A 51,148-nucleotide genomic window follows, 5' to 3' on the forward strand; every position below is an offset into this window, starting at 1 on the left:
GGCGATGGCGATGCTGAAGACGCCATCGCCAGCAAGCCGGCTCCTACAGGTCGGTGGGCATCCTCAGGAATAGCGTCTGAAAACGACCTCCACCTGTACTGAAAGCGCTACAGCGGAACGATATCGATACACCCTCTTCGGATCACCGCTGCACAAGGCTTTGATCCACCTATACTTTTTTGTTCGCGCCCGACTGTAGCGATTTCGCTACAGCGGTCAAACAACCACGCTCGCAACAACTCTCCAAGTAATTGATTTATAACAATAAAATCAAACTGGCCGCGAAATTGCTTAGTAACCACTCATAAATCAGGGCTTACGCCCAAGCATTCAATCGCGTCCACCAGACGAGTCTGGCCCCCTTAGGAGTTTCCATGAGCGAGTTGCGTTTTACTGAAGATCACGAATGGCTGCGTACCGAAGCTGATGGCTCTGTCACCGTCGGCATCACCGCTTTCGCGCAGAACGCTTTGGGCGACGTGGTTTTCGTACAACTGCCTGAGCTGCAGTCCTACGACAAAGGCGCAGAAGCCGCCACCGTGGAATCGGTAAAAGCCGCCAGCGGCGTGTACATGCCACTCGACGGTGAAGTGCTGGAAGTGAACCCGGCGCTGGACAGCAGCCCGGAACTGGTCAACGAAGATCCGCTGGGCGAAGGCTGGTTCTTCCGCTTCCAGCCAACTGACGCCTCGGCTGTCGCCAAACTGCTGGATCAGGACGCTTACGACCGTCTGATCAAAGCCAACGCCGAAGCCTGAGGAGCACGCACATGACTCAAATCAATCTGAGCACTGCCAACGAATTCATCGCGCGCCACATCGGCCCGCGTTCCGGCGATGAGCAAGCGATGCTCAACAGCCTCGGTTTCGACTCGCTGGAAGCCCTGAGCGCCAGCGTCATCCCGGACAGCATCAAAGGCACCAGCGTGCTCGGCCTCGAAGACGGCCTGAGCGAAGCCGACGCCCTGGCGTTGATCAAAGGCATCGCTGCCAAGAACCAGCTGTTCAAGACTTACATCGGCCAGGGCTACTACGGCACCCATACGCCGTCGCCGATCCTGCGCAACCTACTGGAAAACCCGGCCTGGTACACCGCCTACACCCCGTACCAGCCAGAAATTTCCCAAGGCCGTCTCGAAGCGCTGTTGAACTTCCAGACCCTGATCAGCGACCTCACCGGTTTGCCGATCGCCAACGCCTCGCTGCTTGACGAAGCCACTGCCGCCGCCGAAGCCATGACCTTCTGCAAGCGCCTGAGCAAGAACAAAGGCAGCCACGCGTTCTTCGCCTCCGTGCATTGCCACCCGCAGACCCTCGACGTGCTGCGCACTCGTGCCGAGCCATTGGGCATCGACGTCGTTGTCGGCGACGAGCTTGAACTGACTGACGTGACGCCGTTCTTCGGCGCCCTGCTGCAATACCCGGCCAGCAACGGTGACGTCTTCGATTACCGTGCACTGACCGAGCGCTTCCACGCCGCCAACGCACTGGTTGCCGTCGCTGCCGACCTGCTGGCCCTGACCGTGCTGACTCCGCCGGGCGAGTTCGGTGCCGACGTGGCCATCGGCAGCGCACAACGCTTCGGCGTGCCGCTGGGCTTCGGTGGCCCGCACGCGGCTTACTTCTCTACCAAAGATGCGTTCAAGCGCGACATGCCGGGCCGTCTGGTCGGTGTCTCCGTGGACCGTTTCGGCAAGCCGGCCCTGCGCCTGGCCATGCAGACCCGCGAGCAACACATCCGTCGCGAGAAGGCCACCAGCAACATCTGCACCGCGCAGGTTCTGCTGGCCAACATCGCCAGCATGTACGCCGTGTATCACGGCCCGAAAGGCCTGACGCAGATTGCCAACCGCATTCATCACCTGACCGCGATCCTCGCCAAGGGCTTGAGCGCACTGGGCCTGACCGTCGAGCAAGCCAGCTTCTTCGACACCCTGACCCTGAACACCGGCGCCAACACCGCCAAACTGCATGATAAGGCGCGTGCGCAGCAGATCAACCTGCGCGTAGTCGATGGCGAGCGTCTGGGCCTGTCCCTCGACGAAACCACTTCGCAAGCTGACGTCGAAACCCTGTGGGCCTTGTTCGCCGACGGCAAAGCACTGCCGGACTTCGCGGCCATCGCCGCCTCAGTGGTTAGCGCGATCCCGGTTGCACTGGTTCGCCAATCGCCGATCCTCAGCCACCCGGTGTTCAACCGTTATCACTCGGAAACCGAGCTGATGCGCTACCTGCGCAAGCTCGCCGACAAGGACCTGGCCCTGGATCGCACCATGATCCCGTTGGGTTCGTGCACCATGAAACTCAACGCCGCCAGCGAAATGATCCCGGTGACCTGGGCTGAATTCGGTGCCCTGCACCCGTTCGCCCCAGCCGAACAAAGCGCCGGTTACCAGCAACTGACCGACGAACTGGAAGCGATGCTCTGCGCCGCCACCGGTTACGACTCGATTTCGCTGCAACCAAACGCCGGTTCGCAAGGTGAATACGCCGGTCTGCTGGCCATTCGTGCTTACCACCAGAGCCGTGGCGAAGACCGTCGCGACATCTGCCTGATCCCGTCGTCCGCCCACGGCACCAACCCCGCTACCGCCAACATGGCTGGCATGCGTGTGGTCGTGACCGCCTGCGACGCTCGTGGCAACGTCGACATCGAAGACCTGCGCGCCAAGGCCATCGAGCACCGCGAACACCTCGCTGCGCTGATGATCACCTACCCGTCGACCCACGGCGTGTTCGAAGAAGGCATCCGCGAAATCTGCGGCATCATTCATGACAACGGCGGCCAGGTGTACATCGACGGCGCCAACATGAACGCGATGGTCGGCCTCTGCGCACCGGGCAAGTTCGGCGGCGACGTGTCCCACCTGAACCTGCACAAAACCTTCTGCATCCCTCACGGTGGTGGCGGCCCGGGTGTCGGCCCGATCGGCGTGAAATCGCACCTGACCCCGTTCCTGCCGGGCCATGCCCAGATGGATCGCAAGGAAGGCGCGGTCTGCGCAGCACCGTTCGGCAGCGCGAGCATTTTGCCGATCACCTGGATGTACATTCGGATGATGGGTGGCGCGGGTCTCAAGCGCGCTTCGCAACTGGCGATCCTCAATGCCAACTACATTTCCCGTCGCCTCGAAGAGCACTATCCAGTGCTGTACACCGGCAGCAACGGCCTGGTGGCACACGAATGCATCCTCGACCTGCGTCCGTTGAAAGACAGCAGCGGCATCAGCGTCGATGACGTTGCCAAGCGCCTGATCGACTTCGGCTTCCACGCTCCGACCATGTCGTTCCCGGTCGCCGGCACGCTGATGATCGAGCCGACCGAAAGCGAATCCAAGGAAGAACTGGACCGCTTCTGCGACGCCATGATCCGCATCCGCGAAGAAATCCGCGCAGTGGAAAACGGCACTCTGGACAAGGACGACAACCCGCTGAAAAACGCCCCGCACACTGCAGCGGAACTGGTCGGCGAGTGGTCCCATCCGTACAGCCGTGAGCAAGCGGTGTACCCGGTCGCGTCGTTGATCGAAGGCAAATACTGGCCGCCGGTCGGTCGCGTCGACAACGTCTTCGGTGATCGCAACCTGGTTTGCGCCTGCCCGTCGATCGAAAGCTACGCTTGATCTATAGGGGCGGCATGTCCGCCCTCGCAAGAACGCCACAAAACCTGTAGGAGCCGGCTTGCTGGCGATGGCATCACCTCGGTCTAAATGATGCACCGCGTCGATGCCATCGCTAGCAAGCCAGCTCCTACAGGGACCGTGTCTAGCCACAAGATTCTCGCCAATTCCTATAACAAGAAACCGGAGAACAACCATGTCGTTAAGCGTGTTCGACCTGTTCAAGATTGGCATCGGCCCCTCCAGCTCCCATACCGTCGGCCCGATGCGTGCTGCTGCGCGTTTCGTCGAAGGTTTGCGCCGTGAAGGGCTGCTGACCGCGACCACCTGCGTCAAAGTCGAGCTCTACGGCTCGCTCGGCGCCACCGGCAAGGGCCATGGCAGCGACAAGGCTGTGCTGCTCGGTCTGGAAGGTGAACACCCCGACACCGTTAACACCGAAACCGTCGCCGCCCGTCTGCAAGACATTCGTGGTAACGGTCGCTTGAACCTGCTCGGCGAACACAGCATTGCGTTCAACGAGAAAGAACACCTGGCGATGATCCGCAAACCGTTGGCCTATCACCCCAACGGCATGATCTTTCGCGCGTTCGACGCGGCGGGCCTGCAGATCCGCAGCCGCGAGTACTACTCGGTCGGCGGCGGTTTCGTCGTCGATGAAGACGCCGCCGGCGCCGACCGTATCGTCGAAGACTCAACCCCCCTGACCTTCCCGTTCAAAAGCGCCAAGGACCTGCTCGGTCATTGCACCACCTACGGCCTGTCCATCAGCCAGGTGATGCTGACCAACGAAAGCGCCTGGCGCCCGGAAGCGGAAACCCGAGCCGGCCTGCTGAAAATCTGGCAGGTGATGCAGGATTGCGTGGACGCCGGCTGCCGCAACGAAGGCATCCTGCCCGGCGGTTTGAAGGTCAAACGGCGCGCGGCAGCGCTGCATCGGCAACTGTGCAAAAACCCCGAATCGTCGCTGCGCGATCCGCTGTCGGTGCTGGACTGGGTCAACCTGTACGCCCTGGCGGTCAACGAAGAAAACGCCAATGGCGGGCGCGTGGTCACCGCACCTACCAACGGTGCAGCGGGCATCGTCCCGGCGGTTTTGCACTACTACATGCGTTTCATCCCCGGCGCCAACGAAGACGGCGTCGTACGTTTCCTGCTGACGGCTGCCGCCATCGGCATTCTCTATAAAGAAAACGCCTCGATCTCCGGCGCTGAAGTCGGCTGTCAGGGTGAAGTCGGTGTGGCCTGTTCGATGGCGGCCGGCGCGTTGTGCGAAGTGCTTGGCGGCACCGTGCAGCAAGTGGAAAACGCCGCCGAAATCGGCATGGAACACAACCTCGGCCTGACCTGCGACCCGATCGGCGGGCTGGTGCAAGTGCCTTGCATCGAGCGCAACGCCATGGGTTCGGTGAAAGCCATCAATGCCGTGCGCATGGCCCTGCGTGGCGACGGTCAGCACTTCGTCTCCCTCGACAAAGTCATCCGCACCATGCGCCAGACCGGCGCCGACATGAAAAGCAAATACAAGGAAACCGCCCGTGGCGGTTTGGCGGTCAACATTATCGAGTGCTGATGCGCGCTCACTGCATCAGCACACTTTTTCAGGAGCTGGATATGTCCACCGAACAACTGTTGAAAACCCCGTTGCACGCACTGCACATCGAACTCGGCGCCCGCATGGTGCCGTTTGCCGGCTATGACATGCCGGTGCAGTACCCGCTGGGCGTCATGAAGGAACACCAACACACCCGTGATCAGGCCGGGCTGTTCGATGTTTCGCACATGGGCCAGATCCGCCTGACCGGCGCCAATGCCGCCAAGGCCCTGGAAACCCTGGTGCCGGTGGACATTATCGACTTGCCGGTGGGCATGCAGCGCTACGCCATGTTCACCAACGAGACGGGCGGCATCCTCGATGACCTGATGGTCGCCAACCTCGGTAACGACGAACTGTTCCTGGTGGTCAACGCCGCCTGCAAGGATCAGGACCTCGCGCACCTGCGCAAACACATTGGTGACCAATGCACCATCGAGCCGCTGTTCGAAGAGCGCGCACTGCTGGCCCTGCAAGGTCCGGCCGCCGTCACGGTGCTCGCGCGCCTGGCGCCGGAAGTGGCGAAGATGACGTTCATGCAGTTCGCCCGCGTGAAGTTGCTGGGCGTGGACTGCTTTGTCAGCCGCTCGGGTTACACCGGCGAAGACGGCTTCGAAATCTCCGTGCCGGCAGCCAATGCCGAAGCGTTGGCCCGCGCCCTGTTGGCCGAACCGGAAGTTGCGGCCATTGGCCTGGGTGCTCGTGATTCGCTGCGTCTGGAAGCCGGCCTGTGCCTCTACGGCCACGACATGAACACCGACACCACTCCGATTGAAGCGAGCCTGCTGTGGGCCATCTCCAAGCCTCGACGTGCCGATGGCGCGCGGGCCGGCGGCTTCCCTGGCGCTGAAACCGTGTTCGCCCAGCAGCAAGCCGGTGTCAGCCGCAAGCGTGTAGGCCTGTTACCGCAGGAACGCACACCCGTGCGCGAGGGTGCAGAGATCGTCAACGAAACAGGCGACATCATCGGTAGCGTTTGCAGCGGTGGTTTCGGTCCGACCCTGGGCGGTCCTTTGGCCATGGGTTACCTCGACAGCGCATACATCGCCATCGACACACCTGTGTTCGCAATTGTTCGTGGGAAAAAGGTGCCTTTGCTTGTAAGCAAAATGCCATTCGTTGCACAACGCTACTATCGTGGTTGATTGACTGTTTCTATAAGTAACGCGGTTGCGTTAACAGTGCACTAATGTGTAACGCAACCGCCATAAAAGAGTGCAAGCTTTCGTTTATGAACCCTGCTTATAACAATCGAAAGCAATTGAACCACCGCATCGAATAAGCTGGAACTAGTGAACACACTTATGGCCAGAAACCTGAGTAAAACCGGGCTTCTCACGGGGCTTGTTTTTTCTCCCGTAGTTGGCGTAGAGTTTGTTCACTGTGTTTGCATGGGTCGCTTGGAATCGTGACCTGGGCAGTAGCCTACAAGTTAGCTACATCCCGTTCGGCGTCTTCTTACTCTCCCTGCAACCAGCCCCAGTACTCTTTCATGAGAAAGAGACTGTCATTAATTTTTGCGTCAAAGGAAATAAGAAATGTCCCAACGTCAGAGCGGTACCGTCAAGTGGTTTAACGACGAGAAAGGTTTTGGTTTTATCACTCCAGAAAGCGGTCCGGATCTGTTCGTGCATTTCCGCGCTATTCAGGGCAACGGCTTCAAGAGCCTGAAAGAAGGCCAGAAAGTGACCTTCATCGCCGTGCAAGGCCAGAAAGGCATGCAGGCTGACGAAGTACAAGCAGAAGCCTAACCTTCTGTAACGAAAAAGCCCCTGATGCTGACATCAGGGGCTTTTTTGTGCGCGTAAATCCGTAAAATGGCTTCTTTTTCCGTCGAGAGCCCTGCCATGTCGAAACACCTGCTCACCCCTCAGGGCGACTTTCCCGCCGCGACCCTGGGCCGTCGCCTGGCAGCGATGTTCTATGACTTTCTGCTGTGCACGGCTCTGTTGATCGTCACCAGCGGCCTCTACAAGATGATCCAGATGGCGATCATCGGCGAAGACAAAATGCGCACCCTGACCGAAGCCGGCGCGCTGGACGGTGATCCGTTGCTGTCGACGGTGTTGTTGTTCGTGCTGTTCGGCTTCTTCGCCAAGTTCTGGACCTGGTCCGGCCAGACGCTGGGCATGCAGGTATGGTGCATCCGCGTGCAGAACGCCGATGGCTCATCCATCAGCCTGTGGCAGGCGCTGCTGCGTTTTGTCGTGTCGATCGCATCCTTGCTGTGCGTCGGCCTTGGATTCATCTGGTCGCTGTTCGACAAACAGAAACGCAGCTGGCATGACATCTATTCAGGCACCCAGCTGGTGCGGATCCCGAAGAAAACCAAATAAATTCGCACAGCACAAAAACCACTGTGGGAGCGAGCCTGCTCGCGAAGGCGGTGTATCAGTAAACATTAATGTCGACTGACACCCCCTCTTCGCGAGCAGGCTCGCTCCCACAGTTTTGCGCGTTGGCTGACAGCTTTTAAGCGTTCCCGGCCAGCTTCATCCGCGCAGCCTGAGTGAAGTCGAGCATCCGCTTCAACGGGCGAATCGCCTGAGGGATCAACGCCGGATCGACAAAGATCTCGTTCGCCCCTTCTTTCAAGGCCTTCAGCGTGCGCTCAAGCGTATTCATCGCCATCCACGGGCAGTGCGCGCAACTGCGGCACGCCGCGCCGTTACCCGCTGTTGGCGCCTCGATGAACACCTTGTCCGGGCACAACTGCTGCATCTTGTAGAAGATGCCACGGTCGGTGGCAACGATAAGCGTCTTGTTCGGCAGGCTCTGCGCCGCTGCAATCAACTGACTGGTGGAACCGACAGCGTCCGCCAGCTCGATCACCGAGGTCGGTGATTCCGGGTGCACCAGAATCGCCGCGTCCGGATACAGCGCTTTCATGTCTTCGAGCTGCTTGGACTTGAACTCTTCGTGAACGATGCAGGCCCCGTCCCACAGCAACATGTCCGCGCCGGTCTGGCGCTGAATGTAGGTGCCCAGGTGCTTGTCCGGGCCCCAGATGATCGTTTCGCCGTTATCCATCAGGCTTTCAACGATCTCCAGAGCGCAGCTTGAGGTAACAACCCAGTCCGCCCGGGCTTTGACCGCTGCCGAGGTGTTGGCATACACCACCACGGTACGCTCCGGGTGCTGATCGCAGAACGCCGAGAACTCGTCCACCGGGCAACCCAGGTCCAGCGAACAGGTCGCTTCCAGGGTCGGCATCAGCACACGTTTTTCAGGGTTGAGGATTTTGGCGGTTTCGCCCATGAATTTCACACCGGCGACCACTACGGTCTTGGCCGGGTGAGCATTGCCGAAGCGGGCCATCTCCAGCGAGTCGGAGACACAGCCTCCGGTTTCTTCAGCCAGGGCTTGAATAACCGGATCACAATAAAAGTGCGCAACCAGCACTGCGTCCTGAGCCTTGAGCTCGGCGGCGATGGCAGCACGGTAATAGGCCTCCTCCTCGACCGTCAGCGGCTTGGGCTGCTTGGCATCGAGGTGGGCTTGAACCAGAAGGCGTTCGGAAATCTGCGTCATGTTCGCAAGACCTGCAGGCGCATTCGCGCGAAAGTCGAGTATACACCCGGCTCCGGACCACTTGAGGGTACCGCCGGGAGAGTGAGTATCATCAGGCACGGACAGCGTGAAGCTGCGCAAGGCTACAGAATATCGTGCGGATGCAAAAGATGATTCTGACCTGCGTCACGGGGAGCAGCCCTGAACCGGGCAGACCTTAAATCGCAGGCAAAAAAAAATCCGGAAATCCTCACTTGCGTGGGCCTTCCAGACTTTTAAAACTGCTACAAAAATGGTGGGTCGTGTGGGATTCGAACCTACGACCAATTGGTTAAAAGCCAACTGCTCTACCAACTGAGCTAACGACCCGCTGTGTGGTGGCGCGTATAATACTGATTTTTAAGGACTATTCAACACTTAATTTGAAATAAATCAAAAATAAGGTGTTGGATCGCTGATTCCGGCTGCTGCGAAGCCTTCAGCACGCAGTCGGCAGCTGTCGCATTTACCGCACGCGTAGCCTTTATCGTCCGCCTGATAGCAGGAAACGGTCAGACCGTAATCGACGCCCAGCTTCACGCCCGCCTGGACGATCTGCGCCTTGCTCAGGTTTTGCAGGGGTGCCTGAATGCGGAAGCCATTGCCTTCGACACCGGCCTTGGTCGCCAGATTGGCCATGCGCTCGAAGGACTCGATGAACTCAGGACGGCAATCCGGATAGCCGGAGTAATCGACAGCGTTAACGCCAATGAAGATGTCGCGCGCCCCGAGCACTTCGGCCCAGCCTAGCGCCAGGGACAGAAACACGGTGTTGCGAGCAGGCACGTAAGTCACAGGAATGCCTTCACCTGCCTCTTCCGGCACATCAATGCTGCTGTCGGTCAGTGCCGAGCCACCGATGCCGTTCAGGTTCAAACCGATGACCTTGTGCTCAACCACACCCAAGTCCCGGGCAACACGTTCAGCGGCGTGTAATTCGGCATGAGACCGCTGACCGTAATCGAAACTCATCGTGTAGCAGCTGTAGCCTTCAGCGCGAGCCATGGCCACGACCGTCGCCGAGTCGAGGCCGCCGGACAGCAGGATGACCGCACGTTTTTCAGCAATATTCGTTTGTTCAGTCATATCAGCGCCCCGGCTCGTCATTCCAAAGATATTTATGCAGCTGCAGTTGCAGACGTACTGGCAGGTTGTCCGCCACCACCCAGTCGGCCAGATCCCGAGCATTCAGGTCATGATGGCTTGGCGAGAACAGCACTTCACCGGCTCGACGATCCAGACCGTACTGAATCAGCTTCGACACGGCCCAGTCGTAGTCTTCCCGCGAGCAGATGACAAATTTCACCTGGTCATTGGGGGTGAGCAGCTCGATGTTCTCATAGCGGTTGCGGTGCGCTTCCTTCGAACCCGGGGTTTTCAGGTCGACAACGCGACTGACGCGTGAATCTACCGCCGAGATATCAAGCGCACCACTGGTTTCCAGTGACACTTCGTAACCGGCGTCGCACAACTGCTTGAGCAATGGGATGGCATTGGGTTGCGCCAGCGGCTCTCCGCCGGTGACACACACATAACGCGGGCGGAAACCGGCCACTTGCTCGAGGATGTCGTCGAGCGTTCGGACAGTACCGCCAGTGAACGCATAGGCGCTGTCGCAGTATTGGCAACGCAATGGGCAACCGGTCAGGCGCACAAATACTGTGGGCAGCCCGGCAGTCCGCGTTTCCCCCTGCAACGAGTAGAAAACTTCGGTGATTCTCAATGTGTCTTGCATAGTCGCCACGGGCGTAACAGCTAAACAGGCTGTCCGCCTCCGTCAGCACTTCAAGGAACCTCGCCAACGCGCAGGTCCCAAAAAGCGTATTTCATAAAAAGGGCGTGAATTCTAACGAAAAAACCCGCGACAAGCGCGGGTTTCTTCGAAATGGGTCAAGCAGGCTTACATGCGTTGCAGATCGCGCTGGGCCAGCTGAGCGGCGGAAGTGCCCGGATATTGGGACACAACCTGTTGCAGAATGCCTTTTACCTTGTCGGGATGACCGAGGCGGCGTTCTACATCAGCCAGCTTGTACAGCGAATCAGGCACTTTGTTGTGCTTCGGGTACAGCTGCGAAACCTTGGCAAATGCCTGACCTGCACCTTGCAGATCGCCTTTGGCCAGGTTCACTTCGCCCAACCAGTACTGGGCGTTGCCCGCGTATTGACTGTTCGGGTATTTGCGCAGGAAAGCGGAGAAAGCCTGACTGGCTTTGTCGAAATCCTTGGCCTTGATCAAGTCGAAGGCTGCATCGTAATACAGTTTTTCCTTCGCTGGATCCGCCGGTTCGCTACCCGCGGCAGGAGCCTGAGCGGCTGCCGCCCCTGCACCCGCTGCTGCGCCGGGGGCATTCAGATCGCCACCGGTAGAAGAATTCTCAGGAGTCGCGGCTGGTGCAACGCCGGTTCCTATGCGCCGATCAAGATCCTGGTATCGCTCCAGGTTTTCCTGCTTCATGCGCGCTACATCATTTTGCAGAACTTCAATCACACCTTGCTGGCGCGAGATCTGCTCCTGCATCGATTGCAGTTGGTTGAACAGCTCGCCCTGTGCCGAGACAGGGGCCGAAACCCCTCCCCCGGCATAGGCGCCGTTCGTACCGTAACCCGCAGGCGGATAACTACTCCCGCTATTGTTATAGCCGGAGTCATTATCGACCACAGGAACCGCAGCCCACACCGCAAGCGGTGCGAGGCTGAGAGCCAAAACAGTTACAGCACGACGGCACGTTCGCATGACGAATTACTTACGCAGTTCGACGCGACGGTTTTGAGCCCAGGACTGCTCGTCGTTGCCGGTAGCAACTGGACGCTCTTCGCCGTAGGAAACCAGTTCCAGCTGAGCTGGGGAAACACCTTGCAGTACCAGGTAGCGTTGAACGGCTTTCGCACGACGCTCGCCCAGTGCCAGGTTGTACTCACGAGTACCACGTTCGTCGGTGTTGCCTTCCAGAACAACGCGAGCGCCGTTTGCTTTCAGGTCTTTGGCGTGAACGTCCAGAGCGCGCATGGCTTCTGGCTTCAGGTCCGAGCTATCGTATTCGAAGTAGAAGGTGGTGATTGCGCGCAGAGCAGCTTCTTCGCTCAGGGAGCCATCAACGGCACCAGTGTTAGCGCCGTAACCAGCGTTTGGATCAACAGCGCCTTCACCGGCGTTGTCGCCGCCTTTGGACGAGCAACCTACAGCTACAGCCATGGCCAGAGCCAGCGCAGCAAATTTACCAAACTTCAGCATTTCCATCGTGAAACTCCTAATGAACCCCAGTGTGTTAAGTACAACGTGTAGCGCCGCGTCAGTTCAGGTAAGGGGACCAGGAAGGTTCTCTGACTTCGCCTTGTGCGGTAGGAAGCGGGAGCCTTACGCGTCCATTAATGGACACGAGCATCAAGACTCCCCGGCCCTGCTGGCGGGTGGCGTAGATTACCATGGTGCCGTTGGGCGCAACAGTAGGCGACTCGTCCAGAGTGCTATCAGTGAGGATTTTTACGCTTCCGCGCTGCAAATCCTGGGCCGCCACCTTGAAATTAGTGAAGCCATCCTGGCGGTGAATCATCACCAGGGTCTTTTCATCAGCCGAAAGCTTCGGGTTGGCGTTGTAGTTGCCGATGAAAGTCACACGCTCCGCACCACCGCCACTGGCGCTGGTTTTGTAGATTTGTGGCTTGCCGCCACGGTCGGAGGTGAAGTAAAGGGTATTACCATCCTTGCCCCAGAACGGTTCGGTGTTGATGCCAGGACCGTTGGTGACACGGGTCAGCTGACGCGAACCCAGGTTCATCACATAGATATCCGGGTTACCGTCTTTCGACAGAACCAACGCCAGGCGATTGCCATCCGGCGACCAGGCTGGTGCGCCATTCAGGCCTTCGAAGTTGGTGATCTGCTCACGGCGACCGGTGTCGATGTTCTGCATGAAGATGCGCGGACGCTTCTGCTCGAACGACACATAAGCGATGCGCTTGCCATCCGGTGCAAAACGCGGCGACAGGATCGGCTCGCGCGATTGCAGCAGGGTCACGGCGCGGGCACCGTCATAGTCGGAACGTTGCAGCGTGTAGCGCGTGTTCTTCTCGGAGAAACGCTCTGCAGTCACGTACAACAGACGTGTCGAGAACGCACCTTTGATACCGGTGAGTTTTTCGAACGACTGGTCCGCGATGTAGTGCGACATGTCGCGCAGTTGATCAACGCTGCCCGACACGCTGCCGGTCAGCACTTGCTGTTCGGTGGCTACGTTGAACAGAGCGTATTGAACCTGCAGGCGACCGCCCGCCGGAGCGATGCTGCCGACCATGACGTACTGGGCGCCAAGCGCCTTGAAGTCACGGTAGATGATTTCGCTGGCCTGGCTCGGCTGGCTGATCATGTTCTGCTTTGGAATCGGCGAGTAGTAACCCGAGTTGCGCAGGTCGTTACCGATGATTTCGGCCATGTCGTCCGGCAACACGCTGCCGCCCTGGTTGCCAAACGGTACGACGGCGATCGGAGTAGCCCGATCGCTGCCGCTGGTGACCAGAATGTTTTTTTCATCTGCCGTCGCAATCCCTGCCAGGCAGCAGATCACGACAAGCATTCCTCGAAGAAGGTTTCTCACAAGGCTAGATCCTCAGGTGTGAATGTCATCTTGAATGAACGATACGGAGCGAAATCACTCGGCTTCATTCCCTGCATTTCTGTCAAACGTCCAATATTCTTGACCGCAGCAACTGCCGACGCGTCAAACGGACCGTCACCACTGGACTTGGACACGCTGACCGAAGTCACCGTACCGTCCGGCAACATGCCGATTTGCAACACGACCGTCATGCCTTTGCGTGCCGAAGGTGGACGAGCCCAGCCTTCCGCTGCACGAGCACGAATCAGGTCATCGAAACTGCCGGCGACTTCGTCACCCTGCTCATCCGCCAAGGCCTGCTGACGCTGAGGCGTGTCGGAAAGCAAATCTGCCAGGGCCTGAGCCTTTTTCTCTTCGGCGGATTTACGTGCCGCTTCCTGCGATTTCTTTTTCGCAGCATCGGCAGCAGCTTTCTTCTTCGCATCTTCGGCGACTTTCTTCTTCGCCTCTTCAGCTTCAGATTTCTTCTTGGCGTCTTCCGCGGCTTTCTTCTTCGCGTCTTCGACGATCTTCTTCTTGGCTTCTTCCGCGGCCGCTTTCTTGGCCTCTTCTTCAGCCGCTTTCTTGGCTTCTTCTTCGGACTTCTTCTTGGCTATATCAGCCAATTGTTTCTCTTCAGCCTTTTTGGCCTCGGCGGTCTTCTTCGCTTCATCGGCTTTTTTGGCTTCATCAGCCTTTTTAGCCTCTTCCGCTTTCTTGGTCTCGTCGGCCTTCTTGGATTCTTCGGCTTTTTGAGCCGCGTCTTCCTTCTTTTGTTCCGCAGCCTTGATCGCTTCCTGCTCGATCAACTTCTGTTCCATCTGCTCGACTTCGGTCTGGCGCGCGGCGGATTTCTTCGCCTCACCCGCAATCTTCTGATTGGTCTGGGTGGTCGCCTGGCTTTTCGACTTCAGTTGGTACAGGGTCGCCTGGACAATCGGCTTGGCCGGCGGCAGCTCCGGTGTGAAGGCAAAACTGACGAACAGCATGCCGAAAACCAGCACGTGCAAGACAATCGCCAGGACACTAGGCCAGAAGTAGCTTTCCGAGGCGGATGGCTCTCGCATTTGCTGCATCAGGGTGCCTCGGTAATCAAGCCAACATTACCGACCCCGGCCTTCTGCAATCCGCCCATGGCACCCATGACGGAACCGTAATCGACGGTTTTGTCGCCGCGGATGAACACCTGGGTACGTTTGCCGCCTTCAGTCCCGGCGCGAATGATCTTGGTCACCGCATCAGTCATCTGAGGCAAGGTCATTGCCCTGTCCTGCTGCTTTTCAGTGTCGACTTCGCTGCCAAGGTTCCAGTAGTAGGTCTTGTCAGCCTTGATCGAAATGGTCAGGACCTGGGTGTTGTTGTCCTGCGGCAAGGCTTCGCTGGAAACCTTGGGCAGATCAACTTTCACGCCCTGATTGAGCATCGGTGCGGTCACCATGAAGATGACCAGCAGTACCAGCATCACGTCGATGTAAGGCACTACGTTCATCTCGGCAACCGGCTTGCGCTTTTTGCGAGCTCGAGCGATTAAAGCCATTGGAAATTACCTGCTTATTCTTCGCTGGTGTGCACTTTGCGGTGCAGGATCGCCTGGAATTCATCGGCGAAGGTGTAGTAACGGCCGATCAGCGTTTCGCTGCGAGCGGCAAAACGGTTGTAAGCGATAACGGCAGGGATGGCGGCGAACAGGCCGATCGCAGTTGCAATCAGTGCCTCGGCGATACCTGGAGCCACAGTGGCCAGGGTCGCTTGCTGGGCAGTTGCCAGGCCTCGGAAGGAGTTCATGATGCCCCAGACCGTACCGAACAGACCGATGTAAGGGCTGACGGAACCGACAGTGGCGAGGAACGGCAGGCTCTGCTCGAGCTTTTCTTCTTCACGGGAGATGGCAACGCGCATGGCACGGGCCACGCCTTCCATGACCGCTTCCGGGTCAACGCCTGGCTGCTGACGCAGACGGGAGAATTCCTTGAAGCCGGCACGGAAGATCTGCTCGACGCCCGAATCCGGGTCCGGGTTGCTGCCGGCCTGACGGTACAGTTTGGACAGGTCGATACCCGACCAGAAGCGCTCTTCGAAGCTCTCCAGGGCGCGTCGACCGGCGCGCAGCAAGTTGCTGCGCTGAAAGATCATGATCCATGAGGTCACCGATGCGGCTACCAGGATCAGCATTACCAGTTGCACCACGATACTGGCATTGCTGACCAGGCTCCACATGGAGGAATGGTCGACGACGTTAGCTTCCACGCTTTATCTCCTGCTTTGAGTGTGTACCCGCGCCGCTCACGTCGGCAAAGGCCGCACGTAGAGTTTCGGGAATGGCCCGGGGTTTTAAACTTTCAGTGCGCACACAGGCCACCAAAAACTGCCCTTCACAGAGCAGCGCATTATCCGTGGCTCGCCTGACCTGCTGTTTAAAGCGCAGGCTGACACGGTTCAATTCGATTACTTCAGCGCTTACCAGTAGCTCGTCGTCCAGTCGCGCCGGCGCGTGGTAACGCGCTTCGCTGGAATGCACGACAAACAACAGGTCCTCCCCTGCCAGCTGGGATTGGGCAAAGCCCAGCTCCCGGAGCCGCTCGGTTCGAGCCCGTTCCATAAACTTGAGGTAATTAACGTAATACACGATGCCGCCCGCATCGGTGTCCTCGTAATAAACGCGACAACGATGTGCGAAAGGCTCAAGCCCGTTTTGCGCGCGCATACTCTAGTGCTTACTCCTCAGGTTGCCAATCCGGCCAGGCAACTGTTTTTCATTGATCTGCGGCTTTCTCGCGAAAGTACGGTCCTGGGACAGCACAATGCCCGAAAAATCAGCGCGCAAAGATTAATTAATCGTCCACTGCATCGAGGAACTCGTCTACCACGGGCATCTCGCCCAATCGTGACGGAATGTTTAAACCAAAGTGCAGGTACGCATGCCGGGTGACCACCCGCCCCCGCGGCGTGCGCATGATGTAGCCCTGCTGGATCAGATACGGTTCCAGCACGTCTTCAATGGTGTGACGTTCTTCGCTGATCGCGGCGGCCAGACTGTCGACGCCCACCGGCCCACCGTCGAACTTCTCGATCATGGTCAGCAGCAGACGCCGGTCCTGGTGATCGAAGCCACGCTCGTCGACATCCAGCAGATTCAAGGCGAGATCGGCAATCGGTTTGGTGATGTGGCCCTTGGCCCGGACTTCGGCGAAATCACGCACCCGGCGCAACAGTCGGTTGGCGATCCGCGGGGTGCCACGAGCCCGACGGGCGATTTCGAAAGCACCTTCGGGATCCAGTGGCAAGCCAAGAATGTTCGCCGAACGGCTGACAATCGTCGCCAGGTCGGCGGTGCTATAGAACTCAAGACGCTGGACGATGCCGAAGCGGTCGCGTAACGGGTTGGTCAGCATGCCTGCGCGCGTCGTCGCCCCCACCAGCGTGAACGGCGGCAGATCCAGCTTGATCGAACGGGCAGCCGGACCTTCGCCGATCATGATGTCGAGCTGGAAATCCTCCATGGCCGGGTACAGCACTTCTTCGACAATTGGCGACAACCGATGGATTTCGTCGATAAACAGCACGTCGTGCGGCTCAAGGTTGGTCAGCAGCGCAGCCAGGTCACCCGGGCGCTCGAGGACCGGGCCCGAGGTACTTTTGATCGACACGCCCATTTCCTGGGCGATGATGTTGGCCAGGGTGGTTTTACCCAGGCCCGGCGGACCGAAGATCAAAGTGTGATCCAGGGATTCGTTACGCCCACGGGCAGCCTGGATGAACAGCTCCATTTGCTCGCGAACGGTCGGCTGGCCAATGTATTCGGCCAGACTGACAGGACGAATCGCCCGATCCTGGACTTCCTCGCGGTCGCGCGGGCCCGGCGTGGCGGCTATCAGACGATCAGCTTCAATCACTTAGATCATTCCCTTCAGGGCACGGCGAATCATGTCTTCACTGCTCAAACCTTTCTCCTTGATCGCGGAAATCGCCTTGCTGGCTTCCTGCGGCTTGTAGCCCAGGGAAATCAGCGCACTGACGGCGTCATTTTCCGCGGTGGCGACCGGCGCAATATCCGGCCCGCCTGGCTGGTTTGGCACCAGGGCAAACATCGCCGGCACGGTTTCCCACGCCTTGAAGCGATCCTTGAGTTCCACCAGCAAACGCTCGGCGGTCTTCTTGCCCACGCCCGGCACCTTGGTCAGGGCCGAAGTGTCCTGGGACTGCACGCAACGTACCAGTTCATCGACTTCCAGACTCGACATCAACGCCAGGGCCAATTTCGGCCCTACACCATTGAGACGAATCAACTCGCGAAAAAAGTCTCGCTCACGTTTGCTGGCGAAACCATAGAGTAACTGCGCGTCTTCGCGTACGACCAAATGGGTGTGCAACGTCAGCGGTTCACCGACCGACGGCAAGCGATACAGCGTGGTCATGGGCACTTCAAGCTCATACCCCAGACCGTTTACATCCAGAATCAGGTGCGGCGGCTGTTTCTCAGCCAGTGTGCCGCGCAAGCGTCCAATCACGTTTCAGATCCTTGAGCGTTGGCCAGTTCGGTGGCTGGCGACTGACAGAACAAGGGGGTTGCGCCGACAACACAGGCACAAAACCCTCATTCCGTAAAATGACTGCTGATGCTATCAGAGACGCAGGCGCCCGCCACGACTGCGTGCCGTGCCCAGACCATGAGGCAACAGGCTGGAGCGGGTATGAGCATGGCAAATGGCAATGGCCAGGGCGTCCGAGGCATCGATTTGCGGTTTGCTGGTGAGTTTCAACATGTGCATCACCATCATTTGCACCTGCTCTTTATTCGCCGCGCCGGTCCCGGTTACTGCCTGTTTGACCTGGGTGGCCGTGTATTCGGCGATTTCCAGATTTTCTTCGGCACCGGCAACGATTGCCGCGCCTCGGGCCTGACCGAGTTTCAGCGCGGAATCGGCGTTGCGCGCCATGAACACTTTTTCGATGCCCATGGTCACTGGTCCATAGGTCTGGATGACTTCACGCACGCCGCGATAGACGATTTGCAGACGCTCGTGCAACTCGCCGGAACCGGTACGAATACAGCCCGACGCCACATACACGCAGCCACGCCCGGTATCGCGTACCACGCCATAACCGGTGATGCGCGAACCAGGGTCGATACCAAGAATTAAAGTCATAACGCCTGCGGGTTGTAATGAATGTGCGTGGCGAACCCACAACACTGTAGGAGCGAGCCTGCTCGCGATGGACGTTAACGATAACGCGCCACACCTGAATTAGCGCGGCGCTCTCAGGTTTTTCGCGAGCAGGCTCGCTCCTACAGGGGACACCTTCAGCCGAGCTGTGCGGCCACCGACTCGGGGATATCCGCGTTGGAATAGACGTTCTGCACGTCATCCAGGTCTTCGAGCATGTCGATCAGCTTGAGGACTTTCTCGGCGCCTTCCAGGTCCAGTTCGGCACTGGTGGTCGGCAGCATGACGATTTCCGCGTCATCACCTTTGAAACCGGCGGCTTCCAGCGCATTACGCACGGAGTAGAAACCGGCGAACGAGGTGAACACGTCAATGGAGCCGTCTTCGTTCGTGACCACGTCATCGGCATCGGCTTCCATCGCCGCTTCCATCAAGGCGTCTTCATCCACGCCCGGCGCGAAGGAAATCTGCCCTTTGCGCTCGAACAGATAAGCCACCGAACCGTCAGTCCCCAGGTTACCGCCGCACTTGCTGAACGCATGGCGAACAGCCGCTGCGGTGCGGTTGCGGTTGTCGGTCATGCACTCGACCATCACCGCCACGCCACCCGGGCCGTAGCCTTCGTAGGTCAGCTCGACCATGTCATCAGTGTCGGCTGCACCGGCACCGCGAGCCACCGCGCGATCGATGATGTCGCGGCTCATGTTCGCGCCCAGCGCCTTGTCCAGGGCCAGTCGCAGACGCGGGTTGGAGCCCGGATCACCGCCGCCCTGACGGGCAGCAACGGTCAGTTCACGAATCCACTTGGTGAAAATCTTGCCCTTCTTGGCATCCTGACGTTCTTTGCGGTGCTTGATGTTCGCCCACTTGGAATGACCCGCCATAACTCGCTCCGAATTCTCTTTGAAACATTGCCCGCCACACACGGAGTGCCGGCCAGCAAACAAAAAATCTCGACCTGAAGAAAAGGCGCATCCCATGAGGATGCGCCTTCAGGGTTAGCCTTACTCAGCCTTTGGCGTTTCGCGCAGACGAATGTGCAGTTCGCGCAATGCCTTGGCATCGACCACACCCGGTGCTTGCGTCATCACGTCGGCAGCACTCTGGGTTTTCGGGAAGGCAATCACTTCACGGATCGACTGGGCGCCGGTCATCAGCATCACCAGACGGTCCAGACCGAAGGCCAGACCACCGTGCGGCGGCGCGCCGTATTTCAGGGCGTCGAGCAGGAAGCCGAATTTCTCTTCCTGTTCCGCTTCATTGATACCCAGCAGGCGGAATACCGTCTGTTGCATTTCCTTGCGGTGGATACGGATCGAACCGCCACCCAGCTCGGTACCGTTCAGAACCATGTCGTAGGCACGGGACAGGGCGGTCGCCGGGTTGGCTTCCAGCTCTTCCGGGGTGCATTTCGGCGCGGTGAACGGGTGGTGCAAGGCAGTGAAGCTGCCGTCGTCGTTTTCTTCGAACATCGGGAAGTCGACGACCCACATTGGCGCCCACTTGCAGGTCAGCAGGTCCAGGTCGTTACCCACCTTGATCCGCAGTGCACCCAGGGCTTCGCTGACGATCTTGGCTTTGTCGGCACCGAAGAACACGATGTCGCCATCCACTGCGCCAACGCGATCGAGGATCACGTTGAGGTTGGCTTCAGGGATGTTCTTGACGATTGGCGACTGCAGGCCTTCAACGCCTTTGGCGCGCTCGTTGACCTTGATGTACGCCAGGCCCTTGGCACCGTAGATGCCGACGAACTTGGTGTAGTCGTCGATCTGCTTGCGCGGCATGCTCGCCGCGCCAGGAACGCGCAGGGCAGCGATACGGCATTTCGGATCGTTGGCCGGGCCACTGAAGACCTTGAAGTCGACTTCTTTCAGTTGATCAGCAACGTCCACCAGCTCCAGCGGGTTACGCAGGTCCGGCTTGTCGGAACCGTAACGACGCATGGCCTCTTCGAAGGTCATGTGCGGGAATTCACCGAATTCCAGATCCAGCACTTCCTTGAACAGGTTGCGGATCATGCCTTCGGTGAGGCCCATGATGTCTTTTTCATCGAGGAAGCTGGTTTCGATGTCGATCTGGGTGAATTCAGGCTGACGGTCGGCACGCAGGTCTTCGTCGCGGAAGCACTTGGCGATCTGGTAGTAACGGTCGAAGCCGGCCACCATCAGCAGCTGCTTGAACAGCTGTGGCGATTGCGGCAAGGCGAAGAACGAGCCAGCGTGAGTACGGCTCGGCACCAGGTAGTCACGTGCGCCTTCAGGGGTGGCACGGGTCAGGATCGGCGTCTCGACGTCGAGGAAACCGTTTTCGTCGAGGTAACGACGGATGCTGGTGGTCATGCGCGAACGCAGACGCAGCTTCTCGGCCATTTCCGGGCGACGCAGGTCAAGGAAGCGATAGCGCAGACGGGTTTCTTCGCCCACTTCGGAATATTCGTTGAGCGGGAACGGCGGGGTTTCCGATTCGTTCAGTACTTCCAGCTCGTAGCCCAGCACTTCGATCATGCCCGACGCCATGTTGGCGTTGCCGGCACCGGCCGGACGCAGGCGGACCTTGCCGGTCACTTTAACCACGTATTCGCTGCGCACGCGGTCGGCGGCGGCGAAGGTTTCAGCGCGGTCCGGGTCGAACACCACCTGGGCCAGACCGTCACGATCACGGATATCGAGGAAAATCACCCCACCGTGGTCACGGCGACGGTGAACCCATCCGCAAAGGGTAATTTCCTGGCCTTCCAGGCTTTCGTTCAGTTGGCCGCAATAATGGCTGCGCATCATGGTAGTGGTTTCACTTCTCGTAATTCGAAATTCGGTTAGAGGCCTTGCACACGGGATGGTGCAGGAGCTCGCACGTGTCGTTCAACTCAGGTTCCAGACCCTAGTCGGCTTTATCGCCGCCGGCCAGGTTCTTCTTGGAACCGGTCTTGAAATCGGTTTCGTACCAGCCGGTGCCGCTAAGGCGGAAGCCCGGCATGGACAGCATCTTCTTGAGCTCTGGCGCCTGGCAGGCAGGGCAGTCGACCAGCGGTGCTGCGCTGATCTTTTGAATGGCTTCCAACTGATGACCACAGGAAGCACATTGATAGTCGTACATCGGCATGGGGGTTGTCTCGGCGATCAGATTGCTACCGCGCACGCTGGGTTTTGCGGCAAAGAGCGGGATTATATCCATTAAATGCAGCCTGTGCAGCCGTAAGACTGCACAGACTGACACACGATGCATTCCGCCATCACGGCTAGGCCATGACGACGCAACTCCCTTCCTTCAGGCTGTGCACAACGCAGACAACCCGCACCAGCCCGCTGAAATTCTTCACCCCGCCGTGGCGCAAATGCACTTCTCGATCCACGTGAGACAACAACGCACTGACCGAACAGCAATTGATCCTGGCCATTTCCCCCAAAATATCCCAATACACCTGCTCAAGCCGCAAGCAGGTGGCAAAGCCATTCAAGCGTACGGATCGGGATAATGGCTGGGCCAGGCCCATATCGAACTCACTGACAAACGGATCGATCCTTACATCCTTGAATGAACCGTTCCTCCCCTCGCTTCGCCTGTCTTCATAAACCATACCGTTGACACTCCTTTGCCATCCCTGGCTCTTATAAGAGTCATGCTGTGATTCTTATAAAAGCGCAGGCGCAAAGTTATATCCAGATGACTTTTTGACCATCCACGTAGGATAAGCCAACAACTGAAGGCGGATCATGGAGACCGTCCTAGTCCGGACAAATTCCTACACCTACTGGCGCAAGATCACTCAACGAAGAGAGGCCGAAACGACAGCGCGCGGACAACGCCTGCAAGGCTCCATCCGCGCACTGAACGCGTTACTCATCCAGCAAGGCGCGCAACATCCATGCGGTTTTCTCGTGAACCTGCATACGCTGGGTCAGCAAATCCGCCGTGGGCTCGTCGCTGACTTTGTCGAGCAGGGGAAAGATCCCCCGCGCCGTACGCGTGACGGCCTCCTGCCCTTCGACCAGTTGCTTGATCATGCCTTCAGCGCTGGGCACGCCCGGCTCCTCCTTGATAGAAGAAAGGCGCGCATAAATGGAATAGGCACCCGGAGCAGGAAAGCCCAGCGCGCGAATGCGCTCGGCAATCGAATCGACCGCCAGGGCCAACTCGTTATATTGCTCCTCGAACATCAGGTGCAGGGTCCGAAACATGGGACCGGTGACATTCCAGTGGAAATTATGGGTTTTCAAATAAAGTACATAAGTGTCCGACAGCAGACGCGAAAGTCCGTCGACGATGGACTTGCGATCCTCTTCACTGATACCGATATCGATTGCCATGCTTTTCCCCTAAAGGTGATCAAATTCATCCGACAGGTGCAGGACCACTCTAGCAAGCCAGTCGCCACACCGCAGGCGGGAATGCCCCCGCTCCCTGCGACATATCGCCCCCGATGCACCGCTGGACTCCCTGATTTGAGTAGCCGCAAGCTTTGCTGTTAAATAGGCAGTGTGTCGCAAAGCCCTATTTTTCCGGGCGTTGCGCATAGGCTGATAACGAGTACGTGCTCAACGCCTCTTATTGTTCTGAAGCGAACCGTGCTCCATCAGCTCTTCCTTGTGATCCGTCTTAACGTGAGTTAATCAAAATGTTGAAAATCGTCCACCTGCTAATGGGCGCAGCGGCCCTGCTGCTGTCCTTCATCCCTAGCCTGCGATCCGAAGCTGTTCCTTACCTGCAACAACCCGATGCGCTTTACCTGGCCTTTTTCGGCCTGCTCAACCTTACCCTCGCACCTGTAATCCCTTACTGGAACAAAGGCCCGCGTCATCAACTGCAAAACCTGGTCAGCGCCCTGCTGGTTCTGACTGTCGTATTGCAAACCCTGACGCTGCTCGCGCCGATGCCTGTCATCGCCGGTCAACCTGCCGTACTGTTCAGCCTGGTGGCGGCCCTGATCGCCGTGCTTCTTCATCTGGCCATCAGCTTCTACAAATCTTCACCGGCCACCGCTTCGCCAAGCTATGACATGACCAACCGCGATACCGGCACCGTGAAGTGGTTCAACACTTCCAAAGGCTTCGGGTTTATTTCCCGTGATTCCGGCGATGATATTTTCGTGCATTTCCGGGCCATTCGTGGCGAAGGTCATCGCGTCCTGGTCGAAGGCCAGCGCGTGGAGTTCTCCGTCATGAATCGTGACAAGGGCCTGCAAGCCGAAGACGTGATCGCCGCTCTTCCGCGACGCTGATTCAAGGCTAAAAAAAACCGCGAACAGCCAGGCTGTTCGCGGTTTTTTTAGCCTGCATGTTCAGTAATGCGGCGGTGGCGCTTCTTCTTCGAACGTTTCGAACTGGCCGGCCATTTCCTCCTGGCGCTTGAGCAAGGCCGCCATTTGCAGTTGCAGACGTTCAACGGCACGCTGCTGCGTCGCCAGCACATCGCTCAATGCCTGGATGGTGTCATCCTGAAAGGCCAGCTGGCTCTCCAGATCGGTAACGCGTTCTTCCAGGCTCATGATTCAACCCTCCAGAAACGTAAAATCATCGGTCAACACCAGACGCAGCCGCTCGCGAATCACCGCGATCTGCTCTGCACTGTAAGGCTTCGCCGGGTGCTTGCCCCAGACCGGGGCTGGCCAGGCGGCATCCTCACGCTTGCGCACAATCACATGCATGTGCAACTGACTGACGACGTTACCCAGGGCCGCGACATTCAATTTGTCCGCGTCGAACGAGTCCTTGAGCATTTCTGCCAGCGCAGTCGTTTCCTTCCAGAGCTGCACCTGATCAGCGACATCCAACTGAAATATCTCGCTGATATCGTCGCGACGAGGTACCAGGATGAACCACGGGTAGTTCGAATCATTGGACAACAGCAACCGGCTGAGCGGGAAATCCCCGATCGGTAACGTGTCTTGTTGAAGTCGTGGATCTAAAGCGAACACTGCGCGCACTCCCGTCTAGTCATCATTTTCAGCTTAGCGCCCCTCCACGCAGGACGACGCACCAAGCGACAGGACGGCAGCATACCTGTGAACACCACCGCCTTCACGACGAACCACGGTCGAAGGCCCATCGAAATTCGAGCGACCTGCACAATGCGCGCTCCGACATGAGACATTTTTCGCAAGGGCGCACCATTACAGAACCGATGATCATGCAAAAAACACTGAAATGACTGATAGACAACGACCTGTTCGCACCCACCCATCAGTCATGCTGTATGAATTCAGTACAGCGATTAAAATTTTTTGCACCAAAACCGCACAGTGCGTCTACGCTGAGTGCGTCGGGTATCCGCCAATTACCCACTGGCGGGGTGAACCGGTAACGTTTTTGTTTGTCACGCAGTCGGCCAGGAGGGCGCAACACGATGCAAACCGTGGCGTCAAGCCCCATTAAAAGGTGCTTGTAACCCCCGGTTTTATGAGGTTTTTACGGTAACAGGCTGGCGTTCAGAAAAAAAAACAGCAGTTTTCTGATTTGTGCACGCTTGTTGCATTCACACTCACATCGCCTGCAATGCAACCACTGGAAGTGGAAGCTTTCAGGCAAATAAAAACAGTGGCAGGGTTGCCCGATGGAGATTCAAACGTTTCACCAGGGACTCTTTTTACCGATGCTCACGCCTTGGAAAACAGCGATGACGTTGTCATTCCGGTTGCATTGGGGCTGTAAATTTGCGACATCTACCAAGCTGTTTGCGACGGGGTCGTAAAGAAGCTGAAAGGATAGATACGCAAGTATCGCCAACATGGTCGGCGTGATATAAGTTTGCGCCGACACAAAAAGAAAGAGCCGCCCAGATAATAAAACAGGTGGGACGGCAGTACTCTTCTAAAACCAAAGGAGCAAATCACGATGCGCGTGATGAAGTGGAGCATGATCGCACTGGCAGTTGCAGCAGCAGCCAGTACTCAAGTGGCTACGGCCGCACCTTTCGTAAGTGACCAGGCTGAAGCCAAAGGTTTTGTTGAAGACAGCTCGTTGAACTTGCTGGTTCGCAACTACTACTTCAACCGTGACAACAAAGACGGCGGCCACGACGTCAAAGACTGGACCCAAGGTATCTGGGGCACCTTCAACTCCGGTTACACCCAGGGTACTGTTGGTGTTGGCGTTGATGCATTCGGTTACCTGGCCATCAAACTGGATGGCGGCGATGGCACTTCCGGTTCGGGTAACATGAGCCGTAGCGACACCGTCAAGGCCAACGGTTATGCCCGTGAAGTCAACGACAGCCAGGGTAAAGCCGGCGCGGCCATTAAATTCCGCGTCTCCAAAACCGAGCTGAAACTCGGCGACATGTCGCCAAGCACTGCTCCAGTGTTTGCTGTTGGTGGTTCCCGTATCCTTCCTCAAGTTGCCAGCGGTATCCAACTGCAGAGCAGCGAAGTCAAAGACCTTGACCTCGAAGGCGGTCACTTCTACTCGGGTTCCAGCCAGGACAAAAACTCCCGTGACGGCGACCTGTGGGCAAACTATGCTGGCGTGAAAGCTGACAGCATGGACTACTTCGGTGGCAAGTACGGCATCAACGACAACCTGAGCGTGTCGCTGTACGGTGCCCAGCTGGAAGACATCTGGAACCAGTACTACGCCAACGTGAACCTCACCACTCCATTTGGTGGTGACACGTCGCTGAACACTGACTTCAACATCTATCGCACCACCGATACCGGTGATTCGAAAGTCGGTGACATCAGCAACACCGCATTCTCGCTGGCAACTGCTCTCTCGTTCCTGAAAGCACACACCATCACCCTGGCCTTCCAAAAGGTTAATGGCGATACCCCGTTCGACTACGTCGGTATCGGCAAGAACAACCGCGGTGGCGACTCGATCTTCCTCGCCAACTCCATCCAGTACTCCGACTTCAACGCTCCTAACGAGAAGTCTGCTCAGATTCGCTACGATCTGAAAATGGCTGAGTACGGCGTTCCAGGTCTGAGCTTCATGACCCGTTACGTTAAGGGTTGGGACATCGATGGCACCGGTCTGGCTGCCAACAGCAAATACCGTAACAACGACGGCGACCCACTGTACGGGGCCGACGGCAAACACAACGAAACCAACTTCGAAGCCAAGTACGTTGTTCAGTCTGGCCCGGCTAAAGATCTGTCCGTTCGCTTCCGTCAAGCTTGGCACTTTGCTAACGCCGACGAAGGTGAAGGCGACGTGAAAGAGTTCCGTGTGATCGTCGACTACCCGCTGTCGATTTTGTAATCGCATCCAGTTAGTTTGCGGTAACAAATAAAAAAGGCCCATCTTCGGATGGGCCTTTTTGTTGCCTGCGTGTTGCTTACTGCACCGCAGATTCCTGCACCACACGAATCACCCGCTGTGGAAACGGGATATCGATGCCGGCCGTTTTCAACCGGTCACGGGACTGTTCGTTAAACATGAACATCACATCCCAATAATCCGCCGTCTTCACCCACACTCGCAGGGAAACAGTGATCGAACTGTCGCCCAGGGTAGAAATGACGGCTTGCGGAGCCGGCTCAGCCAGGATGCGTTCATCCTTGGCCAGATCCAGCAATACTTCACGGGCCTTCTGCAAGTCCGCTTCGTAATCCACACCCACATCAAACACAACCTTGCGGGTAGGTTGACGGTTAGTGTTGGTGATAATGCCGTTCGACAAGTTGCCGTTCGGGACGATGATGGTCTTGTTATCGCCAGTGCGCAGTACGGTGTGGAAAATCTGAATGCTGTCGACCGTACCGGCAACACCTTGAGCTTCGATCCAGTCACCGATACGGAACGGACGGAACAACAGAATCAGCACGCCACCGGCGAAGTTCGCCAGGCTGCCCTGCAACGCCAGACCGATGGCCAGACCGGCCGCACCGATTGCAGCAACGAAGGAGGTGGTTTCGACACCGATCATCGACGCCACGCTGACGATCAGCAAGATCTTCAGAATAATGTTCGCCAGGCTGCTGATGAAGCCTTGCAGCGCCAGGTCAGCGTTACGCAACGCGATCAGGCCGCCCAGCTTCTGCGTCACTTTGTTGATCAACCACCAGCCGATGGCCAGGGTGATGATCGCCAGCAGCACCCGGCTGCCGTATTCCATGATCATCGGAATCCAGGCTTGGGACGCCTTGACCAGGTTGTCCACTTCCGCATTCAAATCCATCTACATTCTCCTGATTTCCGGCCACACGGCACGCGAAAAAATAAGCGGCAGAAAGGCTGCTCCCGTTCGGGGGCAGCCTTTCTGCCGCTGCTTGGGCCTCGGACGCCGAAAACGCCGAGAGGTTCCCGCCTGAAAAAATCAGTCGCGGAAGTTGTTGAACTGCAACGGCATGTCGAATGTCTTGGCGCGCAGGGCTGCGATGGCTTCCTGCAAATCGTCACGTTTCTTGCCGGTAATGCGCACCTGCTCGCCCTGAATGGCGGCCTGCACCTTGAGCTTGGCGTCCTTGACGTGAGCGACGATTTTCTTCGCCAGCTCTTTGTCGATGCCTTCCTTGAGAACGGCTTCCTGCTTCATCAGCTTGCCCGACGCATAGGCATCCTTGACTTCAAGGCACTGCACGTCGATCTTGCGCTTGACCAGCGCCAGCTTGAGGATCTCAATCATTGCTTCGAGCTGGAAATCGGCTTCAGCGGTCAGGTTGACGGTCAGGTCCTTTTCCTTGAACTCGAAGGTGCCCTTGCCTTTCAGGTCATAACGACGATCGAGTTCCTTGACGGCGTTCTCGACCGCGTTGGTGACTTCGTGTTTGTCCAGTTCGGATACCACGTCGAACGACGGCATGTAATCTCTCCAATAAAGGGCGCGCTCGATCAAGATGGAGCACGCCTGGCTTGCGGTTAAAATCCGCGCTGATTATAACGGGTCTTTCCCATCATTCACTGCGAGCGTCCGATGCGCGCCTTAAACAGAGCAAAAAGCTGATGTCCACCACCTGGCATGTTCTGGGCGCCGGCAGCCTCGGCACTTTATGGGCCACGCGTCTGGCGCGGGCCGGAGTGCCGGTCCGGCTGATCGTAAGGGATGCGCCGCGCTTGCAGGCTTATCAGGCTGCGGGCGGCTTGACGCTGGTGGAGCACGGCGAAGCAACAACGTATGCCATCCCCGGCGAAACTACCGACAGCGATGAACCGATCAACCGCCTGCTGGTGGCCTGCAAAGCCTACGATGCCGAGCAAGCCGTGGCCCGACTGGCGCCGCGCCTCGCGTCCGGCGCCGAATTGATCCTGTTGCAGAACGGCCTTGGCAGTCAGGACGCCGTTGCGGCCCAGGTGCCTCAGGCGCGCTGCATTTTTGCTTCGAGCACCGAAGGCGCGTATCGCGACGGTGACTGGCGCGTGGTATTCGCCGGTCACGGTTACACCTGGCTGGGGGATGCCGGTCATCCCGTGGCGCCGATCTGGCTGGATGACGTGAGTGCCGCCGGGATTCCCCACGAGTGGAGCACCGACATTCTGACCCGGCTCTGGCGGAAATTGGCGCTCAACTGCGCGATCAATCCACTGACGGTGTTACACGATTGCCGCAATGGCGGATTGCAGAACCATCACTGTGAAGTCGCCACCCTCTGCGGTGAACTGACCGAGCTGCTTGAACGCTGTGGCCAGCCGGCCGCCGCCGAAAACCTCCAGCCGGAAGTGGAACGGGTAATTCACGCCACTGCAGCCAATTTCTCGTCGATGTATCAGGACGTTGCGAATCAACGCCGTACCGAAATCAGCTATTTGTTGGGCTACGTCTGCAAAGTGGCTTCGCGACACCAACTGAACCTGCCGCACCTCAATCAGCTTGAATCACGCTTGATCGCCCATCTGCACAGCCTTGGATTGCCCAGCGACTGAGCAGCGGCTACGCTGGCCACTTGTTCCTTTTCAGCGATAAACCTGATGCCATTGCGCCAGCGCCTTGAAAACCTTCCCGTCGGCCAGAAACTGCTGGCCGCCCTGCTGGTGCTGTTGACCACCGTTTTGCTGGTCGCCAACCTGACCTTTATCAGCGCCGCGTACTACATTTCCCAGGAAAGCATGGCGCCCCAGGCCTTGCAGACCATCGGCCGACTGGTGTCCAACCCGAGCCTGGTGGCTGAAGCGCTGCAGTCACCACAAAATGCCGAGCGGCTGCTCAATGAGCTCAACAGTTATTCACCGCTACGCGCGGCAGCCCTGTATGACGGCAAGGGCGAAAGACTGGCGCAGTTTCAACGTGGCGATCATTTGGGCCTACCTGAGCGTTACCGCCACATCGAATCCTGGCAAGCCACCGAATTTCGCAGCAACCAAGTGATCACCCTGCCCCGCCCCGGCACCGCGCCCGGCCATCTGCTGCTGGTCGCCAGCAGCGAACTGCCGATGGCCTTCTACACCGGGACCCTGACTGCCAGCCTCGGTATTCTGATCTTCAGCGTACTGTTATGGCTGGTGATCGCCCGGCAGATCAAACGCCTGATTACCCGGCCGATCCATCAACTCGAAGAACTGTCCCGACAAGTGACCCGGGAGGAGAACTACGCCCTGCGCGCCTCACGTGGCAACCATGACGAAATCGGCAGCCTGGCCGAGGCGTTCAACACCATGCTCTCGCGTATCGAGGCACGGGAGCAGCAACTCAAACGGGCACGGGACGAATCCCAGGCCGCTTACGATCAGGCCCAGGGCCTGGCCGAAGAAACCCGCCACACCAACCGCAAACTGGAACTCGAAGTCCAGGTGCGCAGCAAGATCGAGAAGAAACTCACCGGGTTCCAGAATTACCTCAACAGCATCATCGACTCCATGCCGTCGGCGCTGATCGCCCTCGACGAGCAGCTCTACGTAACACAGTGGAATCAGGAGGCCAGCGCCCTCTCCGGCACGCGCCTGGACGAAGCGCTGAATCAGCCTATCTTTCTCGCGTTCGAACCGCTCAAACCGTTTTTGCCGCAGCTCAAGCAAACCGTCGAGCAGCACACGGTGGCGAAGATTGAGCGCGTGACCTGGCTCAAGGACGATGAACCCAAGCATTACGCCCTGACCTTTTACCCGCTGATGGGCGGTGCCGGTCGTGGTGTGGTGATCCGCATCGACGACATCACCCAGCGCCTGTCGCTGGAGGAAATGATGGTGCAGTCGGAAAAAATGCTCTCGGTTGGCGGCCTCGCCGCCGGCATGGCCCACGAAATCAACAACCCGCTTGGCGCAATCCTGCACAACGTGCAGAACATTCGTCGACGCCTGTCACCGGACTTGCCAAAAAACCTCGAACAGGCCGAACAAGTCGGCGTTGAGCTGGATACGGTCAACGAGTACCTGAAAGTACGTGAGGTGCCGCAGTTGCTCGACGGCATTCAACAGGCGGGCGCCCGGGCGGCGAAAATCGTCACCCACATGCTTAGCTTCAGCCGCCGCAGCACCCGGCAAATGGCGCCGTGCGATTTGCCGGCGCTGATCGATCAAGCCGTGGAGATCGCCGGCAACGACTTTGACCTGGCGATTGGCTTTGACTTCAAGGGTCAGGCGATCATTCGTCAGTTCGACCCCGCTCTAGGCCCCGTGCCCGGCACAGCCAACGAACTTGAGCAGGTGCTGCTCAACCTGCTGAAAAACGCCGCGCAAGCCATTCACCAGCGCGAGGACGGCTGCGAGCCGGGACGGATCATCCTGCGGACCCGACTCAATCCGCCGTGGGCGGAAATCCAGGTCGAGGACAATGGCATCGGCATGAGCGAGAGCGTGCGCAAACGCACCTTCGAACCCTTCTTCACCACCAAGGAAATCGGTCAGGGCACCGGGCTTGGCTTGTCGGTTTCGTATTTCATCATCACCAACAACCACAAGGGTCAGATGGAAGTGCAATCGACCCTGGGCCAGGGCACGTGTTTCACCTTGCGCCTGCCATTGACGAGCACCCCGCTCGTTTCTCAAGAACTCAATCAGCTTTCGAGGTAACCATGGGCTTTCGCTTGTCGAAGATCTACACCCGCACCGGCGACAAAGGCGAAACCGGGCTGGGCGACGGCCGCCGCGTGCCCAAGGACCACCCGCGGATCGAGGCCATTGGCGAAGTCGATTCATTGAACAGCCAGGTCGGCGTGCTGTTGGCCGGGCTCGAAGCGGAACGTGGAAAGTTTCCCGGATTAAACGAAGTGATCGAGGTTTTGGCGCCTTGCCAGCATCGGTTGTTTGATCTCGGTGGCGAACTGGCCATGCCGGAACATCAGGCGTTGAATGCGGCAGAAATCGAACGCCTGGAAGCGGCGATCGATGTGTGGAATGAAGAGCTGGGGCCGCTGGAGAATTTCATTCTGCCGGGCGGTTCGGCGCTGATTGCCCAGGCACATGTGTGCCGAAGCCTGGCGCGCAGTGCCGAGCGCCGGTGTCAGCATTTGAATGCGCTTGAACCGTTGGCCGGGGTTGGCCTGGCGTACATCAATCGGTTGTCGGATCTGTTGTTTGTGGTGGCGCGGGTGATTGCCAGGCGCCAGGGGATTGCGGAGATTTTGTGGCAGCCTGCTGCGAAACCCGGGGTTTAATCGGCGCCCTTAAGGACGCCTTCGCGGGCAAGCCTCGCTCCTACTGGAGAATGCATATCCCTGTAGGAGCGAGGCTTGCCCGCGAATAGGCCAGTGGCTACACCAAAGAATCCGGCCAGAACGCCCGAATCCCCGCCACACCTTGGGCGCCTGCCGCCCAAGCCTGATCAACTTGCGCCAGCCCAACACCGCCGAGCAAGAACACCGGCTTGCTGAAACCTTCGATCAACGTTGCAGCCTGCTCCCAACCCAGCGGCTGAGCCCCCGGATGCGTCAGGGTCGGCTGCACCGGCGACAGGGTCACAAAGTCCACGCCCATCTGCTCGGCCAGCGCCAGTTCCTCGGCGTTATGGCAGGACGCCGCCAACCAGCGCGTCGCCGGTAGCGGACGACCGGCCGCTGCGTATTTGCGCAGCTGTGCCGAGGTGATGTGCCAACCGGCCGACGGGAAGTCGCCCAACCATTCGAACGGCCCCTTGATCATCAACTGCGCCTTGCCGGCACACAGCCCGGCCGCGTCCACCGCCAGATCGCGGTATTTCGGGTCGTAGCCGTTGGGCGCCCGCAGCTGGATCAACTTGATGCCGTTGGCGATGGCTTTCTGAATACCGCGCAGCAGCGCAGAGGTTTCCAGATCTTCAGGCGTAATCAGGTAAGCCGAAGGCAATCGCGCCGCCGCAACGATTGGCTGGTTGGCGGCCGGAAACTCATAGCCCGGCAGATCACGCGGCGCCACCCATTCCAAAGGCTGGCCTTCGGCACCGTGAGGTTCACCGGAAAAGTCCGAGACCTCCCAGACATCCAGCAACACTTGTTTGTCCGGATAGTCATGACGGACCTTGATCAGCGGTCGCGCAGCATTGACCACAATCCCCAGCTCTTCATGAAGCTCACGGGCCAGCGCAGTTTCCACGGACTCGTCGGCCTCGACCTTGCCACCCGGGAATTCCCAAAGACCGCCCTGATGCTGAGTGTCGGCGCGCCGGGCGATAAGGATCTTGCCGCTGCTCTCGCGGATAACCGCGGCGGCTACGTGTACTCGTTTCACTGCCCGACCTCCTCCAGACCCGCCTTTTGCCAGGCCTTGAAGGCTGGCCATTGGTAGATCGTTTCGACGTAGGCCTCGTCCGCCACCGGCAATTTCACCTGGTAGGTGCGAAGGCGCACGGCAATGGGTGCGAAGAAGGCATCGGCCAGGGTCGCACGGCCAAACAGGTATGGACCGGTTTCGGTCGCGGCTGCGCGGCACTCGGCCCACAACGCCAACATGCGTTCGATGTCCGCCTGGACGTCAGCCGGGACCGGCGACAAAGGTGCGTCGCGGCTCAGGTCAAATGGCATGTTGCCGCGCATGGCGAAGAAGCCGGCGTGCATCTGTGCACAGGCCGAACGTGCCTGGGCGCGGGCCGCGACGTCTTTGGGCCAGAGGCCGGCGCCAGGGAATTGTTCGGCCAGGTACTCGGCAATCGCCAGGGAATCGGCGATGGTGCCGTGCTCGGTTTTCAGCAACGGGACTTTGGCGGTCGGTGAATGTTTGAGCAACTGCTCGCGAGTGTCCGGCTGGTTCAGTTTGATCAATTCTTCGGTGTACGGGGCGCCGGCCAGGTCAAGGGCCAGGGCGCCGCGCAGGGACCAGGAGGAATGCAATTTGTCGCCGATGATCAGGTGCAAGGACATGCTAGGTGCCTTCTTGTCAGAGGGGACGAGCCAGAATCTCTGGAGTCCGGTCGGCCGTCATCGCGGGCAAGCCCGCTCCCACAGGGATCTTCGTCAGCCGCCAATCTTGCGACCGACCGGGTCAACTGTAGGAGCTGGCTTGCCAGCGATAGCGGTAGCGGCCTCAACACATCAATCGCAGATGAGGACGCCTTCGCCGGCAAGCCGGCTCCTACAGAGTAATCAGGTACGGTATTCGGCGTTGATCTTCACGTATTCGTGGGACAGGTCCGTGGTCCAGATGGTTTCGCTGCAGTCACCGCGTCCCAGTTCGATACGGATGGTGATTTCTTCCTGCTGCATCACCGCTGCGCCCTGGGCTTCGGTGTAGGTCGATGCGCGGGCGCCACGGCTGGCGATGCAGACTTCGCCGAGGAACACGTCGATCTTGCTCACGTCCAGGTTCGGTACGCCGGCACGGCCAACGGCAGCCAGGATGCGGCCCCAGTTAGGGTCGGATGCGAACAGCGCGGTCTTGATCAGCGGCGAGTGCGCCACGGTGTAGCCGACGTCCAGGCATTCCTGGTGATTGCCGCCGCCGTTGACTTCAACGGTGACGAACTTGGTCGCGCCTTCGCCGTCACGCACGATGGCCTGGGCCACGTCCATGCACACTTCGAACACAGCCTGTTTCAGCTTGGCGAACAGTTCACCACTGGCGGAGGTGATTTCCGGCAGTGCCGCCTGACCGGTGGCGATCAGCATGCAGCAGTCGTTGGTCGAGGTGTCGCCGTCGATGGTGATGCGGTTGAACGACTTGTTGGCGCCGTCCAGCAACAGGTTTTGCAGCACGTCGCGGGAGACTTTGGCGTCGGTGGCGATGTAGCCGAGCATGGTTGCCATGTTCGGACGGATCATGCCCGCGCCTTTGCTGATGCCGGTAACGGTGATGGTCACGCCGTCATGCTGGAACTGGCGGCTGGCGCCCTTCGGCAGGGTATCGGTGGTCATGATGCCGGTGGCGGCAGCTTCCCAGTTGTTCACCGACAGGTCGTCGAGAGCGGCTTGCAGCGCGCCTTCGATTTTCTCGACCGGCAGCGGTTCGCCGATCACACCGGTGGAGTACGGCAGCACCAGGCTGGCATCGACGCCAGTCAGCTCAGCCAGTTTCGCGCAGGTGCGCTCGGCGGCCGCCAGACCCGGTTCGCCGGTGCCGGCGTTGGCGTTGCCGGTGTTGGTCAGCAGGTAACGCACCGGACCTTGCACACGCTGCTTGGCCAGGATCACCGGAGCGGCGCAAAAGGCGTTCAGGGTAAACACGCCTGCCACGGTGGAACCTTCGGCGCAGCGCATGACCACGACATCCTTGCGTCCAGGACGCTTGATGCCGGCCGAGGCGATACCGAGTTCAAAACCGGCAACCGGGTGCAACGTTGGCAAAGGACCAAGACCAACAGCCATGAATGCGCTCCTTAATAAATGATGTCTGCACCGCTTTCAGGAAGAACGGTGGTGTAAATGGCAAAACGCCGCGACGGCTGATGCCGGTCGCGGCGCGGGTATTTCAGCGTATGAAACGGGTTTTACTGGATCTGCCCGTGGCAATGCTTGAACTTCTTGCCCGAACCGCAGTAGCACAGTTCGTTGCGGCCCAGCTTCTGTTCGTTGCGTACCGGCGCTACGGCGAGGGCTACATCGACCTCTTCACCCAGCAGCTCCGGTTGCTCGAGACCAGGTGCTTCAGCGTGCTCGAACTGCATGCGCGCCGCCAGTGCTTCGGCTTCCTGGCGCAGGCGTTGCTCTTCTTCGATCGGGTCTTCGCGGCGAACCTGAACGTGCGACAGCACACGGATCGAGTCGCGCTTGATCGAATCCAGCAGCTCGGAGAACAGCGTGAACGACTCGCGCTTGTACTCTTGCTTCGGGTTCTTCTGCGCATAGCCACGCAAATGGATGCCGTGACGCAGGTGATCCATGGTCGACAGGTGGTCTTTCCACAGGTCGTCCAGCACGCGCAGAACGATTTGCTTCTCGAAGGTGCGCAGCGCGTCGGCGCCCGCCTGGTCTTCTTTCTCGTTGTACGCCGCGATGAGCTCCTGCATCAGCTTCTCGCGCAGGGTTTCTTCGTACAGGTGATCGTCTTCGTCGAGCCATTGCTGGATCGGCAGCGCCACACCGAAGTCGCTCTGCAACGCCGCTTCCAGACCCGCCACGTCCCACTGCTCAGGCAGCGATTGCGGTGGAATGTGAGCGCTGACGGTCGCGTTGAGTACGTCCTGACGGAAGTCGGCGATGGTTTCACCGATGTTGTCGGCGGCCAGCAACGTGTTGCGCATGTGATAGATCACTTTACGCTGTTCGTTGTTGACGTCGTCGAACTCGAGCAGTTGTTTACGAATGTCGAAGTTACGGCCTTCAACCTTGCGCTGAGCCTTCTCGATGGCGTTGGTCACCATGCGGTGCTCGATCGCTTCACCGGACTGCATGCCCAATGCTTTCATGAAGTTCTTCACCCGGTCAGAGGCAAAGATGCGCATCAGGCTGTCTTCCAGCGACAGGTAGAAACGGCTGGAACCGGCGTCACCCTGACGACCGGCACGACCACGCAACTGGTTGTCGATACGGCGCGATTCGTGACGTTCGGACGCAATCACCTGCAAGCCACCCGACTCCAGCACTTGCTGGTGACGCTTCTGCCAGTCGGCCTTGATCTGGGCAATCTGCTCCGGCGTCGGGTCTTCCAGAGACGCGACTTCCACTTCCCAGTTGCCGCCCAACAGAATGTCGGTACCACGACCGGCCATGTTGGTGGCGATGGTCAGTGCGCCTGGACGACCGGCCTGGGCAATGATTTCGGCTTCTTTTTCGTGGAACTTGGCGTTCAGGACCTTGTGTTCGATGCCTTCCTTCTGCAGCAGCGCAGACATGTGTTCGGAAGTTTCGATGGTTGCAGTACCCACCAGCACCGGACGGCCGTGAGTCATGCACTCCTTGATGTCGTTGATGATCGCCGCGTATTTCTCTTCGGCGGTCAGGAACACCAGGTCGTTGTAGTCTTTACGCGCCAAAGGCTTGTTCGGCGGGATCACCATGACCTGCAGACCGTAGATCTGGTGGAATTCGAACGCTTCGGTGTCTGCGGTACCGGTCATGCCGGACAACTTGTTGTACAGACGGAAGTAGTTCTGGAACGTGGTCGACGCCAACGTCTGGCTTTCGGCCTGGATGTTCAGGTTCTCCTTGGCTTCGATGGCCTGGTGCAGGCCTTCGGACAAACGGCGACCCGGCATGGTACGACCGGTGTGTTCGTCGACCAGGACAACCTGACCGTCCTGCACGATGTATTCAACGTTGCGGTTGAACAGCTTGTGCGCACGCAGGCCGGCATAGACGTGGGTCAGCAGGCCCAGGTTATGCGCCGAATACAGGCTCTCGCCTTCAGCCAGCAGGCCGACTCGGGTCAGCATGTCTTCGATGAACTGGTGACCGGCTTCGTTGAGTTCGACCTGACGGGTCTTCTCGTCGACGGTGTAATGGCCGGCCTTGGTGACTTCGCCTTCGACTTCTTCGACGTGCAATTGCAACTGCGGGATCAGTTTGTTGATCTCGATGTACAGCTTCGAGCTGTCCTCGGCCTGACCGGAAATGATCAGCGGGGTACGGGCTTCGTCGATGAGGATGGAGTCGACTTCGTCGATCACGGCAAAGTTGAGTTCGCGCTGGAATTTTTCTTCCATGCTGAACGCCATGTTGTCGCGCAGGTAGTCGAAACCGAATTCGTTGTTGGTGCCGTAGGTGATGTCGGCGGCGTAGGCCTGACGTTTCTCTTCCGGCGGCTGGAAAGGTGTAACCACACCGACCGTCATGCCGAGGAATTCGTAGAGCGGACGCATCCAGTTGGCGTCACGGCGGGCCAGATAGTCGTTCACGGTAACAACGTGCACGCCTTTGCCGGACAGCGCGTTGAGGTAAACGCCCAGTGTGGCCACCAGGGTCTTGCCTTCACCGGTACGCATTTCCGCGATCATGCCTTCATGCAAGGTCATGCCGCCGATCAGCTGGACATCGAAGTGGCGCATACCCATGACGCGCTTACCGGCTTCGCGGGCGACCGCAAAGGCTTCTGGCAGCAGCTTGTCGAGGGTTTCCCCTTTGGCGATGCGGGCCTTGAACTCATCCGTCTTGGCACGCAATTGATCGTCCGAAAGGGCCACCATTTGCTCTTCGAAGGCATTGACGAGTTGCACCGTCTTGAGCATGCGTTTGACTTCACGCTCGTTCTTGCTTCCAAAAAGTTTCTTTAACAAAGGCGCAAACATATCGGCAGGATCTTCCACACTAAAGGGATGGAGGGCGGCCCCGTGAGTCGCCCGTGCAGCCCTCATGGCCGCATGCGAACGAGCATTCTACCCGGAAACGATGGTGAGGAAAGTGGCGTTGTTCCACGATGCATGCACTGCGCTGTTACGGGGCTCACTTAAAATAAGGGCTTTTTGCTGAACTTCAAGCCACTGACGGCAGAAGTTACTTGTTGATTTAATGGGTAAAGCGCGCGCAAAGCAATGGGTCGGGCGCATCCAGTGCTTTCTGCTACCATGGTCGCTCTGTTACTTCAGGTGTCTGATCATGGCATTTCGCCCTCTTACGGCCAGAGCACCCGCCGTTCTGCTTCGCGAAGCCAAACCGCTGAAAGCCATTTTTGGCCATGCTCAACGCCTGGGTCATTTACAACGTCTGCTCGAAAGCCAATTGCAGCCCGCTGCGCGCGAGCATTGCCATGTGGCGTCGTGGCGCGAAGGCAGCCTGTTGCTGATTGTCACTGACGGTCATTGGGCAACGCGTCTGCGTTATCAACAGAAGCGTCTGCAACGGCAGTTGCAGATGTTTGATGAGTTCGCCAGCCTGACGCGGATTCTGTTCAAGGTGCAGCCGCCGACCGTTCAGCAAGGCGCGGCCGGGCATACCATCAGTTTGTCGACGGATGCGGGGGCGACCATACAAGCGACGGCTGAGGGGATCAGCGATCCGAACCTGCGGGCGGCGCTGGAGCGATTGGCGGCACACGCCAAACCCAAAGACTGACACGGCCCCTGTAGGAGCGAGGCTTGCCCGCGAAGAGGCCCTTGAGGGCGCCAAAAGCTTCGCGGGCAAGCCTCGCTCCTACGAGGGGATGCATCCGTCAGGAAATTAGCGGCGTTTGCTGCCGCCGAGCAACGACCCCATCAAACCGCGCACCAGTTGCCGACCAAGCTGATTGGCCGCCTGTCGCATCGCCGATTTCAGCGCCTGCCCTGCCGCCGTGCCGAGAAACTCTCCAGCCTTGTCGGTGAAGCTCGGTTCCTCCGCAGCAGCCTTGCCCGGCGCCGCTTCGGGTTCCGGCGCCAGGCCTTTGCGCCCCATCAGCACTTCATAGGCCGATTCGCGATCCACCGGTTTGTCATACCGCCCTTTGAACGGCGAGCCGGCGATCAGCAGCGTGCGCTCGGTTTCGCTCAGCGGCCCGATCCGTGATTGCGGCGGTGCCACCAGGACGCGCTGGACCATCTCCGGCGTGCCTTTGTCCTGCAATGTGCCGACCAGCGCCTCGCCGATCCCCAGTTCGGTCAGCACCGACAAGGCATCGAACGCCGGGTTTGGCCGGAAGCCCTCGGCTACCGCACGCAGGGACTTCTGCTCCTTGGCAGTGAACGCACGCAAACCATGCTGGATACGCAGGCCGAGCTGCGCCAGCACGTCATCCGGTAAGTCGCCCGGCGATTGGGTGACGAAATACACGCCCACACCTTTCGAGCGAATCAGCCGCACCACTTGCTCCAATCGCTCCTGCAACGCCTTGGGCGTATCGGCAAACAATAAATGGGCCTCGTCGAAAAACAGCGCCAGCAGCGGTTTGTCGGCATCGCCGCGCTCCGGCAGTTGCTCGAACAGTTCAGCCAGCAGCCACAACAGGAACGTCGCGTAGACCTTCGGCGCTTCGTGCACCAGACGACTGGCATCGAGCAAGTGAATGCGCCCGCGCCCCTCGGCGGTCGGTTGCAGAATGTCTTCGAGTTGCAGCGCCGGCTCGCCGAACAAGGCTTCAGCACCTTGTTGTTCCAGGGTCGCCAATCGGCGCAACAAGGCCTGGCTGGAACCGGTGGTCATCAGCGCGGCGTCGTCGCCCAGCAATTCGGGGTGGTCGCGCAGGTGATTGAGCAGTGCCTTCAGGTCCTTCAAGTCCAGCAGCAACAGGCCTTCGCGGTCCGCCACCTTGAACGCGGCGTACAACGCCGATTGCTGGCTGTCGGTCAACTCCAGCAGGGCACCAATCAACAGCGGGCCCATTTCGCTCAAGGTTGTGCGCAAGGGATGACCAGACTGGCCGTGAATGTCCCACAAAGTGACCGGGTACGCCTGCGGTGTGTGATTCAACCAGGGCATCCCGGCGATTCGCTCGGCGATCTTGCCCTGCGGGTTGCCGGCAGCGCCGAGGCCGCAGAGGTCACCTTTGATGTCCGCCGCGAACACCGCCACGCCGGCATCGCTGAACGCTTCGGCCAGTCGTTGCAAGGTGACGGTCTTGCCGGTCCCGGTAGCGCCCGCGACCAGACCGTGACGGTTCGCCAGGCGCATGGCCTGGGCGATCGGTTGCCCCGCGAGATCGGCACCGATAACGAGTTGCGATGAATCAGGCATTTGGTCACCCATGGTTAATCTTTAATTCTGCACGGCCGATATAAAAGACTGAAAAGCTTCGGTAATCCCCCCAAGGAGAGGACGGAAATATCAGCTTGTTTTCATGACCGCCCACTGCGCGCTTCCTTATAAAAGCACGCCTTGGGCATTAAGACCTTAGCGGAACCCCAAGCCATGAACAAAAATCTGCGCTTCAGCCATAAAATCCTGCTTGCCGCCGCCCTCATCGTCATTGCCGCGTTCGCCTCGTTCACCCTGTACAACGACTATCTACAGCGCAACGCCATTCGTGAGGACCTGGACAAGAATCTGCAAAAAATGGGCAGCGTGACTGCCAACAATATCCAGACCTGGCTGACCGGGCGCAGTCTGCTGATCGAAAACCTCGCACAAAACGCCGCGCTGAACCCGGACATCGGCAACGTCACCAAGCTGCTGGAGCAGAAGGCGGTGACGTCGACCTTCATGGGCGCTTACATTGGCAACAAGGATGGCACCTTCATCATCCGCCCGGACAGCAAAATGCCGGATGGCTATGACCCGCGCGCCCGTCCTTGGTACAAAAGCGCCCAAAGCACCAGTGGCTCGGCGCTGACCGAACCCTACATCGATCTGGCCTCTGGCCAACTGGTCATCTCCATCGTCAACAGTGTGCTCAAGGACGGTCAAAACATCGGTGTGGTCGGTGGTGACCTGAGCCTGCAAGTGATCGCCGACAGCCTGAATGCGCTGGACTTCGATGGCATGGGTTATGCGTTCCTGATCAGCGCCGACGGCAAGATCCTGGTGCACCCGGACAAAGCGCTGGTGATGAAATCCCTGGCTGAGTCGTACCCGAAAAATACACCGCGCATCAGCAGCGATTTCAGTGAAGTGGAAGTCGATGGCAAAACCCGCATCGTCACTTTCACCCCGATCAAAGGCCTGTCTTCCGTCAACTGGTACATCGGTCTGTCGGTGGATAAGGACAAAGCCTTCGCGAAACTCAGCGATTTCCGCGCCTCGGCGGTCGTTGCGACCGTCATCGCAGTTGCGATCATCATTGCCTTGCTGGGCATGCTGATCCGCATCCTGATCCAGCCGCTGCACGTCATGACCCGCGCCATGGCCGACATTGCCGACGGTGAGGGCGACCTGACCAAACGCCTGACGATTCAGAACAACGATGAATTCGGCCTCCTGGGCACCGCGTTCAACCGTTTCGTGGAGCGCATTCACGGTTCGATCCGCGAAGTGTCTTCGGCCACCGGTCAGGTCAACGAAGTGGCACTGCGTGTAGTCGCGGCTTCCAACTCGTCGATGTACAACTCCGACCAGCAAGCTTCGCGCACCAGCAGCGTCGCCGCCGCGATCAATCAGCTCGGTGCCGCAGCCCAGGAAATCGCGCGCAATGCAGCCCAGGCGTCGAGCCAGGCCAGCGATGCCCGAAACCTCGCCGAAGACGGCCAACAGGTGGTGGATCGCAGCATTGTCGCGATGAACCAACTGTCGAGCATGCTCAGCGCTTCGAGCACCAACATCGAATCGCTGAACAGCAAAACGGTGAACATCGGGCAGATTCTCGAAGTGATCACCAGCATTTCCCAGCAAACCAACCTGCTGGCGCTGAACGCCGCGATCGAAGCTGCCCGAGCCGGTGAAGCCGGGCGTGGTTTTGCCGTGGTGGCCGATGAAGTGCGCAACCTGGCGCATCGCACCCAGGAGTCGGCGCAGCAGGTGCAGACCATGATCGAGGAGCTGCAAATCGGCGCCCGCGAATCCGTCAGCACCATGAGCGACAGCCAGCGCCACAGTCAGGACAGCGTGGAAATCGCCAACCTGGCGGGCGAACGCCTGAACAGCGTGACGTTGCGCATTGGTGAAATCGACGGGATGAACCAGTCCGTGGCGACGGCGACCGAGGAACAAACGGCGGTGGTGGAATCGATCAACGTCGACATTACCGAGATCAATACGCTCAACCAGGAAGGGGTGGAAAACCTGCAATCGACGTTGCGGGCGTGTTCGGACCTGGAACAGCAGGCGGCGCGTCTCAAGCAGTTGGTCGGTAGTTTCCGGATCTAATGCGCGTCTGAAGGCCTCATCGCTGGCAAGCCAGCTCCTACAGGGATCAGCGTCGCCCTTGTAGGAGCCGGCTTGCCGGCGATGGCGTCCTGCCAACCACTGCATAACTCGCTGACACCCCACCACAAAACCCCAGCCGAACATCTATTCTTCATTAAGGTCAACCAAGGGAGTACAACGGACCGGAGGGATGTTCATCGTGCACATCGCGGACATAACCATGTTCTACGCCCCTGCCAGCGGTGGCGTGCGCACGTATCTGGATGCAAAACACCGTCGTCTGGGCGTCAAGCCCGGCATTCGCCACAGCCTGCTGATCCCCGGCTCACACTTGAGTGAACAGGACGGCGTTTACACGGTTCCGGCCCCTGCCCTGCCCTTCGGCAAGGGTTATCGTTTCCCTCTCCGTCTCGCCCCTTGGCGAAATGTCCTGCAGGATTTGCAGCCCGATCTGATCGAGGTCGGCGACCCGTACCTCACAGCCTGGGCGGCGCTCGACGCCCGCCGCCAACTCGACGTGCCAGTGATCGGCTTCTATCACTCGGACTTGCCGCTGCTGGTCAGCAATCGCATGGGCAATTGGGTCACAACCAACGTCGAAGCGTATGTCAAAAAGCTCTACGGCAACTTCGACCGGGTCTTGGCGCCGAGCCGGATCATGGCCGACAAACTGACCAGCCTGGGCGTGAACAACGTTTTCGTCCAAACCCTGGGCGTCGACCTGCAAACCTTTCATCCCGATGCCCGGGATCCAAGCCTGCGCACGCAACTGGGCATCAATGAAAACACGCACCTGCTGATTTTTGCCGGGCGTGGTTCCAAGGAAAAAAACCTGCCGGTGTTGCTGGAATGCATGCGGCGCCTGGGACGGCGTTATCACCTGTTGCTGGTGGGGTCGTCGATGCCGGTCGTGGTCCCGGACAACGTCACCGTCATCCATGAGTTCTGCCCCGTCACGCAGGTGGCGAAGTTGATGGCCAGCGCCGATGCGCTGCTGCATGCCGGAGATCAGGAAACGTTTGGCCTGGTGATCCTCGAAGCCATGGCCAGCGGCATTCCGGTGGTAGCCGTGGCGGCGGGAGCCTTTGAAGAAATCATCAGCGCAGAATGCGGGCTGCTGTGCGCGCCGAACGACCCGGTGGCGATGGCCAATGCGGTGCGGGAGCTGTTCAGTTCAGGCAGTGCCGCGTTCGGCCAACAAGCGCGCCTCCATGTCGAACGGGAATACTCGTGGGACACGGTGGTCGACAGCCTGTTGGGCCACTATCACGCCGTCCTCGGCAATCAATGGCCGCTGGCCGCCAATGGTTGAGTCCATGACCGCGCCCTGCCTGTTACTCGTGCTGCATGACGTCGCGCCGCACACCTGGGCCGATTACCAACCTTTTGTCGAAGCCGTCGACAACTTGGGCAAAGTGCCGATGACCTGGCTGGTGGTGCCGGATTACCACAGACACAACGATCTGGAGGCACACCCGGGGTTGCGCCGCCTGCTGACCGGTCGTGTCGCCCGAGGTGACGAACTGGCGCTGCACGGCTATTTTCATTGTGATGACGAGCCGCCGCCCAACACGCCACGAGACTGGTTCATGCGCCGCATTTATACCCGTGAAGGCGAGTTCTACACGCTGTCGCAGGACGCGGCCCTCGCGCGTCTGCGCGCAGGTATCGAGCTGTTTCATCGCTATCACTGGCCGCTCGAAGGGTTCGTCGCTCCGGCCTGGTTGATGAGCGAAGGTACGCGCCGGGCCTTGCGCCAGTTACCCCTGAGTTACACCAGCGATCCACAGCATCTTTTTCGTCTGCCGGATTTCACCCCGGTCGATGCGCCGGGACTGGTCTGGAGTGCGCGCAGCGCATGGCGGCGAGGTTTGTCGAAGATCGTCAGCGATCAGCGCGAACAACGCTTGCGCCAGGCGCCGGTAATTCGTCTAGGCCTGCACCCGGTGGACATGCGTCATCGGTTCGCGCGCGATTACTGGCTGCACACCCTCAAGCGATTACTCGACCAAGGCCGCATGCCGATGACCAAGGCTCGTTGGCTGGCGCTGCACAGCGACCGTGTCGGTCGCGCCGCATGAGCCGGGGGATTCTGCTGTTTGTCGCGCTGCTCGCGGCGGTGCTGATTCCGCTGCTGCTGGGTGGCAACCAGACCTGGTCGCGATTGCAAAGCTTTCCACTGAGCTGGTTGCTGATCATGTTCGGCATGATCCTGCTGTGCTGGGTGGTGAACACGATGCGTTTGCGCCTGTTGCTGGGCGATGAGCGCGACAAGGTCAGCCCGGTCAAAAGCCTCGGCGTGGTGATGGCTGCCGAGTTCGCCTACTGCGCCACACCGGGCGGCAGCGGCGGACCGCTGACCATCATGGCGCTGCTGGCGCGCAACGGGGTGAGGCCGGCACGGGGCAGCGCGGTTTTCGCCATGGACCAACTCAGCGATCTGCTGTTCTTTCTCTGCGCGTTAAGCGGGATTCTGATTTATGCGCTGTTCCAGCACCTCAGCGAACGCATGGAGTGGCTACTGACCGTCAGTGCGATATCGATGTTCGGCGGGCTGCTCAGTTGTGTGGTGATCGCGCGCTACCATCGGCTGCTGATTCGCCTGAGCGGGCGGCTGCTCGCACGCCTCAATGTCAAAGGCACCACGCGCCTGCGCTGGGCGCGAAAACTCCTGCACTTTCTTGCGGCGTTCACTGACACGCTGAAGTTGCCCTTTCGGACATTGATCAAGGTGTTTGCCCTGACCTGTGTGCATTGGGTGCTGCGCTATAGCGTGTTGTACCTGGCGTTGCGCGGGCTCGGCGCGGACTTGCAGTGGGCCTGGAGCTTTTTGATTCAGATGCTTTCGCTGAGTGCGGGGCAGTTCAGCCTGTTGCCGGGAGGCGCCGGGGCGGCGGAATTGACCTCGGCTGCATTGCTGGCGCCCATGGTGGGGAAATCCACTGCGGCGGCGGCGATTTTGATTTGGCGGGCGGTGACTTATTACTTTTATCTGGTGGTGGGGGGGCCGGTTTTTTTGTTGATGGTTGGGCGGCCTTTGTTGAAGAAGTTGATGAGGTTTAGGCAGGCTTAGGGCTTTTTTGATGGTGTACATATCCGTTTTTTGGTTACGGTGGCTATTGGTTTCGCCCTTACGGCGAGTCACTTTGGAAAAGCCCCAAAGTAACCAAAGGGCTCTTGCCCCTTTCGTTCGGTGGCTCGCTAAGGCTCGCCATGCCCTCGCTCCGGTCCTGCTCCGTGGGCCCGCCGCCATCGGCCATCCATGGCCGGGGGCGGCTAACCCGGCATCCATGCCGGGTTGCCCACTGCGCAGAACCTCCACTCGGCCTTCCGACGGGGCAGATCAAGATCAAAAGCCAAAGCGAGGCGGCCTGCCAGCCGACCTGTTTCTTTGCTCGTACGCATTCCCCCTGTAGGAGCCAGCTTGCTGGCGATGGACGTCAACGATAACGCGGGCTGTCTGAATGAACGCGTTGCCCAGACGTTTTTCGCCGGCAAGCCGGCTCCTACAGTCGATCGTATTTATCCAAATGCATATGCATTTCCCTTGTAGGAGCCAGCTTGCTGGCGATGGGCGCCAACGATAACGCGGGCTGCCTGAATGAACGCGTCGCCTAGACGTTTTTCGCCGGCAAGCCGGCTCCTACAGGGGGCACGTACGCTTTTGATTTTCACCACTCATCAGGCCGAGCGTTAGCTCGCCTTCAGCTTTTGATCTTGAGGTACACGCCCCCTCGAGAGGCCGAGTGGAGGTTCTGCGTAGTGGGCAACCCGGCATGGATGCCGGGTTAGCCGCGCACGGCCATGGATGGCCGATCGCGGCGGGCCCACGGAGCAGGACCGGAGCGAGCCACCGAACGAAAGGGGCAAGAGCCCTTGGTTACTTGGGGCTTTTCCAAGTGACTCGCCGTAAGGGCGAAACCAATAGCGGCCATAACCGCAGAAATGGATATGTACACCTGAAAGAAAATAGTCGCCGGATAGACCGCTATCGCCGGCAAGCCAGCTCCTACAGGGACCGGGTACATCCGCAAGAGTCGGGGCATATGGGCAAACACACAAAGGGCGCTCTATGATTGAACCCTATGACCACATCGATGCCGATCCGCCAACCCTGCCCGCCCGGTGCCTGCAACTGCGAGCGTGAACCGCTGCTGGAAAAAGCGGGCGCGGACCTGCGCATCCTGTTCCTGACCCGCACCGAGGAAAAACGCCTGCTCGACCGCCTGGAAAACCTCCAGAGCCTGAGCGACCTCGAACGGCTGCAACAGCGGATGTTCGAACAACTGGGCATCCGGGTCGAAATCGCCCCCGGCTTCAACGAAGTCCGCACCATGCGCGGCATCGCCATCTCCATCGGCGAATTGCCGGGGCTGTGCCGCAAAACCCGCCAGGCGATCCCGGCCGCGATTCGTCGCGGGCTGGAGAAACGTCCGGAAATCGCCTACGAACTGCTCAACGCCAACGACCTGCTGCGCGACGCTTGACGGCTGAATGCCCCCGAACAATCCCGAATGCCACGAAAGAGGATCAGCGGTCGTACGCGAATCCCGGCGCGCTGCTATGCCTTCTCAAAGGGAGAAAGACATTCAAGCCCGTCAGGATGAAGCGGGAAACAGGCGTGACCGTGGTCCCGGCGCCAGCCAGGTGCGCGAAGAGCAACAGGTGCCAATCCCTATCAGGAGGTGGCAGATGTTATTCATGGTCAGTTGGTCAATCAGTCCGCAAAACCGCAACAGCGTGATCAAGCGCTTTCTCGAAACCCAAGGTGCCCCGCCCCCCGGCGTCAAGATGCTCGGGCGCTGGCATGCCGTCGGTGGCTCGAGCGGTTTTGGCATCGCGGAAACCGACGATGCCGTACAGATTCAAAAATGGGTGCTGCAATGGAGTGACCTGATGAGCATGGAGGTTCATGCGGCACTCACCGATGAGCAGGCTGGGCCTCTGCTGGCGGCGGCTGTCAGCAAGTAATCATCGTCGTGGCGGCGAGTCGTGCTCGCCGCCACGACGCAGGCGCTCTGTCAGCGTCAGGCTTTAGATCCTGCTACGTCTTCACTCCCACCCGCCGCCGCATCTCGGCAGTGATTGCCTGAGCAGCAGAGCGATACGCCGGGAGAAAAATTCAATCGGGGTTGAAACTGCCCTGACAGACGGGCAGATGGCCGGGCACTGGGCACGCTGGCAAGTGAATATACTCAGCGGGAGTGGACACATCCTCCGGAGAGCAATCATGCGAACGGTTCACGTCATCACCCCCGAAAAAACCCCGGGGCCGGTCAATGTGGTGGGTGAGGCGATCACGGTTCTCGCTGGCGGCGATCTGAGCAAACCCTTTGAAATGCACATTCAGGAAGGCGTGCAAGGGGGCGGGCCGCCGCTGCATTTCCATCCATGGGACGAGGCTTTCTACGTTACCGACGGGCAGGTCGAAGTGACGGTCGAGGGCAAGTCCACCACTGTTTCTGCCGGCGGCTACGTGCATATTCCCGGTGGGTCGATCCATGCCTACAAGAACATCAGCGCGACCGCGAGGATGATTGGCGTGGTGTCCGATCCACGCGGCGGCCAGTTTTTTACGGCGGTGGACCGGCTGAGGGTGCCGGAGGATTTGCCGCGAATCCTGGAGATTGCCGAAGCGCACGGGGTTACGTTTCTGATTCCGAAATCACCGCAGCCTCTGTAGGAGCCAGGCTTGCCGGCGAAGGGGCCTGTCAGTACGCCTTCGCCGGCAAGCCTGGCTCCTACAAAAAGCTATCAGTCAAACCGCGCCACCCTTGGCCTGCTGCTCCAGATGCACCTGCAACTGCGGATCTATCTGCAACGCCGCCGCCAGTTCATCCAGGTAGCTGCGCTCGGCGTCTTGCTGATCGTCCACCAGCATCACGCTGGCCAGGTACATCTCCGCCGCCATCGCCGGGTCCGTCGCCGATTGCGCCACATCCGCGGGATCCAGCGGCCGGGCGACTTCATCATCCAGCCATTGCTGCAATTCCGGGTCATCGGTGTGGCGGCCGATTTCAGTGCTGATCATTTGTTTCTCGGCGGCGTCGATCCGGCCATCGGCCTTCGCCGCCGCGATCAATGCGCGCAGGACCGCGTGGCTGTGGTCCTCGACTTCCGGGCCGGAGAGCAGATCCACGGTGCGCGGCGCCTGTTGCGGCGCGGCCGCCTGACTGCTTTGCCAGGCCTGATACGCCTGAAAAGCCATCATCCCCAGGGACGCCAACGCCGCGTAGTTGGTGCCCCCACCCGAGCGAGGCTGGGTCGCGCCGCCCATGGCCGAACCGCCGCCCAGCAAGCCCCCGAGCAAACCGCCCAACCCGGCGTTTGCACCGCCACCGCCACCGCCGCCCAACAGGCCACCGAGTAACCCGCCAAGACCGCCACCCATGCCACCCATGCCACCTTGCTGCGTCATCGAGCCCTGGCCGGCTCGCAAGAGTTGTTCGAGCAAATCGCTGGTGTTCATGACGACGTCCTCATCGGTTGGAGTTATCCAGTCAGGCAACGATAGTCCTCGTACGCCGTTGCGCCATTACCGTTTGGCTGACTTCGCTGCCTTTGGTGTTCAAGCGTTTGGGGGTATATCCATTGTTTTGGTGATGGCGGCTGGCGGTTTCGCCCTTACGGCGAGTCACTTTCGAAAAGCAGAAGGTGAGCTAACGCTCGGCCTGATGAGTGGCGAAAATCAAAAGCGTACGCGATTCCCTGTAGGAGCCGGCTTGCTGGCGATGGCGGAGGGTCAGTCACCTGTTGATTGGCTACACGAACGCTATCGCCGGCAAGCCAGCTCCTACAGGGGGTTGCGGACATTCGTGAGTGAAAGGTCGGCTGGAAGGACGCCATCGCCAGCAAGCCGGCTCCTACAGGGGGAGTGCGTAAATGTCAGAATTTATGCGGCCACCACAGCGCGCAAGTGTGCGTACGAGCAAAGAGCCAGGCCGGCTGGCAGGCCGCCTCGTTTTTGCTTTGGCTTTGGCTTTGGCTTTGGCTTTTGATCTGCCCCGTCGGAAGGCCGAGCGCAGGTTCTGCGCAGTGGGCAACCCGGCATGGATGCCGGGTTAGCCGCCCCCGGCCAGGGATGGCCGATGGCGGCGGGCCCACGGAGCAGGACCGGAGCGAGGGCATGGCGAGCCTTGGTGAGCCACCGTACGTCAGGGGCAAAGCCTTTTGGTTCCTTTTTGGCGTTTGAAAAAGGGACTCGCTGTAAGAGCGAAACCAATAGCCGCCGTTACCGCAGGAATGGATATGTACACCCTCAAAAAAAATAGCCGCCTGATACACAGCCATCGCGAGCAGGCTCACTCCCACAAGGGTTCCGGGTACATCCACAAAATCAGGTCAGCCCCCCCTGAAATGGACGCAAGCGCAGTCCGACAGCGACATTCCCCTTGGTGAAGGATTTCATCCCCAACACCACAGTATTTTTTGACGACCCAGCTAAGATTTACAGACGGTGAACCTTATTCCCGGATTTCCGGTCGATACCTGCAACCCGACCCGGTTCGCCACCGCCCCCGATCAACGAGGGTGATGACTGGCTTGCTTCACTTTCTGGAGAACGCCCCCGTGATATCCACCCTACACATCGCCAGGCTCAAAGCATGGGGCGCCCATGGTTTTACCGCCACTGGCGTAGTCACAGCCTTCCTCGCCACCCTCGCCCTGCTGGAAAACCAGCCCACCAATTGCCTGCTGTGGCTGGGCGTCGCACTGATCGTCGACGGGCTCGACGGCGCACTGGCGCGCAAGGTCAATGTGCAGTCAGTGTTGCCAAGCTTCGACGGCTCGATCCTTGACCTCGTCATCGACTACCTGACGTACGTGTTTATCCCGGCACTGTTTATCTATCGTTACATCCCGTTGCCGGACTACACCCTGCTGCTGACCGTGTCACTGATTCTGGTCTCGTCGCTGTTCTGCTTCTGCAACGTCAACATGAAAAGCAAAGACAACTACTTCCAGGGCTTCCCCGCCGCGTGGAACGTGGTTGCGCTGTGCCTGTACATCATCGCCCCGTCGCCGTGGATCACCCTGCTCACCGTCATCGGCCTGGCGTTGCTGACCGTGACCCGGATGAAATTCCTGCACCCGTTTCGCGTGCGCCGGTTCATGCCGATCAACATCGCTGTGACGGCCATCTGGTTGCTGTGCAGCTTGTCGCTGGTGATCAACCATCCGGTGATCAACCCGATGGTCATGGGGCTCTGGTTGCTGATGTCGGCCTATTTCCTGGGGATTTGCATCTGGCGCACGGCGATGGAATGGTTTGACGGCTCGCGGCACCCATAAGCCATGCCTATTCATATCGTACGACTCGGCTCACCGCGCCTGCCCGATGAAGGCCTTCGGTTAGGCACCGTACGCCGCCCGCCTCGTGGCGTACCGAAGGCTGAGTTTGCCCGCCGGGATTTTTATGATGTGTGGCAACCACTGCTGTCGCCCAGTGCTGAATTAGTCGCCGAAGCCAAGGCGGCGACAGATGAAAAAACCTGGGAAGGCTTCAAGCGCAAGTTCAAGGCTGAAATGAATCAGTCTGCGCCCAGCCAGTTGCTGGATCTGTTGGCAGCCCTCTCCCATCACACCTCGCTGGCCGTCGGCTGCTATTGCGAAGATGAAGCGCACTGCCATCGCTCCGTGCTGCGCGAGCTGTTGCAGGCACGCGGCGCCAAGATTATTTAAATCCCATCCCCCCACAATTCCCCCCTGTAGGAGCCGGCTTGCTGGCGATGGCGTCCTTTCAGGCGACAGATGTGTCGATTGACCCACCGC

General features: G+C 59.1%; 49 protein-coding genes and 1 tRNA gene. 21 read left to right on the forward strand and 29 right to left on the reverse strand.

All coding sequences use genetic code 11. The features are described 5' to 3' along the window. The first annotated feature begins 374 nt into the window (after positions 1–374). From gcvH to KGB24_RS17880, 6 genes are all read left to right on the forward strand, one after another. Positions 375–758 (forward strand): glycine cleavage system protein GcvH, encoded by a 384-nt coding sequence (gene gcvH, locus KGB24_RS17855; protein ID WP_008027813.1) that lies wholly within the window; start codon positions 375–377, stop codon positions 756–758. 11 nt (positions 759–769) lie between these two features. Continuing rightward, a complete protein-coding gene (gene gcvP / locus KGB24_RS17860; RefSeq protein ID WP_223415653.1) occupies positions 770–3,622 on the forward strand; it encodes an aminomethyl-transferring glycine dehydrogenase in 2,853 nt (950 codons plus the stop codon). Positions 3,623–3,815: 193 nt separating this feature from the next. Next, positions 3,816–5,192 carry an L-serine ammonia-lyase gene (locus KGB24_RS17865; RefSeq protein ID WP_223415654.1) on the forward strand — a complete coding sequence of 459 codons (1,377 nt, stop codon included), beginning with the start codon at positions 3,816–3,818 and terminating at the stop codon, positions 5,190–5,192. A gap of 41 nt (positions 5,193–5,233) precedes the next feature. After that, positions 5,234–6,358 carry a glycine cleavage system aminomethyltransferase GcvT gene (gene gcvT / locus KGB24_RS17870; RefSeq protein WP_008027806.1) on the forward strand — a complete coding sequence of 375 codons (1,125 nt, stop codon included), beginning with the start codon at positions 5,234–5,236 and terminating at the stop codon, positions 6,356–6,358. A 393-nt stretch (positions 6,359–6,751) separates the two neighbouring features. Continuing rightward, complete coding sequence (locus KGB24_RS17875) at positions 6,752–6,964, forward strand: cold-shock protein (RefSeq protein ID WP_007977299.1); 213 nt, start codon at positions 6,752–6,754, stop codon at positions 6,962–6,964. A gap of 96 nt (positions 6,965–7,060) precedes the next feature. Further along, on the forward strand, positions 7,061–7,549 hold the full coding sequence (locus KGB24_RS17880; RefSeq protein ID WP_008027804.1) for an RDD family protein: 489 nt from the start codon (positions 7,061–7,063) through the stop codon (positions 7,547–7,549). Between the two features lie 136 nt (positions 7,550–7,685). Here the strand turns inward: KGB24_RS17880 and nadA are convergent, their stop codons facing one another. The 19 genes from nadA to KGB24_RS17975 form a co-directional block, all read right to left on the reverse strand. Then, positions 7,686–8,744, reverse strand: coding sequence for a quinolinate synthase NadA (gene nadA, locus KGB24_RS17885; protein WP_008027802.1), 1,059 nt, complete (start codon positions 8,742–8,744; stop codon positions 7,686–7,688). A 272-nt stretch (positions 8,745–9,016) separates the two neighbouring features. Continuing rightward, positions 9,017–9,092 (reverse strand) — tRNA-Lys (locus KGB24_RS17890). A gap of 63 nt (positions 9,093–9,155) precedes the next feature. Next, positions 9,156–9,830 carry a 7-cyano-7-deazaguanine synthase QueC gene (queC, locus tag KGB24_RS17895; RefSeq protein WP_177318879.1) on the reverse strand — a complete coding sequence of 225 codons (675 nt, stop codon included), beginning with the start codon at positions 9,828–9,830 and terminating at the stop codon, positions 9,156–9,158. Positions 9,831–9,849: 19 nt separating this feature from the next. Further along, entirely contained in the window at positions 9,850–10,497 is a 648-nt protein-coding gene (gene queE / locus KGB24_RS17900; protein ID WP_192229105.1) for a 7-carboxy-7-deazaguanine synthase QueE, read from the reverse strand. Positions 10,498–10,662: 165 nt separating this feature from the next. Then, positions 10,663–11,496, reverse strand: coding sequence for a tol-pal system protein YbgF (ybgF, locus tag KGB24_RS17905; RefSeq protein WP_008038675.1), 834 nt, complete (start codon positions 11,494–11,496; stop codon positions 10,663–10,665). 6 nt (positions 11,497–11,502) lie between these two features. Then, on the reverse strand, positions 11,503–12,000 hold the full coding sequence (pal, locus tag KGB24_RS17910; RefSeq protein ID WP_008027793.1) for a peptidoglycan-associated lipoprotein Pal: 498 nt from the start codon (positions 11,998–12,000) through the stop codon (positions 11,503–11,505). 52 nt (positions 12,001–12,052) lie between these two features. Further along, positions 12,053–13,354 (reverse strand): Tol-Pal system beta propeller repeat protein TolB, encoded by a 1,302-nt coding sequence (tolB, locus tag KGB24_RS17915; RefSeq protein ID WP_032828694.1) that lies wholly within the window; start codon positions 13,352–13,354, stop codon positions 12,053–12,055. Continuing rightward, positions 13,351–14,430 carry a cell envelope integrity protein TolA gene (gene tolA / locus KGB24_RS17920; protein ID WP_008038679.1) on the reverse strand — a complete coding sequence of 360 codons (1,080 nt, stop codon included), beginning with the start codon at positions 14,428–14,430 and terminating at the stop codon, positions 13,351–13,353. Before tolA ends, tolB begins: the two co-directional genes overlap by 4 nt. Then, positions 14,430–14,882 carry a protein TolR gene (gene tolR, locus KGB24_RS17925; protein WP_161806672.1) on the reverse strand — a complete coding sequence of 151 codons (453 nt, stop codon included), beginning with the start codon at positions 14,880–14,882 and terminating at the stop codon, positions 14,430–14,432. The genes tolA and tolR overlap by 1 nt, the downstream gene beginning before the upstream one ends. Positions 14,883–14,905: 23 nt before the next feature. Beyond that, on the reverse strand, positions 14,906–15,601 hold the full coding sequence (gene tolQ, locus KGB24_RS17930) for a protein TolQ (protein ID WP_008027789.1): 696 nt from the start codon (positions 15,599–15,601) through the stop codon (positions 14,906–14,908). After that, positions 15,591–16,058, reverse strand: a complete 468-nt coding sequence (gene ybgC / locus KGB24_RS17935; RefSeq protein WP_223415655.1) for a tol-pal system-associated acyl-CoA thioesterase — start codon at positions 16,056–16,058, stop codon at positions 15,591–15,593. The genes tolQ and ybgC overlap by 11 nt, the downstream gene beginning before the upstream one ends. A 127-nt stretch (positions 16,059–16,185) precedes the next feature. Next, entirely contained in the window at positions 16,186–17,247 is a 1,062-nt protein-coding gene (gene ruvB, locus KGB24_RS17940) for a Holliday junction branch migration DNA helicase RuvB (protein WP_008027785.1), read from the reverse strand. Continuing rightward, positions 17,248–17,862, reverse strand: coding sequence for a Holliday junction branch migration protein RuvA (gene ruvA / locus KGB24_RS17945; protein ID WP_008027783.1), 615 nt, complete (start codon positions 17,860–17,862; stop codon positions 17,248–17,250). 114 nt (positions 17,863–17,976) lie between these two features. After that, on the reverse strand, positions 17,977–18,501 hold the full coding sequence (gene ruvC, locus KGB24_RS17950; protein WP_019693260.1) for a crossover junction endodeoxyribonuclease RuvC: 525 nt from the start codon (positions 18,499–18,501) through the stop codon (positions 17,977–17,979). A 155-nt stretch (positions 18,502–18,656) separates the two neighbouring features. After that, positions 18,657–19,403 (reverse strand): YebC/PmpR family DNA-binding transcriptional regulator, encoded by a 747-nt coding sequence (locus KGB24_RS17955; RefSeq protein WP_192417091.1) that lies wholly within the window; start codon positions 19,401–19,403, stop codon positions 18,657–18,659. Between the two features lie 120 nt (positions 19,404–19,523). After that, the gene (aspS, locus tag KGB24_RS17960) at positions 19,524–21,299 is read right to left on the reverse strand and encodes an aspartate--tRNA ligase (protein WP_008029229.1); all 1,776 of its coding nucleotides are present in this window, start codon (positions 21,297–21,299) and stop codon (positions 19,524–19,526) included. Positions 21,300–21,399: 100 nt separating this feature from the next. Continuing rightward, entirely contained in the window at positions 21,400–21,621 is a 222-nt protein-coding gene (locus KGB24_RS17965) for an FmdB family zinc ribbon protein (RefSeq protein ID WP_010457489.1), read from the reverse strand. A gap of 136 nt (positions 21,622–21,757) precedes the next feature. Then, positions 21,758–22,096: a ribbon-helix-helix domain-containing protein gene (locus tag KGB24_RS17970; protein WP_008029232.1), complete on the reverse strand. Its 339-nt coding sequence runs from the start codon at positions 22,094–22,096 to the stop codon at positions 21,758–21,760. 259 nt (positions 22,097–22,355) lie between these two features. Then, positions 22,356–22,826, reverse strand: a complete 471-nt coding sequence (locus KGB24_RS17975) for a Dps family protein (protein ID WP_008029233.1) — start codon at positions 22,824–22,826, stop codon at positions 22,356–22,358. A 308-nt stretch (positions 22,827–23,134) separates the two neighbouring features. Here KGB24_RS17975 and KGB24_RS29295 point away from each other — a divergent pair, with 308 nt between their 5' ends. Further along, positions 23,135–23,737: a cold-shock protein gene (locus KGB24_RS29295; RefSeq protein WP_008029235.1), complete on the forward strand. Its 603-nt coding sequence runs from the start codon at positions 23,135–23,137 to the stop codon at positions 23,735–23,737. A 60-nt stretch (positions 23,738–23,797) separates the two neighbouring features. On the opposite strand, the gene KGB24_RS17985 is transcribed toward KGB24_RS29295, so the two are convergent. Both KGB24_RS17985 and KGB24_RS17990 read right to left on the reverse strand, forming a co-directional pair. Continuing rightward, entirely contained in the window at positions 23,798–24,004 is a 207-nt protein-coding gene (locus KGB24_RS17985) for a SlyX family protein (protein WP_008029236.1), read from the reverse strand. A 3-nt stretch (positions 24,005–24,007) separates the two neighbouring features. Next, positions 24,008–24,433, reverse strand: a complete 426-nt coding sequence (locus KGB24_RS17990) for an HIT domain-containing protein (protein WP_008029239.1) — start codon at positions 24,431–24,433, stop codon at positions 24,008–24,010. A 916-nt stretch (positions 24,434–25,349) separates the two neighbouring features. Here KGB24_RS17990 and KGB24_RS17995 point away from each other — a divergent pair. Next, entirely contained in the window at positions 25,350–26,714 is a 1,365-nt protein-coding gene (locus tag KGB24_RS17995) for an OprD family porin (protein ID WP_223415656.1), read from the forward strand. 76 nt (positions 26,715–26,790) lie between these two features. Here KGB24_RS17995 and KGB24_RS18000 read toward each other — a convergent pair whose 3' ends face one another. Both KGB24_RS18000 and KGB24_RS18005 read right to left on the reverse strand, forming a co-directional pair. Then, positions 26,791–27,633: a mechanosensitive ion channel family protein gene (locus KGB24_RS18000; RefSeq protein ID WP_008029242.1), complete on the reverse strand. Its 843-nt coding sequence runs from the start codon at positions 27,631–27,633 to the stop codon at positions 26,791–26,793. Positions 27,634–27,771: 138 nt separating this feature from the next. Further along, positions 27,772–28,257 (reverse strand): YajQ family cyclic di-GMP-binding protein, encoded by a 486-nt coding sequence (locus KGB24_RS18005; RefSeq protein WP_007906601.1) that lies wholly within the window; start codon positions 28,255–28,257, stop codon positions 27,772–27,774. 140 nt (positions 28,258–28,397) lie between these two features. Here KGB24_RS18005 and KGB24_RS18010 point away from each other — a divergent pair, with 140 nt between their 5' ends. Genes KGB24_RS18010 through KGB24_RS18020 form a run of 3 tightly spaced genes read left to right on the forward strand, consistent with a single transcriptional unit; the run spans position 28,398 to position 31,981 of the window. Continuing rightward, the gene (locus KGB24_RS18010; RefSeq protein ID WP_223415657.1) at positions 28,398–29,315 is read left to right on the forward strand and encodes a putative 2-dehydropantoate 2-reductase; all 918 of its coding nucleotides are present in this window, start codon (positions 28,398–28,400) and stop codon (positions 29,313–29,315) included. Between the two features lie 45 nt (positions 29,316–29,360). Beyond that, a complete protein-coding gene (locus KGB24_RS18015; RefSeq protein ID WP_223415658.1) occupies positions 29,361–31,397 on the forward strand; it encodes a sensor histidine kinase in 2,037 nt (678 codons plus the stop codon). A 2-nt stretch (positions 31,398–31,399) separates the two neighbouring features. Then, complete coding sequence (locus KGB24_RS18020; protein ID WP_223415659.1) at positions 31,400–31,981, forward strand: cob(I)yrinic acid a,c-diamide adenosyltransferase; 582 nt, start codon at positions 31,400–31,402, stop codon at positions 31,979–31,981. Positions 31,982–32,078: 97 nt separating this feature from the next. Here the strand turns inward: KGB24_RS18020 and KGB24_RS18025 are convergent, their stop codons facing one another. The 4 genes from KGB24_RS18025 to secA form a co-directional block, all read right to left on the reverse strand. Beyond that, the gene (locus KGB24_RS18025) at positions 32,079–33,029 is read right to left on the reverse strand and encodes a Nudix family hydrolase (protein WP_223415660.1); all 951 of its coding nucleotides are present in this window, start codon (positions 33,027–33,029) and stop codon (positions 32,079–32,081) included. Further along, positions 33,026–33,658: a glutathione S-transferase family protein gene (locus KGB24_RS18030; RefSeq protein WP_223415661.1), complete on the reverse strand. Its 633-nt coding sequence runs from the start codon at positions 33,656–33,658 to the stop codon at positions 33,026–33,028. Before KGB24_RS18030 ends, KGB24_RS18025 begins: the two co-directional genes overlap by 4 nt. 222 nt (positions 33,659–33,880) lie before the next feature. Continuing rightward, positions 33,881–35,098: a bifunctional glutamate N-acetyltransferase/amino-acid acetyltransferase ArgJ gene (gene argJ / locus KGB24_RS18035; RefSeq protein WP_008029257.1), complete on the reverse strand. Its 1,218-nt coding sequence runs from the start codon at positions 35,096–35,098 to the stop codon at positions 33,881–33,883. 122 nt (positions 35,099–35,220) lie between these two features. Next, positions 35,221–37,956 carry a preprotein translocase subunit SecA gene (gene secA, locus KGB24_RS18040; RefSeq protein WP_223415662.1) on the reverse strand — a complete coding sequence of 912 codons (2,736 nt, stop codon included), beginning with the start codon at positions 37,954–37,956 and terminating at the stop codon, positions 35,221–35,223. Positions 37,957–38,263: 307 nt separating this feature from the next. Between secA and KGB24_RS18045 the strand changes: the two genes are divergently transcribed. Next, positions 38,264–38,719 (forward strand): DUF721 domain-containing protein, encoded by a 456-nt coding sequence (locus KGB24_RS18045; protein WP_008029261.1) that lies wholly within the window; start codon positions 38,264–38,266, stop codon positions 38,717–38,719. Positions 38,720–38,824: 105 nt separating this feature from the next. Here KGB24_RS18045 and KGB24_RS18050 read toward each other — a convergent pair whose 3' ends face one another. After that, positions 38,825–40,312, reverse strand: coding sequence for a helicase HerA-like domain-containing protein (locus KGB24_RS18050; RefSeq protein ID WP_223415663.1), 1,488 nt, complete (start codon positions 40,310–40,312; stop codon positions 38,825–38,827). Positions 40,313–40,486: 174 nt separating this feature from the next. Here KGB24_RS18050 and KGB24_RS18055 point away from each other — a divergent pair, with 174 nt between their 5' ends. The 7 genes from KGB24_RS18055 to KGB24_RS18085 all read left to right on the forward strand — a co-directional run bounded on the left by KGB24_RS18055 (position 40,487) and on the right by KGB24_RS18085 (position 48,059). Then, positions 40,487–42,376, forward strand: a complete 1,890-nt coding sequence (locus KGB24_RS18055) for a methyl-accepting chemotaxis protein (protein WP_008029266.1) — start codon at positions 40,487–40,489, stop codon at positions 42,374–42,376. A 190-nt stretch (positions 42,377–42,566) separates the two neighbouring features. Further along, positions 42,567–43,688, forward strand: coding sequence for a glycosyltransferase family 4 protein (locus KGB24_RS18060; protein WP_223415664.1), 1,122 nt, complete (start codon positions 42,567–42,569; stop codon positions 43,686–43,688). Continuing rightward, a complete protein-coding gene (locus tag KGB24_RS18065; RefSeq protein WP_223415665.1) occupies positions 43,681–44,457 on the forward strand; it encodes a DUF2334 domain-containing protein in 777 nt (258 codons plus the stop codon). The genes KGB24_RS18060 and KGB24_RS18065 overlap by 8 nt, the downstream gene beginning before the upstream one ends. Next, positions 44,454–45,449 (forward strand): YbhN family protein, encoded by a 996-nt coding sequence (locus KGB24_RS18070; RefSeq protein ID WP_008043336.1) that lies wholly within the window; start codon positions 44,454–44,456, stop codon positions 45,447–45,449. Before KGB24_RS18065 ends, KGB24_RS18070 begins: the two co-directional genes overlap by 4 nt. A 1,012-nt stretch (positions 45,450–46,461) precedes the next feature. Further along, complete coding sequence (locus KGB24_RS18075) at positions 46,462–46,863, forward strand: hypothetical protein (protein WP_032829188.1); 402 nt, start codon at positions 46,462–46,464, stop codon at positions 46,861–46,863. A 205-nt stretch (positions 46,864–47,068) separates the two neighbouring features. Then, a complete protein-coding gene (locus KGB24_RS18080; RefSeq protein ID WP_008034753.1) occupies positions 47,069–47,347 on the forward strand; it encodes a DUF3303 domain-containing protein in 279 nt (92 codons plus the stop codon). 259 nt (positions 47,348–47,606) lie between these two features. Beyond that, on the forward strand, positions 47,607–48,059 hold the full coding sequence (locus tag KGB24_RS18085; RefSeq protein WP_008034751.1) for a cupin domain-containing protein: 453 nt from the start codon (positions 47,607–47,609) through the stop codon (positions 48,057–48,059). A gap of 75 nt (positions 48,060–48,134) precedes the next feature. Here KGB24_RS18085 and KGB24_RS18090 read toward each other — a convergent pair whose 3' ends face one another. Continuing rightward, positions 48,135–48,845, reverse strand: a complete 711-nt coding sequence (locus tag KGB24_RS18090; RefSeq protein WP_223415726.1) for a tellurite resistance TerB family protein — start codon at positions 48,843–48,845, stop codon at positions 48,135–48,137. 1,100 nt (positions 48,846–49,945) lie between these two features. Between KGB24_RS18090 and pcsA the strand changes: the two genes are divergently transcribed. Further along, the gene (gene pcsA / locus KGB24_RS18095; protein WP_008028178.1) at positions 49,946–50,668 is read left to right on the forward strand and encodes a phosphatidylcholine synthase; all 723 of its coding nucleotides are present in this window, start codon (positions 49,946–49,948) and stop codon (positions 50,666–50,668) included. Positions 50,669–50,671: 3 nt separating this feature from the next. Continuing rightward, positions 50,672–51,058 (forward strand): DUF488 domain-containing protein, encoded by a 387-nt coding sequence (locus KGB24_RS18100; protein ID WP_223415725.1) that lies wholly within the window; start codon positions 50,672–50,674, stop codon positions 51,056–51,058. Positions 51,059–51,148 lie beyond the last annotated feature (90 nt).

The organism is Pseudomonas sp. BF-RE-25 (genome assembly GCF_019956105.1).
Classification (GTDB): Bacteria; Pseudomonadota; Gammaproteobacteria; order Pseudomonadales; family Pseudomonadaceae; genus Aquipseudomonas; species Aquipseudomonas migulae.

What these genes read in the sequence shown, in the direction of transcription:
- nadA (WP_008027802.1), bottom strand. Translation starts at nt 8,744, where the DNA reads ATGACGCAGATTTCCGAACGCCTTCTGGTTCAAGCCCACCTCGATGCC.
- KGB24_RS18100 (WP_223415725.1), top strand. Translation starts at nt 50,672, where the DNA reads ATGCCTATTCATATCGTACGACTCGGCTCACCGCGCCTGCCCGATGAA.
- argJ (WP_008029257.1), bottom strand. Translation starts at nt 35,098, where the DNA reads ATGGCTGTTGGTCTTGGTCCTTTGCCAACGTTGCACCCGGTTGCCGGT.
- KGB24_RS17995 (WP_223415656.1), top strand. Translation starts at nt 25,350, where the DNA reads ATGCGCGTGATGAAGTGGAGCATGATCGCACTGGCAGTTGCAGCAGCA.
- KGB24_RS17865 (WP_223415654.1), top strand. Translation starts at nt 3,816, where the DNA reads ATGTCGTTAAGCGTGTTCGACCTGTTCAAGATTGGCATCGGCCCCTCC.
- ruvC (WP_019693260.1), bottom strand. Translation starts at nt 18,501, where the DNA reads ATGACTTTAATTCTTGGTATCGACCCTGGTTCGCGCATCACCGGTTAT.
- KGB24_RS17875 (WP_007977299.1), top strand. Translation starts at nt 6,752, where the DNA reads ATGTCCCAACGTCAGAGCGGTACCGTCAAGTGGTTTAACGACGAGAAA.
- KGB24_RS18065 (WP_223415665.1), top strand. Translation starts at nt 43,681, where the DNA reads ATGGTTGAGTCCATGACCGCGCCCTGCCTGTTACTCGTGCTGCATGAC.
- KGB24_RS18010 (WP_223415657.1), top strand. Translation starts at nt 28,398, where the DNA reads ATGTCCACCACCTGGCATGTTCTGGGCGCCGGCAGCCTCGGCACTTTA.
- KGB24_RS18060 (WP_223415664.1), top strand. Translation starts at nt 42,567, where the DNA reads ATGTTCATCGTGCACATCGCGGACATAACCATGTTCTACGCCCCTGCC.
- KGB24_RS18080 (WP_008034753.1), top strand. Translation starts at nt 47,069, where the DNA reads ATGTTATTCATGGTCAGTTGGTCAATCAGTCCGCAAAACCGCAACAGC.
- gcvP (WP_223415653.1), top strand. Translation starts at nt 770, where the DNA reads ATGACTCAAATCAATCTGAGCACTGCCAACGAATTCATCGCGCGCCAC.
- secA (WP_223415662.1), bottom strand. Translation starts at nt 37,956, where the DNA reads ATGTTTGCGCCTTTGTTAAAGAAACTTTTTGGAAGCAAGAACGAGCGT.
- KGB24_RS17880 (WP_008027804.1), top strand. Translation starts at nt 7,061, where the DNA reads ATGTCGAAACACCTGCTCACCCCTCAGGGCGACTTTCCCGCCGCGACC.
- KGB24_RS18000 (WP_008029242.1), bottom strand. Translation starts at nt 27,633, where the DNA reads ATGGATTTGAATGCGGAAGTGGACAACCTGGTCAAGGCGTCCCAAGCC.
- KGB24_RS18090 (WP_223415726.1), bottom strand. Translation starts at nt 48,845, where the DNA reads ATGAACACCAGCGATTTGCTCGAACAACTCTTGCGAGCCGGCCAGGGC.
- KGB24_RS18020 (WP_223415659.1), top strand. Translation starts at nt 31,400, where the DNA reads ATGGGCTTTCGCTTGTCGAAGATCTACACCCGCACCGGCGACAAAGGC.
- queE (WP_192229105.1), bottom strand. Translation starts at nt 10,497, where the DNA reads ATGCAAGACACATTGAGAATCACCGAAGTTTTCTACTCGTTGCAGGGG.
- KGB24_RS18055 (WP_008029266.1), top strand. Translation starts at nt 40,487, where the DNA reads ATGAACAAAAATCTGCGCTTCAGCCATAAAATCCTGCTTGCCGCCGCC.
- KGB24_RS18075 (WP_032829188.1), top strand. Translation starts at nt 46,462, where the DNA reads ATGACCACATCGATGCCGATCCGCCAACCCTGCCCGCCCGGTGCCTGC.
- tolA (WP_008038679.1), bottom strand. Translation starts at nt 14,430, where the DNA reads ATGCAGCAAATGCGAGAGCCATCCGCCTCGGAAAGCTACTTCTGGCCT.
- KGB24_RS18005 (WP_007906601.1), bottom strand. Translation starts at nt 28,257, where the DNA reads ATGCCGTCGTTCGACGTGGTATCCGAACTGGACAAACACGAAGTCACC.
- KGB24_RS17955 (WP_192417091.1), bottom strand. Translation starts at nt 19,403, where the DNA reads ATGGCGGGTCATTCCAAGTGGGCGAACATCAAGCACCGCAAAGAACGT.
- KGB24_RS17965 (WP_010457489.1), bottom strand. Translation starts at nt 21,621, where the DNA reads ATGCCGATGTACGACTATCAATGTGCTTCCTGTGGTCATCAGTTGGAA.
- KGB24_RS18045 (WP_008029261.1), top strand. Translation starts at nt 38,264, where the DNA reads ATGGCATTTCGCCCTCTTACGGCCAGAGCACCCGCCGTTCTGCTTCGC.
- KGB24_RS17985 (WP_008029236.1), bottom strand. Translation starts at nt 24,004, where the DNA reads ATGAGCCTGGAAGAACGCGTTACCGATCTGGAGAGCCAGCTGGCCTTT.
- KGB24_RS17975 (WP_008029233.1), bottom strand. Translation starts at nt 22,826, where the DNA reads ATGGCAATCGATATCGGTATCAGTGAAGAGGATCGCAAGTCCATCGTC.
- gcvT (WP_008027806.1), top strand. Translation starts at nt 5,234, where the DNA reads ATGTCCACCGAACAACTGTTGAAAACCCCGTTGCACGCACTGCACATC.
- KGB24_RS18085 (WP_008034751.1), top strand. Translation starts at nt 47,607, where the DNA reads ATGCGAACGGTTCACGTCATCACCCCCGAAAAAACCCCGGGGCCGGTC.
- pal (WP_008027793.1), bottom strand. Translation starts at nt 12,000, where the DNA reads ATGGAAATGCTGAAGTTTGGTAAATTTGCTGCGCTGGCTCTGGCCATG.
- KGB24_RS17970 (WP_008029232.1), bottom strand. Translation starts at nt 22,096, where the DNA reads ATGGTTTATGAAGACAGGCGAAGCGAGGGGAGGAACGGTTCATTCAAG.
- KGB24_RS18015 (WP_223415658.1), top strand. Translation starts at nt 29,361, where the DNA reads ATGCCATTGCGCCAGCGCCTTGAAAACCTTCCCGTCGGCCAGAAACTG.
- gcvH (WP_008027813.1), top strand. Translation starts at nt 375, where the DNA reads ATGAGCGAGTTGCGTTTTACTGAAGATCACGAATGGCTGCGTACCGAA.
- ybgC (WP_223415655.1), bottom strand. Translation starts at nt 16,058, where the DNA reads ATGCGCGCGCAAAACGGGCTTGAGCCTTTCGCACATCGTTGTCGCGTT.
- aspS (WP_008029229.1), bottom strand. Translation starts at nt 21,299, where the DNA reads ATGATGCGCAGCCATTATTGCGGCCAACTGAACGAAAGCCTGGAAGGC.
- KGB24_RS18030 (WP_223415661.1), bottom strand. Translation starts at nt 33,658, where the DNA reads ATGTCCTTGCACCTGATCATCGGCGACAAATTGCATTCCTCCTGGTCC.
- KGB24_RS29295 (WP_008029235.1), top strand. Translation starts at nt 23,135, where the DNA reads ATGTTGAAAATCGTCCACCTGCTAATGGGCGCAGCGGCCCTGCTGCTG.
- ybgF (WP_008038675.1), bottom strand. Translation starts at nt 11,496, where the DNA reads ATGCGAACGTGCCGTCGTGCTGTAACTGTTTTGGCTCTCAGCCTCGCA.
- KGB24_RS18050 (WP_223415663.1), bottom strand. Translation starts at nt 40,312, where the DNA reads ATGCCTGATTCATCGCAACTCGTTATCGGTGCCGATCTCGCGGGGCAA.
- KGB24_RS18070 (WP_008043336.1), top strand. Translation starts at nt 44,454, where the DNA reads ATGAGCCGGGGGATTCTGCTGTTTGTCGCGCTGCTCGCGGCGGTGCTG.